We start from the raw sequence: 57671 nt of genomic DNA, 5'->3' as shown, positions 1-57671 counted from the left end.
ATGCAGTGGTGACAACGTCATTTTGATTGACGTGAGCAGAATTAAGACCTTCCAATTGTGTGAAAATATTGCCACCATTGGTGCTGGCTATCGCTTCTATCAACTGACACCAAAACTTGCAGAGCATGATCGAATGATTGCGCATGGAACCTGTGCCACAGTTGGGTTGACTGGCTATATTCAAGGCGGAGGATGGGGCCCTTGGACGCGAAAATACGGCATGTGTTGTGAGCACCTAGTGAGTGCAACCGTGGTATTGGGTGATGGTACGATCACAGAAGTCTCAGCAGAGTCCAACCCCCACCTATTTTGGGCACTAAGAGGCGGCGGAGGCATGAGTTATGGCATTGTTACCGAGCTACGCGTAAAAACATTCCCTTTACCCAAAGAGATCCACCGCTTCGAACTTCAGTGGAACCTTTACAAAAAAATCAACGGTATGCTTCAGCCAATACCAACGCACCCTACCATAGATGTGCTAAAAAATTGGGAGCAGGCTATAAAAAGCCTAGATACGCCTAAACTTCTTGGCACCAACTTGCAAATTGATGCTCTGCCTGAATCATCTAACCACTGTGATCTCGAAACCATCAGCCATCACTGCACTATGTACGGTTACTGGGAAGGAACAGTGCAAGATCTTGACCAATTTATAGCCGTTCAATTTGGCGCCTGCTCCCCTGATTTAGTTCAAGTCTATGAAGCACATGGCACTGATTTTGACGGGAAGAAATACGATCACTCCCTGATGAGCACATGGGGGCGCGATTCTTTGTGTCAAAGCGGTTCTCCTTTCCCTCCAGATTATGACGCCCCAGCACCTCACAAAATCACTTCGCGATTGGTGTCAGTGCGAGGTCTTAAAGCAGAAGGCTATACTGCACTTTTGCAAAGCTTAACTTCGCCTTTGATAAAGCCAGAAAACCGCGATCAAGGGCTATTTAGTTACGTAACCTTAGGTGCGATCACTGGTGGCTTTTATCATCACTCAGACGACCTTGAAGACATATCTTTCCCCTACCGCCAGTGTCAATATACAGTCCAATACCAAACCTGGTGGAATGAAGAGATAAAGCAAAAACTAGAACTACAAAATAACCCAGTACTTGTTGATGTAAACAGAGCCATGGACTGGATTGATAAAGCCAGAGAAGCTGATATACCGGGAACCTATGGTGCCTTTATCAGCTTTAAAGATCCGGCAATTCCGACAAGCGTTTATTTTGATCGAAGCTACCTCGACTTAATCGGTATAAAAGAGAAATACGCTAAGGATAAGTTTAATCATCTTAGAACTAATAAGACCATCATTTAACATCAATATGCATCTTAAGAAGCATATATTAACAGACCGTCATTTGGCCGTTCTATCACGTATAGAAATTAAAAAGAGGAAAAATTATGACAACTAAGGGTTCATTTTACGTTAAAAATAATTCCAGCGATAAAATCACCGGATATGTGAGACCTAAAGACTCTCCGGAAATGGAGGTCCGTTTCGACTTGAATACTGGCGAACAATCTGAATCTGCTAGTTTTGAATCCGGTGCCGCTACCCATGACTCCTGGTACTACAGTTTCAAAAAGGCAGGTGAAACCTATACTGGGGACAAATCCTGTGCATACTATGCAAAAGACGAAAATAAAGGCCCCGTCGCTGTGGAAATCTTTAATGATAATTTAAAAATATCTCCACCACTTAGCGGTTCTTGTGAGAAAACTTTATAGCCGCCCCGATTCATCACTTCGCCCGAGACTGTTAAACAACTTCTCGGGCAGTTTCATTTCTCGGTATTTGGATTGAAGACTCTCCCCATTTTCAATCATAATCTGAAATTGTTAACTTTATGTTCTCAATTTATATCACCACTGCAAGATAATCGAATCAATAAAAATCACTTTTAAAACCAACTTTAAATCTAGAGTAACCAGGATTGAAAAAATAAATATATTATTGAGTTCTAAGATCAAAGAGTTTTACTTAATACATCACTTTTTATTTTAACGCTATCAACTGATACTAAACTGCTACTGACGTTTTTTGATTGAATGCTTAACTTAATAGCATGCGCTTATCTCAATGGCTAAAACCATTATTAAAGCGCAATCCTTCTATATCCACGTAATCTCTAAGCATTTGATTCAGAGAGTTTCTTGGATATGCATCATTCAAGATAAACAACGGAAAGCATGGCTATGTGTACAGATGTGAATATCAATTATGGTTGCAACAACCAAACCTTATCCGCTAGAACCATGGAGTTTGCAGTTAACCTTCAGACCGAGATTTGGTTTAGAGCCCAACAAACTTACCAAATTACGACCTTTACTTCCGACGGAAAAGCCGACCGTGTTTTCAATGGTCAGCCGCCAAAACGTCACAGTAAAGAATGTGAGTTTCGAGCAAATTGGCAGGGAGAGTTGAGCTTCATCCACTGCAACGCCATTACTCGGTATAATAACCCTCTTTTAACAGCTGATGGCATTAATGAATCTGGCCTTTCTGTTGGGTCACTGTACTTGCCCATTCTCAATCAAAATGTATCGACCTCTCACATCCCTGATGATGCCTTTGCATTAGGCAGCGGCCTGTTTGGTACTTTTATCTTGTCTACGTTTAATACTGTGGACGAGATGGTGACCTACTTCACCACCCACCCCGTTTACGTGTTTAACTCGACTATTTCAACTGGTGAAACAGAGAGTGACAACATGGCTTTGGACCAGCATTTCGTGATTCACGATGCAAATAATGACAGTGCAGTCATTGAGTTTCTTAACGGTAATATGCATATCTATCGAGCATTCAAAGAAAGCGATATGTTCAGCAAAGAGAAAAATCAGCAAGCACGCTATCAATGTACCGAATACGACTTTGATGATTATAAAGTGGTTGTGGACCACTCCTACGTTGGAGTAATGACTAACTGCCCAAATTACCATTGGCATGTCAATCACCTCTCTTATTTTTCCAATTTGCGCAACTACAACCCAGAACCGAACAATGAAGTAACCATGCAACGTCATGTCCAAGTGCCTGGCCCACTTCAATCAATCAATGGCGCTGGCTTGATGGGTCTACCCGCCGACCCAACACCGCCGTCTCGATTTGTACAAACCTATGCAATTAAGCAGTTAAGCGAACAACCAACTAACTTCGACGAAGCCTTCTCACTCGGACAAAAGCTACTTAATCGCGTTGATATACCTTTGGGCATCATGGCGAATGAGTTTGAGACATCCGATAACCCTGAAGTCTTTTTTAGTGATATCACCCAATGGAGCGTTATTAGACATAACAGTCATCAGTCACCCGCGTTCTATCTGCGTACTTACGGAGACATGACTTGGCGAGTAGCCAATGTCAAAGACTATATTGGATTAAATAGAGACTGTCAGATTTCAAACGTTTTACAGCTCATGCCAGTTACAACATCATTACCGTTTGAACAAGTCGAATCTCGACCAACTATTAAAATCGCTTAGAGTTAATTTTGAAGCGCAAACAAATGAGAAGCAAAAAAGCCAGAGTAAGAAATCAATCTCACTCTGGCTCATAGCTGCATATAGTATAGTTTTATCTGCTATAGATATAACGTATGGTTGCTTTTACACTTGTTACATTCAGTCGATTTACTCTTTACCGAACACGTTGTTCTCTTGTTCTTGAACACGGATGAATGTAGTACGCTTGGTTAGCTCTTTAAGCTTTGCTGCACCCACGTATGTACAAGTTGAGCGAACGCCGCCAAGGATGTCTTGAATAGTGCCGTGAACGCTACCACGGTATGGCAATAATACGGTTTTACCTTCGGCCGCACGGTAGCCAGCAACACCACCTGAGTGCTTCTCCATCGCGCTCTTAGAAGACATGCCGTAGAATTTCATGAACTTCTCGCCGTCTTTCTCGATAACTTCGCCGCCTGACTCTTCGTGGCCCGCTAACATGCCGCCTAGCATAACAAAGTCCGCACCGCCGCCGAATGCTTTGGATACATCACCTGCGCATGAGCAACCACCGTCAGCGATGATCATGCCACCAAGGCCGTGCGCTGCATCGCCACACTCGATGATTGCAGAAAGCTGCGGGTAACCAACACCCGTTTTTACACGAGTTGTACAAACTGAGCCAGGGCCAATGCCTACTTTCACGATGTCTGCACCAGCGAGGATCAACTCTTCACACATATCACCAGTAACCACGTTACCCGCAGAAATCACCTTGTCTGGGAACTCTGCTCGCACGCGTTCAACATACTCGACTAAATGCTCTGAGTAACCATTTGCAATATCGATACAGATGAAAATAAATTCATCTGAAAGCGCCATAATATCTTTGGTTTTTTGGAAGTCTGCGTCAGATGTTCCCGTAGACACCATTACGTTATTCAGGGTTGCTTTATCAGCTGATTTAGCAAACTCAGCCCAATCTTCTACCGTGTAATGTTTGTGAACAGCAGTCATTACACCATGCTCAGCTAGCGCTTTAGCCATTGCAAAGCTACCAACCGAATCCATGTTTGCTGCGATTACAGGCACACCAGACCATTGACGACCACTATGCTTGAATGTAAAATCGCGGGTTAAATTTACTTGAGAACGGCTCTTAAGGGTAGAACGTTTCGGGCGAAACAGTACATCTTTAAAACCTAACTTAAGTTCTTGTTCGATACGCATTGTGTAATTCCTTGATTCATATGTATATGTGTCATTTCAGAGTGCGTAGTGATTTCGTTGGCAGACGAGTTCACTGTTCTTCGGACACAAAAAAACCGGAGCGTTGGCAGACGAGTTCACTGTTCTTCGGACACAAAAAAACCGGAGCGTTGGCAGACGCTCCGGTTTTCAGCATTATAGGCTGTGATTTATTTCCTACAAGTCTGATATTTGAATTTTTTTTGTGATACCATCTGGATAATCGCATATCAAAAACACTCCTCAAGTCGTTATTTTTTCTCATTATTTATAATTATCAACAACTTAAGAAAACGTTTAAGTTAACCTATTGCGCAAACCTTTGCGTCATACCTTTAAAATGAAAACGCATCACCTCTCAAATCTGCCTAAAACTCAATCACCTAATACTAAGATGTGCTGCTAATTCGGAAAAAGTACTCCAAAAAAATCGATCATTTTTTCGTAGTGATGGGCGAGATCTAGCTACGTCCTATCGATTTGTTGAGTAATAGCGGTACGAAGTGTGCCTATAACATCACTTGCCAAAAGACCAACTTGACCATGCTGACTCACGTTTATATCGGCAGCATGACTGTGGAGTACCACACCTAAACGTGCCGCGATGGAAATGGGTAACCCTTTAGCTAGCAATGCACCAATAACACCTGATAGCACATCTCCCATTCCGCCCGTCGCCATTCCTGCGTTGCCCGCTAGGCAGACGTACATTCTCGTTCCATCGTAAATAAGCGTTCCCGCACCTTTTAAAACCACCACACCGCCATAACGCTCTTGCAGCTGTCTTGCAGCAGAATATCGGTCACTTTCTATTTGTTGAGTGGTCACATTTAATAGTCGAGCTGCCTCTCCAGGATGCGGCGTGATCACTCGCTGGTTGTCGCACACCAAAGTGCCATCACATCGTTGGCTTAGCATCGCTAGAATATTGAGCCCATCAGCATCAACAACTTTAGGTTTCTGTTCTTGAGCCAGATATTGATAGGCTTGATAAGCCCACTCATCATCACCAAAACCTGGACCAAACACCAATACTTCAGCCCAGCGAATGCGTTTGGTTAAGTCGTTCTCAGTATCCCTGAGTAAGTCGGCGGTGATGCTTTGGCTCATTACTTCTGGGCAGCCAATCTGTAGTGGAATAAGGCTACTCGGGTGAGTAATTGCGGCAGTTAAACCCACTCCGGTTCTAACCGCTGCGGAGGAACATAAACGAATCGCTCCTGACATACCTTGGTTACCACCGACACAAAGTAGTTTGCCATTGTCACCTTTGTGTGCTGTAGGGTTTGGCTTGGGCATTAACCTTGACACAACCTGATGATCAATACCTAGTGCACTTTCTACTTCGATAGAATCAAACTCAATATTTACACCCAATCCACAAAAGTGGAGTTCACCAACTCGATCTCTCGCTTGTCCGGTGCACAAGCCTTGCTTAACACCAATGAAGGTTACAGTATGCTCAGCATGAATGGCATCGCCTAAAATAGCACCTGTATTTGCACACAACCCGGAAGGAATATCGACTGCAATCACTGGGGTGTGAATTTGATTGATTTGCTCAATGTAGCGACGGTACTCCGAACGAACCTCACCACTTAAACCAGTGCCTAACATGGAATCAATGATCACATCGGCTTCTAGCAATGCGGTATTCCACTCATCCCAATCATTGTTAACACCATCGATGGACTGCCAATCTTGATATGCGCGTAAAGCATCACCTTTGAGCGCAGTCACATCACCAAGTTGGAAAACCTGTACATTGAGTTGCGCTTGTTTAGCAAGCGAGGCAAATACGTATCCGTCACCACCATTATTCCCTTTGCCACAAATGACTAAGATATTTTTTGATTTGGGATATAAGTGTAAAAAACGCTCATACACAGCCATACCTGCGCGTTGCATTAGGCTATACATAGAAACACCAGCCATTTGCGCTGCCAGCGTTTCACCGTTTTTTACTTGTTCTGCGGTGTAGAGTTTTAGGGCGAGATTAAAGTCCATCTTCACGTTCTGCGCATTAGGAAACACAATTATAAGTATACAAAAAAGCCAAGGCGAACCTTGGCTTTTGAGAAAGTTTTTTATCGCTACTGACTCTGAGACATCAATGCTTCAGCCGTCGCGTCTTGTATAGATAAAAACAACGAATTGATTTTCCCAGTCGGGGTACGCATGGGGTTCAGCGTAACGTTCTGGTACATAAACTCCGCTTGCTGAGTAACAGGACGTACGTTACGGCAGCGGAACAAGTAAGGACGCTGGCGCCACGTAATAAAGCTGCGACAACCTAAATCATACACTGGCTTTGTTTTTAACTTAAACCATTCCTGCGGGATTTCAGGGAAAATATCAAAGATAGAACGACCAATTGCATCATGAGATTGCAAACCACTGTGATGAGTCATAAACCCATTCCACACTTGCACATTATAATCTCGGTCAATGACGACGAGCCCCATGTCGACGTTTTGTACCATGTCGACCATCCAATGGAATTGTTCAAACTCTGCTGGCATATTCAACATTAGAACTCCTCCATTAGATATGACAGTTTGTTATCGAGCAGCGGCAAAGATTCATCGACGAACATAAACAATAAATCACAACGGATTGACGTTCCCTCAATGTTGTAGCTCACCTCGAATGTCATGGTGCGGCTGAATGCGCCCGTCGTAGACTCAATGATCGAATCAATTGATATATGCTGACCAAGAAGCACTGGAGGGCTTTGGAAGAATCGCACTTCAGATTGTTCGCCTAAGCCATTTAAGAATGACCCCACCAAGATATTGGAAATATCCATGAGCAGCTCAAGCTCTTCCAGTTCGTCGCTGTCTGCCGGCACTTTCATCAACTTCTTGAGATCCGAGACGCTCGAATCGCTCAAAATCACCAGAGCTTCACCCGCAATACCTTCGCCACAAAAGCCCTGACAAACGCCCGATACGTTGTCATGCGACGCTAAGTCACGGAGAGCCATGTGTAGTTCACTCACTTCGAAGATATTAACGTTCGGAAGCGGTAACTGCACAAACACATCAAAGTGACGCGCCAATGCATCTGCGGCTCGACCAATAGAGACGTTCGCCACTTCCATGTAAATATCGCGACGACGTAAAATCGGTAACTCAATAGAAACAGGCGTGATAATTTGAGGACGAGGCTCTGGCTCAACCAACTCTTTAAGCGCATTCTTGAGTTCATCTTTGGCGATCGGTTTTTGAATAAACGCTTTTGCACCCAGTGCGAACACACGTTCTTTCGCTTTAGGTTGGATATCCCCCGACACCACAACCACGGGAGTTTTATTCCCTAACCGCTGCATGTTTTCTAGTGTTTCAAAGCCATCCATTTCTGGCATGGTCAAATCAAGAAACATCAATTTAAACTCATTCTTTTCGAGTTCTTCTAGCGCATTTTTTCCGTGGATAGCAAACGTAATATCGGCATTCAATGTGGCTGGTAGTGATCTCGCCATCTGTTTGCGTGCTAACGCTGAATCATCACAGATGAGTACGGGAAAAGACATTCAATCACCTTTTTATATTCCACAATCTGCGCCGGAGTCTAACAGATTGTTACAGCATGTAATACGAGAAAACTGACGAGTTTTTATTTCTTTTTTATTCAATAAGCATACGCAATATGAATAGATGAGTGAACAAAATGGCGAAAAAGCAAACATCCCATTCGCTGTTTAGTGACATGAAACAAACATGGATAAAACGCCTCCATTAAAAATAAGCACAAAGTTGCATTTTAAATTAAAAATCCGTTTTTACTCCCACTCTATCTGCTCAGTATGAGTACTGGGTAAATCGGTATCGCGTAGCAATAAAAAAGCACCCTTTCATAGGGTGCCTTGAATAATGTATTCATCAATAAAGTGTCACTTCTATGGCACACCGTGACCTTTAGAAGCCACCCATACGCGATACCATTGTTCACGAGTCAATTCGATATTCAGCGCATTTACTGCCGTTTGCACACGCTCAATCTTACCAGAGCCAATGATTGGAATTGGGTTAGATGGCAAACGGCGTACCCAAGCGTAAATCACTTGGTCAATGCTAGTCGCGCCCACTTCTTCTCGAATCGCTTCTAATTCGTTGCGAACACGAACGGCTTGCTCACTGTCACCACTGAAGATTGAGCCACCACCGAGGCAAGACCAAGCCATTGGGCGCGTACGCAGCATTTGCATTTGATCAAGCGTTCCATCATGTGCAACTTCAAAATTAAGCGGGTTGATTTCCACTTGGTTAGTCACAAGAGGCTTACCTAAACGAGATTGCAACAGCTCAAACTGACGTGGAGTAAAGTTAGATACACCAAAGTGCTTCACTTTACCCACTTTGTGTAACTCTGAGAATGCTTCAGCCACTTCATCGGCATCCATTAACACGTCAGGGCGATGGATTAAAAGCACATCGATTTCGTCCACATTCAAACGTTCAAGCGAGTTATTCACCGATTGGTAGATGTGAGCGGAACTCGTATCATAGTGATTGATCTTACGCTCTGGTGTTTTATCTCCGCACAGGTTGATATCACACTTTGTGACGATCTGAATCTGCTCTCGCACACTCTTATCGAGAGTAAGTGCTTCACCAAACAATTTCTCACACTCGTAATTACCGTATATGTCTGCGTGATCGACCGTGGTAATGCCTAACTCAATATGTTGCTTGAGGAATGACAAACGCTCTTGAGCAGTCATGCCCCAATCAACTGCACGCCAATATCCTTGGACCAGCTCTGAGAACTCAGGGCCTTTTGGTGCAGTCACAACTTTTGCAACCATGGTTTTTCTCCTTCAATTGATCTGCATTCATCGTAGTCTTGTTTTCACATCGGCTCAACGGGTAAACTTTGGCAATTCGAACTGGAGTACGAAATATGTCTTTTGCCCAACGCCTAGCCACCTTGATCGGAGAAGAAAGCATCAGCGGATTTGCACGACGCGTTGATGTGTCTGAAGCTTTAATACGCAAATATTTAAAAGGCAGTGAACCGAGCCTAACGAAAGCAAATCAAATTGCGATGCGAGCCAACTGCTCTCTTGAATGGTTAGCGACCGGATGTGGTTATTTATATCGCCGCGCTGAAGTCGTAGATATGGATGCGTACAAACTTGCATTTCAACACGTTATGAATCAGCCGTTGCCAGATGAGGCAGAAGAACAGCACCGTAAGCTCATCGCTGGCTATCAATACCTGCGTGCGCACAAAAAATCGGATGGATTTTTAGACGAGTCTGCGATGGCGACCTTCCTATCTCTCCATAAAGAATCTAAAAACGAGTCACTTTAACATCGATAATTTCGCCATCGCTGTGCAATTCCACATTTAAAGACGGTGATGGCGACGAAAACTCGTCCGGTTTTACCCAAAATAAGCTTCGAATCGTTTCTTGCGGATAGCGGTTTATCAACAAGATAACTTCTTTATCGACAAGCTCAGAAGATTTCTTTTCCAGCGCTTCAACGACGTCATAGTGTTCTTGTCCGATAGTTATGTTGCGTAAAACTAATCCGTCTTTTCTTAAATTGAGGATTAAGTCATTGAGACTTTGCCATTGATATTCGGTCAAAAAAGAGAACTGAGCACTGTCCTTTCCCAAAACAACTTCACCATACAGATGCTGCTGATAGTACGAAAAATCGTCCAAACAAAATGTGCTGATATACGTTGAAACATCTTGCTGCTGCACGTCACAGCGATACCAGCTTCCCCTTGTCTCTATACGCTCTTTTAAATTGGAGTACGGCATTGAAGACAACGTGTCCTGCCACCAACTCGGCGTCGAAAATGCTGGAAACGTTACCGAAAAACAACATAAAGAAAACAGGACTCGAGGATAAAAGCGCATGAATTACTCTGGTTGATTAATATCGAACCCAGACATTACCGACTAGTAGAAATTGTTCAAGATAAAAATAGTGGCAGGTAGTGCGGAAAGTTGTAGAGCAGAAATTAAGAAGGCGCACATTTGCGTGCGCCTCTACCTCGTTACTCAATCGTGAGTGTGCGAATCGGAGATGTCTATTGATGCATCCCGAACATAAAACGAGGACTTACCGTAGGGTTTGAATCCATCCAAATTGTGTGTAAAACCTCACATCCCTCCTTCTGAAGCAGTCATGTTGCTTTACACCTAAAGCATGGTTCATTTTGCTCAAAAAACAAGTTTTTTATCCCAAACTATGAGAGCAATAGCACAGTCTTGGTGAATGAATGATATCGCGACACTTCGAACACTCAATAGTGAAAAGCTAAATTGCATCTTTATTGATTAGGTCTAGACTCTGCGAAGCGTATACTTTCTCGCGTCCCTTCCACCAGCAACAGGAGAACTTGTTAATGACCAAACGAGAGAGAATTGTGAAATCTGTGTTAGCGCACGTACCGAAAGATGCGATTAACCAGTTTGTCTCTCGAGGGTCCACACCATTTTCTGTTCTGATTATGGCCGCAATCGTTGGCACACTAGCTGGTTTTGTCGGCACTTACTTCGAACTTGCGGTTCATTTTGTTTCTGAAACCCGTACCGAATGGCTAAGAAGCGAAATCGGTAGCGTACTTCCTCTTTGGCTTGCTGCTGTACTGATCAGTGCTCTGCTTGCTTTTGTTGGTTACTTTCTTGTTCACCGCTTTGCTCCCGAGGCTGCGGGATCTGGCATCCCAGAAATAGAAGGCGCGATGGACAACATTCGTCCAGTGCGTTGGTGGCGAGTTCTACCTGTTAAATTCTTCGGCGGCATGGGTGCACTTGGTTCTGGTATGGTACTTGGTCGCGAAGGTCCGACAGTTCAAATGGGCGGCGCAGTTGGTCGAATGGTGACCGATATTTTCCGTGTGAAAGATGATGATACTCGTCATTCCCTACTCGCTTCAGGTGCCGCTGGTGGTTTGGCTGCCGCCTTTAATGCCCCACTCGCTGGCATTATGTTCGTTGTGGAGGAAATGCGACCTCAATTTCGCTATTCTCTGATCTCAATTCGCGCGGTGATCATCTCTGCTATTATGGCCAATATTGTGTTTCGTGCCATCAACGGGCAAGACGCTGTCATCACAATGCCGCAATATCACTCTCCAGAGCTTCAGTCCCTTTGGTTATTTTTATTGCTTGGCGCATTGTTTGGCGTATTCGGAGTGATCTTCAATAAATTGATTACCGTGGCACAAGACAGTTTTGTCGCAATTCACAAAAATGATCGTAAACGCTATTTAATCGTGGGTTCACTACTTGGTGGCATTTTTGGTCTGCTTCTCTTATACGTGCCACAGCTAACTGGCGGTGGCATCGGCCTTATTCCTGATATTACCAATGGCAACTACTCGGTATCCGTTTTAGTTCTGCTTTTCTTTGGTCGCGTCATCACGACGTTGCTATGCTTTGGCTCTGGTGCGCCGGGCGGTATCTTTGCACCGATGCTTGCTCTGGGGACCTTGTTTGGCTATGCATTCGGAGCGAGTGCTGATGTGTTGCTTCCTACGCTTGATATCGAACCTGGCGTATTTGCTATTGCGGGCATGGGGGCCCTGTTTGCTGCAACGGTACGCGCACCGATCACGGGCATTTTGTTGGTGATTGAAATGACCAATAACTACTACTTAATTCTACCACTTATCATTACTTGTTTAGGTGCCGTGATTATTGCTCAGTTGTTTGGCGGACAACCGATTTACAGCCAGTTGCTACATCGTACAATCAAAAACGATAAGTTACGTCAGCAGGATCTTCCTGAAAACCAATCGACATAATTCTCGCTTTGTTATTATTTCGCTCCAAACTATCGAAGGGTTTGGAGCGATAAACTCTACATTTTTACATCTTTTCCAAAATATTCGATACCAAACTCACAAAAACACCATTCTTTGATATTTCCTCACCACCTTTCATGAGTAAGCACTCTCTAAACTTGCTAGTATTCGCTACTCAAATAGAGCATTTCATCCAAATCATCACGTTTCGTTTCATTCAGGCAAAAATCAAATGGAGTAGATTTGAACTGGAGAAGACTTGTGCAGTTTTATAGCGTTCCGCCGTCTCAAGCCGCGTTAGCGCTAGGTATGATAGGTTTAGGACAAGCTTGGGCACTCTATGTCCCTGAAATTGGTGAACCAATACGCCCATTTTTAGCGTCACTCGGCGCGCTTTTACTCGCCCCTGTGCTGATAAAATATGCTACGAATCCACGATTATTTATGGTCGACATTCGTCACCCATTGAGCGGTAGCTTAATGGCCCCCATGAGTATGGCGTTACTGATCCTTGCAGATTATCTTGCTTCTGTAGCGCCAATCATTGCTTATCCACTCTGGTTTATGGCACTTTTGCTGCATTTTACTATGATGGTACTGTTTTTTAGCTTTCAGCTAATGAACTTCAAAATGTCGAATATTGTACCTAGCTGGTTTCTCTATCCAGTGGGACTGATCAGCAGCTCATTAGCAGGCTCCCAATTGGGTCACAACCTATTCTCTGAAACCTTAGCGATGATGTGCATTGGCATTTATTTCTTTATGTTACCGCTGGTGCTCTATCGTTTGGTGTTTTTCGGATCTCTACCGAGACGAGCCAGGCCGACCCTCGCAATTATGGCCGCACCGGTAAACTTGTCATTGGCGGCATACTTGGTGAACTTTCCCCTGCCCGATCCGATACTGACTGGCGCATTAGCAGGGATTGCTATCACAATGACGTTATTGATCTACCTGTGTTACTTCCGCTTACTTCGATTGAAGTTTCAACCTTCTATCGCGGCGGTAACCTTTCCTTCCGTGATCAGTGCCATTGCGATGCACCGCTTAACCTCCTTTTTTGCCGAATCGCATCCACATTGGCACTGGCTACACGATTTTGGCTTTTTAGAGCTCAGCATTGCGACTGTGTTGGTGGTTTGGGTATCGGCAGGTTACGTCAAAATGTATTGGCCAGAAATCGTTAAGTCGCCCTCTAAACAAGCATAAAAAACGGCCTCATCTGAGGCCGCTGTTCATCTCATCAATAAGACATCAACCCACAAACTTCGCCATGAAGTTCCCAATGTTAGTCAAACTCGATGCCGCCATTACGATAACAATCGCTGCTCCAGTTAGCGTTAAGTACATTGGGTGTTGGTAGTCACCGACAATATCTTTGCGCTTTGTCGCAACCAATACAGTGCCCAAAACGATAGGAAGAATAATGCTGTTCACTAGGCCCGCTAGCATCAAAAGAAGAATTGGCATGTCCATGGTTACCGTGCCTAGCGAGGTTAGGATAATGAAACCAACACACCACGCTTTCTCGTTTCGCGCCACAACTGGGAAAAGCGTCTTAATTAATGATATAGCCATGTAAGAGTTGCCAACCACAGACGTGATGGAAGCTACAAACAGTACTAAGCCAAAGATGAAGTAACCAAGCTGGCCAGCACCTTGACGGAAAGCATCCGCCGCAGGGTTAGCCGTATCCAGCGTTGCGCCTGTCGCGATAACGCCAAACACCGCTAAAAACAGTAGGACGCGAATAACCACCGCAATAGAGATACCCGCCCACGCTGTTGAGATGATGGAAGGCACGTTCTCTTTGCCTTTCAAGCCGATGTCTACTAGGCGTTGTGCACCCGTGTAGTAACCGCCAACTGCGCCGCCAACGATAGTCAACGTAGGCAGAAGCAAACTACCAACATCCATAGGCATCACCGCTGCACTTAGTGTCTCTCCCATCGGAGGTAAGCTCGTCATAGCCACGTATGCGATCAGAACAATCATGAACAAGCCAAGGTAGCGGGCCATTTGGTCCATTCGTTTGGAGGCGTTATGAACCACAAACAACAAACAGCCAACGACACCGGTAAACAGTGCGCCCCATGTTGTGTCCACGCCCGTTAGCACATTGATGCCTAACGCTGCGCCACTCACGTTGCCAAAGTTAAACGCCACTGCACCAAGCGCAAGGAGAATACCAACACCATAACCCATGCCGGGTGCCACTTTGTTCGCAATGTCTTGGATTCGCATGCCAGAAACGCCGACAATACGCCACAAGTTCATCACGATACCAAACGTGATAAAAATGGAAGCCATAACTGGAAATGCCATGTCGACTTTGTAGATATTTGTGAAGACTGCGGTTTGAGTCAAAAAGCCGGGACCCACAGAGGTTATCGCCATCAAAAAAGCGACACTGAGCATGGCTTTCTTTTGCCAACTGCTTTCTGTAACTGGAGCTGAAATAGAGGAGGTGCTGATAGTGCTTTGTGTAGTCATGCCGAGTCCCAAATTTGTTGTCTTTCTATTATTAGAAAATAGAAAGACAACTGACCGAGATCAGCTGAACTTAGAGAAATATCTCTTTTTAAAACAAACGATTACAAGTTGTAGCCGTTCATTGGGCGCATATATTAAGAGCAACGAATGTGACTGTCAATACACAATTGCATAATTACTATTTATTGCGACTCACTTGGCGATGATTTGGATATAAAAGATATAAAAAAGGATGGCAACTCGCCATCCTCTCTCAATTTTATTTGTCGATTTGATTAACGCAGGCCATGCAGAAATTCAGCACGGGTCGCTGGGTTGCTCTTAAAAATACCACCTAACGCTGTAGTCGTGGTTTCACTGGTAGCATCCATCACGCCGCGTGACTTCACACAGTAATGCGTCGCGTCGATAGTCACCGCTACATCGTCAGACTCAAGCAATGTTTGCAAAGCAACAAGGATTTGCTGGGTCATACGCTCTTGAACTTGAGGGCGTTGCGCAAAGAAACGAACAATACGGTTGATCTTAGACAAGCCAATGATCTTACCGCGAGGAATATAAGCAACAGCGGCTTTTCCGTCGATTGTCACAAGATGGTGTTCGCACGTACTGGTCACAGTAATGTCTTTCACGCGAACCATTTCGCTCACGTTCATCTTGTTTTCGATAACTGTGATCTTGGGGAAGTTGGAGTAATCCAAACCAGAGAAAATCTCGTCCACGTACATTTTTGCAATGCGGTGTGGCGTTTCCTCTAAGCTATCATCCGTAAGGTCGAGCTGAAGCAGACCAAGAATCTCACGCATGTGGTATTCAATCTTTTCCTTCTTCTCTTCACGGCTAACGGCATTAGGGCGCATTGGTGTTTCTAACCCGCGTTGCTCTAGCGCTTCTTTCACTAACTTTGCTGACTCGCTAAGACCTGACATTCCACTTCCTCTTTTGTAACTACCACTCTCGGTGTGAAATACAATTGCCGTGTTTTCATCCCGTAGCGTTAAAGTCGCTCAGTCCGATGTTTATAACGCCAAGGCACATAACAAGAATACACTGAGCTATTTTCTCATGCTCCGTAGGAACTTTACCCCTTTCGGATGGGTGACAAGGATACTCGGATTTTTGAATAATTACACCCATATTTTATAGGTGGACATTCTTACTCGGTCCCCTTTTATGGTAGAGTTGCCACAAAACAAAAGAACATAGGATTATCTCAATGGGCTGCTGCGACGCACCTGGCTTGATGCCAATTGAAGAAGCGATGGATAAGATGCTATCGCGAATCAAACCTATCCAAACGACACTTTCTCTTCCTCTTGCTGACGCTCTGGGTTTTGTGCTGGCTGAAGACATTTTATCGCCAATTCACGTGCCCCCTTTCGACAATTCAGCGATGGACGGTTATGCCATTCGTATTCAAGACCTAGAAGTGTCTACAGTGTTGCCTCTGGCAGGTAAATCCTTCGCAGGTCAGCCTTTTGAGGGTGAATGGCCGGCAGGCACTTGTGTTCGAATCATGACTGGCGCGAAAATTCCGGAAGGCTGTGATGCCGTTATCATGCAAGAAAATACGGAAGTGACCGACGCTGGTATTCAGTTCAACCAAACGGATGTGAAGCCGCAAAATAACATCCGCCCTACGGGTGACGACATCAAGCAAGGCGATATTGTATTGGCAAAAGGCGCGCGCCTGACACCGCGCGATATTCCAATGATTGCCTCTCTTGGTGTCAGCCATGTCACCGTCGTGCGTAAGCCAAAGGTGGCATTTTTCTCCACAGGTGATGAACTTAAACCATTGGGTGAGCCACTCAAGGCGGGTCAAATCTACGACAGTAATCGTTACGGTATTAAGCCGCTGATCGAAAACTTTGGTTGTGAAGCGATTGATCTTGGCATTATCCCTGACTGCCCAGAAACACTAAAAGCAACGTTTGAAAAAGCACAAACGCTTGCGGATGTGGTTGTAACGTCTGGCGGTGTCAGCGTTGGTGAAGCAGATTACACCAAAGACATTCTTGAAGAACTTGGCGAAATCGGTTTCTGGAAACTGGCAATCAAGCCGGGTAAACCTTTCGCATTTGGCAAGTTAAGTACTGCTTGGTTCTGTGGGCTACCAGGTAACCCTGTATCTGCGGTGCTAACAATGTACGTACTTGTTCAACCAATGTTGGCTAAATTGGCAGGCCACACTGAATGGAAAGCACCTGAGTCTATCCCTGCGACGACTAAAACCGCATTTAAGAAAGCGCCGGGACGTACAGACTACCAACGCGGTATCTATACTCTAGAAAACGGTAAATTTGTCGTTGAAACCACTGGCAACCAAAGTTCAGGAGCCTTCCGCTCAATGAGTTTGGCGAACTGCTTTGTTGTGTTGGAACGTGAGCGTGGCCGTGTGGAAGTTGGCGAAACGGTTCAAATCCAACTGTTTAACTCAACGTTATACTAGGAACGTACCGTGGATATTCTTTCCGATCAGGAGATGCTGCGCTATAACCGCCAGATCATTCTTCGTCAGTTCGATTTCGAAGGGCAAGAAGCACTCAAACAAAGCTCGGTGCTTATTTTGGGTGCTGGCGGTTTGGGTTGCGCTTCTAGCCAATACCTTGCCACGGCTGGTGTTGGCAATATTACGTTTATCGATGACGATATTGTTGAACTCTCCAATTTACAACGCCAAGTATTGCACCACGACGCCGATATTGGCCGTAAAAAGGTTGACTCCGCGGCGGATGCGTTGCGGGAACTTAATCCTCATATCGAAGTAAATACCGTTGCTAAACGCCTTGACGACATTCAGCTTCAGGCTTTGATTGAACAACACACTGTGGTGGTCGATGCTTCAGATAACGTCGACACTCGCAATCAACTCAACCGACTCTGCTTTGCAACAAAAACACCGCTTATTTCTGGTGCAGCCATTCGTATGGAAGGCCAAGTGAGTGTGTTTACGTACGACGACCCAACTCAACCGTGCTATCAGTGTTTGAGCGCGCTATTCGGCAGCAGTGCATTAAGTTGCGTTGAAGCTGGCGTCATGGCGCCTGTTGTGGGTATTGTTGGCGCTGTACAAGCGATGGAAACCATCAAGGTGATTGCAAATTACGGCCAACCCAAAAAAGGGAAGATCCTCATTCTCGATGCGTTTAGCATGTCCTGGCGGGAAATGAATTTGATGAAAATGCCGACCTGCCCTGTTTGTGGCTAAGTAACGCTGTCAGCTTATCAATGAAGATTCTCAAAAAGCTCAACGTAACGTTGAGCTTTTTCTTATTCTGAGATTCATATTTCGAACCAAATAACTTACCGATATAAAATTCATTATAAACAGTAATTTAAAAACTGGCACATTCCTTTCATTGCATATCATACAAACCAATGAGAGGGCGAATCATGAAAAGGACATCACTATTACTTGGATCTCTGTTCGCAAGCGCATACGTAAGCGCAGCGCCATTCGACACTTGTCCGAGCAAAGCATATTTATTCCAATCGACCCCAGTGCAAGTTTACGGCGTTAATCTGGTTACCGGATCAACCAAGTTACTGACCGACGATGTGGGCTTAGCATCTGGTATTAACGGCGTCGGTTTCAACTTCACTGATCGATACATCTATGGTTACGATACAACCAACTTGAAAATCGTACGTTTAGGCCAGGACTTTCAAGCAGAAACTCTCAACGTACAAGGGCTTCCTAGCCATACGTTTTTTGTCGGCGACGTGTACAACCACGTCTACTACTTGTATCGCAAAGGTAAAGGGCTATTTTCCATTGATCTGTCGCCGTTAGATACGGACCCAAATGCTACCTTAACCCTGAATAAAATCACATCAAATGCAAGCGTGAGTTTAACCGATTTTGCGTTCCACCCTGGCGACGGTGCGCTCTATGGTATCGATAATGGGTCTGGCGTATTGTATAAATTCGATACAAAAACAGGCCAAGCAACCGCGATCGGCAATACAGGGGAAACGGGTACCTTTGGTGCAGGCTACTTTGATGTAAACGGAAACTACTACGTATCGCGTAACCAGGACGGCAAAATTTATCGCGTCGACTTATCAGAAAATAATGCCGCCAATATCGCTGCGGGCATTGTTCCTGCTGTAGAGTTTGTGTCTAACGGTCCAAGTTCCAGCCAAAATGACGGTGCCCGATGCGCGAACGCTCCCGTTATTGACGAAGACGAGCCAATTGACTTTGGTGACGCACCTGACACTTACGCTACCTTGCTCTCTTCTAACGGACCACGCCACGCTGTTGATGGTATAACTTGGCTTGGCACCATTGCGCCAGATGGTGATGCCGATGGACAAGTGGCTCCGTCTGGAGATAACAAAGTTGGTACAGCAGATGAAGATGGCGTCGGCTTTGTTACCGCACTCGACCCAGGGTTAAGTTCACTAGTGAACGTAACTGCATCGACATCCGGCTACTTGTCAGCTTGGTTTGACTGGAACCGAGATGGTGACTTTGCTGACGAAGGTGAGCAAGTATTCACTGATGAGTTACTCTCTGCAGGCAGCAATACGCTTCCATTTGTCGTCTCTGAACTGGCAACCGCAGGTCCTAGCTGGAGCCGATTCCGCTTTAGCCAACAAACTGGTCTGAACTTCGATGGCGGATCAACATCAGGTGAAGTAGAAGATTACCCAATCACAATCACTGAAAACGGCGTATCCGTACAGCACTTCCCAAGTGCAGATTCCTATGCAACGGTCGCGTATGAAGACAACTGGCCTTACACCGCTGACTACGACATGAATGACGTTGTAATTAAGTTCCGTATGACTGAAACACGTATGGACGGCACGGTGGAAAATATCCAAGTTAGTGGAGATCTGGCAGCCTATGGAGCTGACTATAAAAATGGCTTTGCTATTCGTCTACCTGGCGTTTCGAAAGCGAGCATTGAAAACGGCTTAACAAAGCTAACGTTTAATGGCAAAGAACAACCGACCAACGGTCTAGAAGCGATATCAGAAGAAGCCATCTTTATTATCAGTGACGACCTCAGTCAGTATGCGCAAAGTCAATGTGCGTATTTTAGAACCCAAACGGGTTGTAATGATAACGTCGCGTTGTCTTTCACACTGACCATCTACTTTAAGGAAGGCTCCGACCGCTCAGCGCTACAGGCCATGCCTTATGACCCATTTATCTTTGCCACCCCCAATACATATCACGGCGATGGCATCACCTTTCAACCAGGTAGAAAATGGGAAGTACATTTGCCAGACCAAGCACCAACTGAGCAGTTTGATGACGCAAACCTATATGGCGTGGGCGTAGACGCAAGTGACCCGACTCGAGGCGTGTACTTCAAAACAGCGAACAATCTTCCTTGGGCATTGCTTATCGTCGAAGAGTGGAATTGGCCGCTAGAGAAAGTTGACTTAGTTGACGCTTACCCAGAGTTTGCCACCTACGCCGAGTCTAGTGGGCGAGAAGGAGCAAACTGGCATACCCAACCTAAAGCAAACAAACGTTACATTCCATAGGAGAAGCATCATGAAAAACTTAATCACAATCATCATGGGATTAGCGTTAACAGCCTGCGGTGGCGGCGGTGGCGACAAAAGCAACGATAACGCTACTCCACCTCCAGCTCAAACTACCGTTATTGTTGAAGAGCCAAGCATGCAAAATTTAGACGTACCAGATGGGTTCGATTATGACCCAAGGTTAGAAAGCTCACTTGCGGTAGATATTAGTGGTTACTCTTTACAGCGCGCACATCTGAGCATTTATAAGGAGTACCGTGAAGATGCGTCTGGAACCTACCAAGCGAAATATTCGAGCAATGTTGCTTCTGCTGCGCTGACGAGTGGGAAAGCTAACTTAGACTTCTCCACCTCGGATAGCCAAGGTAACCTGTTAATCGAAATTTGGTTCTACGATGGCTCAGAACCTCTGCAAAAAGTCGTCTCAACCGGAAATACGACATGGCGCATGTAAGATGCTCTATTGGTGAGCATTGATACTCGGGACTGGCGCAAGCCACAGGTTTTAAGACAAAATCGCATCGTTCTTTGAACATGCGATTTTTTTGTTGTAAAACAAAATGATTACTTGAAACAATAGCAATGGAGCGCAAATTGGATAATCCCAAAACCTATATGTTGATCTTCAGCGGTTTCATTGCCCTACTTGTGCTCTTGTTGCTCATTAAGCAGACGGATGAGAACACGGTTTCAGCCACCGTCATTAGCAACACTTTAACTCAGTCCCTTGATGGTCAACGTCGGTACCTCACTATTAATTCACCTGAGATAGAGCAACAACGAGTGACGGTTCCAGTGTCCGCATCTTGTCCAGTGGGCTCTATTGCGTTATTCCACCAAGCATCCCGCTCAAGTTTTGACTCATCCCTTTCATTCATTCGCTGTGAGTAAAGATACTGTGCGGACTTCCCAAATCAGAAGGATTTAACCATGCAAGCATTGATCGATGCCAAAGAACTTCATGCTTTATTAGACCAACCAAATGTAAAACTTCTAGACGCGAGTATTCGTTTTCAAATTCCTTCCGAAGGGAAAAAGATCACCAATAAGTGGATTCCAGGCTCATTGCGTTTCGATTACGACAATGACTTTTGTCTGCCAGATACCAATCTCCCTCATATGATGCCAACAGAAGAAGGATTTAATAACAGCGCTCAGAAACTTGGCCTGAACAACGAAGACCTTATTGTTGTTTATGACAACTCAGGAACACTCGCCTCTCCGCGCGCATGGTGGATGTTTAAGGCAATGGGACACGATAATGTCAAAGTGCTTAATGGTGGCCTCCCGGCTTGGATTGAGGCTGGACTGCCTGTCACGGATGTCTTGTCAGAAGCTAAGCAGCTTGGAAACTTTACCGGGAAATTAAATAAACATGCTTTTTTGGACGCAAATGCAATATTAGAGTACTCAAACAATTGCAGTGCAAACATTGTTGACGCTCGCTCACGTGCACGTTTTTTAGGCGAGGTACCAGAGCCAAGAGAAGGACTGCGTTCTGGTCATATTCCTAATTCTGTTTGCCTCCCTTTCCAAACATTATTGAGTAATGGCTTTATAAAGGCAGACTCGGAATTGAAACAAGCATTTAGTGCACTAACGTTATATAATGATAAATCAATCATTTTCAGTTGTGGCTCAGGTGTAACGGCCTGTATTTTGCTGCTAGCAGCATACCAGTTAGGTTGGCGTGATTTATCGGTCTATGACGGGTCATGGACAGAATGGGGCGCAGACCACTCATTACCCATTACTCGCTAATCTAGGAGCTATCGAAGCGGCATGGTCAGGTTAAAGAAGAACATTTGGACACTATACATGGCGCTACTTACGATAAGCGCCGTGCTGTTCGTGTTGTTTGGCCGCTACCATTATGAGTCAACCCTGAATAAGTACAAAGATAAGCAGCTCCTACAATTGGAGCTGTTTGCCTCTTCTGTCGAATCACTTCTGAAAGGACAAGAATCGTTACTTGAAGTCATTGGTCATCAGTTGGTCGAGAGAAATGACTTTACTCGTACAGCAGCAGTTCAAACTCGCCCGATGCTGGACAAACTACTCAGTATCCATCCGGCGATTATTGGGTTCGGCCTAACTAACCCCGATGGAGACTACATCGCCGTAAGCTCCAATTTGATCTTGGCAAAGCTGCATAATCTAAAACAAGATCCACTGACTCGTGATACCTTTTTGGCAGCGCTCAACTCCGACCGAATGATTATAGGTCGAACGTATTTTATGCCAGCTCAAGATTCACTTGTGATTCCGATCCGAAAAGCAATTCCAAATAAAGATGGTGTTGTACAAGCAGTGATGACAGCTGGCTTTAATATGAATTCATCTTCGGTTTTTCGTAACGACATTCATGCTAATGAGCACAATCGGGTCACATTGATCCGCAGTGATGGCTACCTTACTTTTAGCTCGTCAGAAGACACAACCCTAGAAGATTACCTAAAACCTGCCAATGATTTAGATATAAAAGCCGTTATGGCTCAAATCACAAAAGATTCAGGCTGGGATATGGCGCAACTAAAAGAGCTCACACGAGCGCTCAATATTGTTGTCGACAATTCTCGCCTGAGTGAGTTAATCACATTGAGATACCTTCCTGATTATCATCTTTGGGCCTCTTCCTCGACAGATTTGAATTTTATTAAGCGCGGATTTTACGAACAGTTTGCACTGTACTCGATTGTTTTTCTTATCGTCCAAGGTGCTTTTTACGCTTTATTTCGCTCCATTGCGAATAATGAACATAAAACAAAACTGCGTTTGCTCTATCAAGCGAACCACGATCATCTTACCGGACTGCCAAACCGAGAGTACCTACGCGCAAACATTCGACACTGGCTTTCTGGGAAAGGGAATCCTTTTTCTTTGATGTTTATCGATATTGATAATTTCAAATCAGTCAACGACACACATGGTCATGACTTTGGCGACGAAGTTCTAAAACAAATATCTATCCGCTTAAACACCTTTGTTAGCGATGGCCGATTAATCATCCGTGAAGCCAGTGACGAGTTTATTTTTCTAACGAATCGAATTGATGAAGTAAGCGTTAAAAGACTAGCGAGCGACTTAATAAAGGCACTATCAGAACCCTACGAAGTCAATGACAGTCAGTTCCTGCTCAGTTGCAGTATTGGTATTGCCTGCTATCCACACCATGGTGAAACATTAGATGAACTGCTCCTTTCAGCCGATATTGCGATGTATCAAGCGAAAAAACAACGCAACGTATACAGCCTGTTCAATCAGCAGATGCAAGCTACACACCTGCGTAAAATGAAAATTGAGCAACGCTTGAGGCTCGCGATAGATAAGCAAGCGCTTCATATGGTTTATCAACCTCAGTTAAACCTAGAAGGCGATATTTATGGTGTCGAAGCGCTTATTCGTTGGAGTGATGATGAGCTCGGCTTAGTCCCACCAAGTGAATTTATTCCCGTCGCAGAAAGCACTGGGTTGATGGTTCGTATTGGTGAACAAATCATTGAAAATAGCCTGACAGATATGGCTAAACTGACTGGTAATATTGATACATCTATCCAGATGTCTATTAACATCTCGGTCAAACAGTTTGTCCACGCCAAATTCATTACTAATCTTATGAATGCTATTGAGAAACGCGGCATCGAATGTTCAAAGATTACCCTAGAGATCACCGAAAACCTGTTTATTGAAGATCTTGAAAAGTTCGCACCAATTTGCGAGCGCTTGCATGCTCTTGGCTTTAAAATCTCGCTCGATGATTTCGGGACTGGCTACTCTTCATTAAGCATGTTGCGTACGCTACCTATTGATGAGGTGAAGATTGACAAGAGCTTTGTCGATCACATTGAGCATGACAAAAAAGCACTGAATATGGTTAAGAATATCATTTCTATCGGCAAAAACTTTGAAATGAAAGTACTGGCTGAAGGAGTAGAAACGCTGCAACAACTGAATGAGTTAAAAGCTTGCGGTTGTGATTTGATTCAGGGCTACTTCTACTCTAAACCTTTATCGCTTGAAGACTTGATCGCTTTTACGAAGCAGAACCAAAGCAAAGAAACCGTAGTTGAATAATTACGATCGCTTTGCTTAGAAGGTTTTATTTATTCATTTCTTGGTACATCACCTCCACCAACTCGCCTTTCGGATCGCCTGACAATTCCCAAGTAAAAATACCGCCTAAGTTCGCCTGTTTAGCCCAATTTGCTTTGGCTTTGATCGAGCGTTGATCTTCGTAAGAGATAAAGACTTTCTTTACAGGATGCCACAAGTAAGGCGCTTGAGATTGCTCATCATACTTGTACTCGTAGCCCTGCTCCGCTCCATAGTTCTTCACCAAATCCCAAAACATGAAATAGCCGTTCTCACCCGTACCAAACTGCGCTCCTTGCTCGGATACAAGATCTTGCGTTGGTAAGCCACCCGAGAAGTCTTTGGTGCCTTGCCAGCCACGCCCGTAAAACGCAGCGCCAATCACCAGTTTCTCACTTGGAATACCGAGCTCAATCATCTGGTTGATGAACACGTCTGCGCCCATGCCCCACCAGCTTCGCTCAGTCGCATGCAAGTTGGTAGTATGCCCGGTTTGCTGCCCCCAACCACCAAGGAAGTCATACGTCATTGCAAACATGTTAGTTAGGTACGGCTCCGCGGCTTTCCAATCGATACCTGCTGCTTTTGGACCAACGCCTACCGCTGTAGAGAGCTCGTATTCACGTTTGGTTTGATTTGTGAGTTCATCTAACTCTGCACGCATGGTTTTTACCAAATAGGTAAAGGCCTCACGCTCAGATGCTTTTTGTTCATCAGAAAGCTTGGTGTCAGGGTTCCAAGGCGACGTTGTTAAACCGCCACCACCTGGGTATTCCCAATCCAGATCAATACCATCAAAGAAATCATATTGAGCAATCAACTTAACGGCAGTTTTTGAGAATTGATCCATCGCTTGTTTGCTTTTCGCCATAGCATGGAACGGTTCGGACATTGTCCAACCACCAAAAGAAGGGAGAATTTTAAGATCAGGATGTTGTTTCTTCATTTCAGCAAGTTGAGCGAAGTGGCCTTTGTATGGCACGTTAACGGAGACATCGCCAAAGTCCTTTTCTAATGCTGCTTCTGTATCGACAATGATCGCCGTATACGGATCTTTTCCTTCACATTGTTCGGCAACCAGTTTTTGTACCGTTTCAGAAGCACCGGTATGAGGGCCGCACATACTAAGAAACGCGTAAATCACGTGCGTCAGTTTATCGGCGGGAATATCTTTCACCGTGTATGGGCTTTCTGCATTAGCGTACTGCCAATCCGCAAAGTAACCTGCTACGACTTTTTGCTCGGCGTGCGCCGCACCAGTTAGCCCCATAATCAGTGCAGCAAGAAGTGTCTTTTTCATTATGTTCTCCAGAGTAGATGTACAAATTTAAAGCTACTCCTAGAGAATATTTTTAACTTGAAAACGAAATCAGGCTGCGAGTCATTTATAACTCCTCGCAGCCTGATTACATAAGTTGCATATTATTTGTGCTAACTCTCAGATGCCGCGTTGCCGTGCATTTGCTCATCTAAGTTGAGCACCGTTAATGCGTTGCTGACGCTCGTGGCGATCACGTCTATCGCTCCGGTTCTTAATGCTCCAAGTAAGGCGAGCGGCTTGCTGTTCTCCGCTGCAATCGCGATGACTTCCGATATTGGGCGAAACTCTTCAATACCAAGGCCAATCACTCGGTCACTCATTACGGTGTTGGCAACATTACCGTGAATATCAAAGAAATCATAACCTGCAAAGTCCCCGACCACGCCTTGTTGAAGTCTCGACTGAACCACTTCATCAGGCGTAAACCAACCTAAGTCCACCATGTAGCTGTTTTCGCTCATGTCACCAATACCGACCAAAGCGACATCAGCTTTACGTGCCAAATCGAGTGTTTGTTTCACGGTTGCATTTTGCATGAAAGCCAACTTCTGTTCTCTATTTTCTGCGTAAGCAGGCGCATAGAGAGTTTCGGACGTTCCACCGTACTTTTTCGCTAACTGACGACAAATGTGATCGGCGTTATACATACCACCACGTGGGTGAATACCGCCGATACCACATACAAATTTACAGTCACGCGGCGTAATAACACCAATATGGTGAGCGACAGAAGATACGTTACGCCCTTGTCCAACGGTCACCACCATGCCGTTTTTAAGCGTGCTGGTGAGATAATTGGACACCAATCCCGACACCTGTAGTCGCTGTGCCTCTTCATTTGGCTGATCAAGAGCGACAAGCGCACGCTTAACGCCGAATCGCTCGATCAAACGTTGTTCGATCTTGGCGCTGAACACCGGATGATATTTAACGGTAATTTCAACAATGCCTTCATCACGCGCCTGCTTGAGCATTCGCCCGACCTTTGCGCGTGATATGGCAAATTTTCTCGATATCTCTTCCTGAGTCGCACCGTCTTGATAATACGCGACGGAAATCTCTGTCAACAAATCCGTGTTTTCAATGGAAATATCTTGATTAGAACTGCTCATGGTTTCTCTCGCCCTTTAAGAGGATCGATATTGTATGCAATAAGTGAACATATGCTCATTGACTTAGCATATGTTCTTTATCAATTTAAACGCTACATTTGCTCATCGCAATAACATTTTCTCACTACAATTTTTTACCCTCTGGGACAACGCTCAAGCTTTGAACAATAAAGGCAAACGTTTATTTGGGTTAACCACTAAACACACAGTAAAAAAACGTTGATGAAGTTCACTATAAGTCCATTTCAGCGATTGACTTTCAGCATAGATAGGATAAATATGGATACATCATTTACTCAGCTATCGATCAAATGTTCATAGCATTTGTTCGGTAACGAAATTTTCCGTAGTTGGCTGAGCAGATGTCTCATTAAATGCGATGAGACGGTTAGCTAACTCGCTTGCAAATGCACAAGCTGTGATAACAAAAATCACGCTTAAGCCCATTTAAATAGGATGATCGATTATGAGCAACAAGTTAGAGCAACTTCGTAAACTAACGACTGTAGTAGCAGACACTGGCGAAATTGATGCAATTAAAAAGTATCAGCCAGAAGACGCAACAACTAACCCTTCTCTTATCCTTAAAGCCGCTCAAATCGCAGAGTACGCACCTCTAATCGATGCTTCAATCGAATACGCTAAAGCACAGAGCAACGACAAAGCTCAACAAGTTCAAGACACTTGTGACATGCTTGCAGTAAACATCGGTAAAGAAATCCTAAAAACTATCCCAGGTCGTATCTCTACAGAAGTAGACGCTCGTCTATCTTACGATATGGAAGGCAGCGTAGCGAAAGCTCGTCAACTAGTGAAAATGTACAACGATGCTGGCATCACTAACGACCGTATCCTTATCAAACTGGCTTCAACTTGGGAAGGCATTCGCGCAGCTGAGATCCTAGAAAAAGAAGGCATCAACTGTAACCTAACGCTTCTATTCTCGTTCGCTCAAGCGCGTGCTTGTGCAGAAGCTGGCGTATTCCTAATCTCTCCATTCGTTGGCCGTATTATGGACTGGTACAAAGCGAAAGAAGGCCGTGACTTCGAAGCTTCAGAAGATCCAGGCGTACTGTCTGTAACTAAGATCTACAACTACTACAAAGAGTACGGCTACAAAACTGTCGTAATGGGCGCAAGCTTCCGTAACATCGGTGAGATCCTAGAACTAGCTGGCTGTGACCGTCTAACTATCGCTCCTGCTCTACTTGCAGAATTAGAAGCTGCAGAAGGTGAAGTGGTTGAGAAACTAGTTGATTCTAAAGGCGCAGCTGAGCGTCCTGCACCAATGACTCATTCTGAGTTCCTATGGGAACACAACCAAGACCCAATGGCGGTTGAGAAACTGGCTGAAGGCATCCGCAACTTCGCCGTTGACCAAGGTAAACTAGAAGCGATGATCGAAGCTAAGCTTTAATTGCTTACCAAAAGCGAGTAGCCCGTCTACTCGCTTTTACCATCAGCGCTTATTCAAGATTTTCTATTTGAACTTGTTTCGACGAGTTCCCTCTATTTAAACCCTTATCGAGAAGTAATCACTATGGATCGTAAATATCTAGCAAATGCAATCCGTGCGCTAAGCATGGATGGTGTTCAACAAGCTAACTCTGGTCACCCAGGTGCACCTATGGGCATGGCTGATATCGCTGAAGTTCTTTGGCGTTCTCACCTAAACCACAACCCATCAAACCCTGAGTGGGCAGACCGCGACCGTTTCGTACTGTCTAACGGTCACGGCTCAATGCTAATTTACTCTCTACTGCACTTGAGCGGTTACGAGCTATCTATCGATGATCTGAAAAACTTCCGTCAGCTTCACTCTAAGACTCCAGGTCACCCAGAGTACGGCTACGCGCCTGGTATCGAGACCACAACGGGTCCTCTAGGTCAAGGCATCACTAATGCGGTTGGTATGGCTCTAGCTGAGAAAGCGCTAGCAGCACAGTTCAACAAAGAAGGCCACGACATCGTTGACCACTTCACTTACGTGTTCATGGGCGACGGCTGTCTAATGGAAGGTATCTCGCACGAGGCATGTTCTCTAGCTGGTACACTAGGTCTAGGCAAACTGATCGCATTCTGGGATGACAACGGCATCTCAATCGATGGTCACGTTGAAGGTTGGTTCTCTGACGACACGCCTAAGCGTTTTGAAGCTTACGGCTGGCACGTAATCCCAGCAGTAGACGGTCACGATTCTGAAGCGATCAACGCAGCAATCGAAGCGGCGAAAGCGGATCCTCGCCCTACACTTATCTGTACTAAGACAATCATCGGTTTTGGTTCACCAAACAAGTCTGGTTCACACGATTGTCACGGTGCACCACTAGGTGCAGAAGAAATCGCAGCAACGCGCAAAGAACTAGGTTGGGAGCACGGTCCTTTTGAAATTCCGCAAGAAGTCTACGCAGAATGGTCAGCGAAAGAAACAGGCGCAGCTAAGGAAGCAGCGTGGAACGAGAAATTTGCAGCTTATGAAGCAGCGTACCCTGAGCTGGCAGCTGAATTTAAACGCCGCGTAAACGGTGAGCTTCCTGCACAATGGGAAGAGAAAGCAAGCCAAATCATTGCTGATCTTCAAGCAAACCCAGCAAACATTGCGTCACGTAAAGCATCTCAAAACGCTCTAGAGGCATTTGGTGCTCTACTACCTGAGTTCATGGGCGGCTCTGCTGACCTAGCGCCTTCTAACCTAACCATGTGGTCTGGTTCTAAGTCTCTAGAAGCAAGTGACTTCTCTGGTAACTACATCCACTACGGTGTACGTGAATTCGGTATGACGGCGATCATGAACGGTATTGCGCTACACGGTGGTTTCGTTCCTTACGGCGCGACATTCCTAATGTTCATGGAGTACGCTCGTAACGCTATGCGTATGGCGGCTCTGATGAAGATTCAGAACATCCAAGTATACACGCACGATTCTATCGGTCTTGGCGAAGATGGCCCAACTCACCAACCGGTTGAGCAAATGGCATCGCTACGTCTAACGCCAAACATGAGCACATGGCGTCCATGTGACCAAGTTGAATCAGCAGTGGCTTGGAAACTAGCGATTGAACGTAAAGATGCACCAACTGCGCTTATCTTCTCTCGTCAAAACCTAGCGCAACAAGAGCGTGATGCTGAGCAAGTTGCGGACATCGCGAAAGGTGGTTACATCCTGAAAGATTGCGAAGGCAAGCCAGAGCTAATCCTTATCGCAACAGGTTCTGAAGTTGAACTAGCAGTAGAAGCAGCAGCACAGCTAACTGCTGAAGGTAAGAAAGTACGCGTTGTTTCAATGCCATCAACAGATGCATTTGACAAGCAAGACGCTGCTTACCGTGAAGCAGTTCTACCATCAGACGTAACAGCTCGTATCGCTATCGAAGCAGGTATTGCTGACTTCTGGTACAAGTACGTAGGCTTCGACGGTCGCATCATCGGTATGACTTCATTCGGTGAATCTGCACCTGCTGGTGAACTGTTCAAAATGTTCGGTTTCACTACTGAAAACGTAGTAAATACAGCAAAAGAACTACTAGCGTAATTGCAGTAAAAAGATAATCAGTTTTCTCTATTGCGAATGTGAAAACTGAAAAGCCCCGCCAGCAATGGCGGGGCTTTCTTTTATCTGGCCCCTATTTGTATAAACACAGCCAGAAAGTGAACATAACGACTTTCGTTACGGCTATTTGTCTTCAAATCGAAGCGCGAGCTGATAGAAATCTTGTACTTGCTCTTTCAACTGACGGCTGTTTTGCTCAACAGAATGCGTAGCTGCTAAGTTTTGCTCTGCGGTCGACGCAATAGAATGAATGTGCTGGTTTACATCGCTAGATAGCTTTAACTGGTTGTTCGCCGCTTCTGCCACATCAACCATCAAGCCACTCATGCTTTGCATCATCTGTTCAACTTCAGACAAACGCAGCGCGCTTTGCTCAGCAACTTGAGAACAGGCATCGGTTTGCTCTTTGTTTGCCAAAATATCTTTCTGCCAACCTTCTATCGTCGAAAGCATAGCAGAGATAGACGCTTGAATTTGCTCCGTCGCATTCGACGTACGTCCAGACAGTGCGCGAACTTCATCAGCAACAACAGCAAAACCACGACCTTGCTCACCTGCCCTAGCGGCTTCGATCGCCGCATTCAGCGCCAGCAAGTTGGTCTGCTCTGCAATACCACCGATTTCAACCATCAAATGATTCACTTTCTGTGCCTGATCACTCAGTTGATACGTCGTTTCCGTTGCTTTTTCAGCTTGAAGACTCAATTGCGCTAGGTTGGTATGCGTTTGATCGATCGTCTCTTTGGCCATCAAGCATGACTTCAAGGTGTCATCAATTAGCATATGGGCATCATTGGTGCTAGAAGAGACTGAATTCGCCGAAGACTCCACCTCTTGAGTCGCATCACGTACGCGATGAATATCGGTGTTTTGCTGATTTAATGCAGCCGAAACTTCTGCTGTGGTTTGGCTCAATTCTTCAGCACAATGCTGCAACGGCAGTGCGGAGTCAGTCATTCTTCCCAACACGGTTCGAATTCTTGCGGACAGCATTTTGATATGGAAATCGGCAATCGAAAATGCGCTATTGCCTGAATAGATCAAACGGCTCACGCTGTCATACTGCTTTTGCAGCTTTTTGAGCTGTTGAGGCGTATCAATCAACTCTTGGCGGAACAATAACGCTAAGACGCTCGCTGGTAATGCACTTGCAAGCCAAGCAAGCGGACCTTCAACAGATAGTGCGTACGCTGCGGCAGGTGCAGTTAATGCACCCAGTAGAATCGCATAGCGAATGGTTTCATTGATTTTCAACGACCAAGTACGTCCTGATTTCTCGGCGGCGCGCATACTCTTGTAGGCTTTCGTGGCTATATCAACCCACTCTCGCTTTGGCTTCACGCGCACAGATTGATAACCAACAACGTGGTTATTTTCATAAATAGGGGTGACATAGGCATCAACCCAATAGTAACCGCCCGACTTAGTGGCATTCTTAACCATGCCGCGCCAGGCTTTGCCTTGCTTAAGACGTGCCCACATATCGCCGAAAGCGGCTTTAGGCATGTCATTGTGGCGAACGATATTATGATTCTGACCGACGAGTTCTTCGTGAGTGTACTCAGCAACACGGCAAAAGGCTTCGTTACAATACGTAATAACACCTTGTAGGTTCGTTGTTGAGACGAGTTCCTCAGACTCCCTCACGAGAGTTTCTTGAGCTTTATGAGAAATATTGGCTGACATAGACGAAACTTCTGTAGTTTTTATTGATTTTCGGCAAGATATATACAGTATTTTTATTTTTATTACAAAAAGTTAGATAAAAAGTCTTATCAAATCGACATTTTTAGTGTGGGAATTCACATTATCAATAAAAATATAAAGAAGAAGTTGTGGAGTTGAGCTAATAAACAAAACCCGACACGTTATGCCGGGCCATGTATAGAAGATCTAATCAAGCCGTTTGGGATTCCGTTTCTTTGTTCGTTTTCAAAGCAAACATCACGATGACGAGCAACACAAAAGGAAGAACGTACAAATTAAGGTTTTGCCAACCTACGGTGGATTCAAGCCAGCCAGATAGTAATGCAGTGATAGTGACACAACTGAACACGAAGAATTCATTAAATGCTTGAGCCTTGCTCCTGTTTTTCGCTTCATAGCTTTGACTAAATAACCCAGTTGCCGCGATAAACATAAAGTTCCAACCAACGCCTAACAGAACTAAAGCAAGACTAAAGTGCCAAATGGACACTCCATGTATGTTAATTCCGATGCAAGCAACAAATAGAAATCCACCGGCTAAAATCATATTCTTCGCGCCAAACCGCTCTATCAAGCGTCCCGTGACAAACGCCGGTGCAAACATGCCCAGCACATGCCATTCGATCACTCCTGCCGCTTTGTCAAAATCAAAGCCACAACCAATCATCGCCAGAGGCGTTGCTGTCATTAAAATGTTCATTACCGCATACGCAACCATTGCGGCGATAACCGCTAGCATGAAATTAGGTCGACGGATAATGTGCCCCACTTTATCCGCTTTAGTATGTAGAACTTGCGTGTGTGCTGGTGGAAAACGAATCGTTTGCAGCACGATCAACGCAGTTATATAAAGTCCAATAAGCACGGCAAAAGCACTAATGTACAAACCATCATCTGACCATTGCTGTGAATACACCGCCAAATTAGGGCCAAGTATCGCCGCTAGTACCCCTCCCGCCATAGATATCGAAATCGCCCTGTGTCTTGCCGACTCTTCACACACTTCAATAGCAGCAAATCTGTATAGCGTTCCGAAGCCAATACCAACACCAAGCAAAAAGGTAGAAACACAGAACAGATAGAAGTTCTGTTGACTTAACGCATACGTCGCTAGGCTGGCACCCAAAATGCCAATAACATTACCGAGACTAAACCCAAGTCGACGTCCCAACTTGCCCATAATTAGTGATGCTGGGATCGTCGCAGCCATCAGTCCTAAAAATTGCAGCGCAACGGGCAACGTAATAAAACTTGATGACGGCGCAAGTGTTTTGCCAATAAGGGCAATAACAGATATGAGTAAAATATTCCCTGTCATTAATAGGGCTTGGCAAAGGGATAATAGCCATACATTACGATTCAATTCCAAATTCCTTTTGGTTACAGCGCATACAGATAACATATAGGAAAGCAGAAACAATAGAAAGAGATGCGAGTAATTCTCAATAAAAAGAGCCAGAGACACAATGCCTCTGGCTCTTTAAAAAAGTTCTTTCTGTTGAGCTTATTTGTTACGGCGCGCTTTTACTGCATCAGAAAGCTGACGAAGTACGGTTTCCGTATCTTCCCAACCGATACATGCATCGGTAATCGACTGACCATAAGTGGCCGCTTTGCCATCCACTAAGTCTTGGCGACCTTCAACTAAATGAGACTCAATCATCACACCAAAAATTGCTTCTTCGCCACCAGCTATTTGCTCTGATACGTCATCAGACACCAACATTTGACGTTTGAACTGCTTCGAGCTGTTAGCGTGGCTAAAATCAATCATCACTTTTTTCGGTAGCCCAGCGCCATCTAACTCATCTTTAATTTGAGCAACATGCGCTGCACTGTAGTTTGGCTCTTTACCACCACGGAGAATGATATGGCAATCAGGATTGCCAGCGGTTTCTACGATCGCAGAATGACCGTATTTTGTTACTGATAGGAAGTGGTGAGAAGCACTTGCAGAACGAATCGCGTCGCTCGCGATTTTAATGTTCCCGTCTGTACCATTTTTAAACCCAACAGGGCAAGAAAGGCCAGAAGCAAGCTCACGGTGAACCTGAGATTCTGTCGTACGAGCACCGATAGCCCCCCAACTGATCAGATCCGCCACGTACTGGGGCGTGATCATATCTAAGAACTCACTCGCGGTCGGCAAGCCCATATCGGTAAGATCAAGAAGAAGCTTACGTCCAATACGCAGACCATCATTCAGCTTGTAGGTATCATTTAGGTAAGGGTCGTTGATCAGACCTTTCCATCCTACCGTTGTACGCGGTTTCTCAAAATAAACTCGCATCACAACTTCTAGTTGTTCACCAAGTTCATCACGTAATACTTTTAGCTTTTTACCATATTCAACCGCAGCAGCAGGATCGTGAATGGAACACGGGCCAACAATTACAAGCAATCGGTCATCTTTTCCTTCAAGAATATTGTGAATGGCATTACGGCAATCAAAAGTGGTCGAAGAAGCGGTTTCAGTCGCTGGGAACTTCTCTAATACTGCTACAGGTGGCAATAACTCTTTTACTCTATTTATTCTTACATCATCAGTTTGAAACATTACTTCTACTTCCTGGTTTTTATTTCCGACCCAATTTTTTGCCAACTGAACTCATTGCAACATTGTTCACAAAGCGAGCAGCATCAAGGGCTCTGGTCATTTTCTGTCTAGCGTTTAAGTAACTTATCGGCTTAGGCGTAGACTTGCAATCAGTTTTTGCAAATAAATGCAAATAAAAACCATCTGTTAACCACCGCGCACAATGTAAAATAAACTTTACGAAAAAAAGTTCAAAATAATCATCAATTTTCTTATGACCCCAAAAATCTTTACTACAATGTAAGAAATATCAGAAGTTTGTGAGGTGTTATTGGTTAGTAAATGTTGATCAAGTTCAAAGATATTGTTGCTTGATATGAAATGATTAGAATATTAAACTAATTTCTTATAAACGCTGGTTTTTTCTAATTTTTTGATAAAACGAAGTAGAAGTTAATATGCAATCAATACAAGGAAACATTATGAACAAAGTAGCAATTGCAGTAGCAGCAGTGGTAGCTGGTAGTAGCGCGCTTTTAAACTCTGCTCAAGCTGAAATGTATATCGGGGGCAAAGTAGGCATGACTACACTTGACGATGCTTGCTATCTAAATAGCCCTTGTGATGATGAAGCTTTTGGTGCTGGACTACATATCGGTTATGACTTCACCGATATCATCGGGCTAGAGTATGGTGTCGACTTCTTAGGCGATTACAAAGCTAACTTTAAGTCAGGGGCTAATACAGTTAATACGATCGACGGCAATTTAACGGCTTTAACTCTCGCACCTAAATTCAACTGGCACTTAAACGAATCTTGGAACTTATTCGCTAAGATCGGTGGTGCTTACATGATGTCTGATGACGAAAAAGATTTCGTTCCAACTGGCTCGCTAGGTGCTGAATACACTATCGACAGAAACTGGAGCGTACGCGCAGAATATCAACGCTATCAAGACCTGTCTGATGACGTATGGGACGACATGGACGCTAACTTCTTCGGTATCGGCTTTAACTACAAATTTGCGGCTGCGCCAGTGGTTGCGGCAGTTGTAACAGAAGAAGTGGTTGAGCCAGATCCAGAACCAGTGATGATGAGCAAAGTGCACAAAGAAGAGTACGGTACAGGTACGTTTGAATTCGACAGTGCTAAGCTAACAGACTCTGTTTCGGAGCGTCTAGACAACTTCGTATCATTCTTGAACGAATACCCTCAAGCTCAAGTAGAGATCACTGGTTACACGGATAGCTCTGGTCCTGCGACTTACAACCAAAAACTGTCTGAGCGTCGTGCTCAATCTGTTGCGGATTACCTAACTGCTGCAGGCATTGACTCAGATCGTTTAACTGTGAAAGGCATGGGTGAAGAAAACCCAGTTGCTGACAACAGCACTCGTGAAGGTCGTGAGAAAAACCGTCGCGTAGAGGTTGTGGTTCCTTCGTTTGAATACCAAGAGCTAGTTCAACCTGAATAAACATTTATGATATTTTATCTATGATGTTGTAAAAGTTAATGGGGTGCGTTTGCACCCCATTTTGATCTCGCTTTATCGCTCTTTTTACTATGGTTTTGGAAAAAAGATTAACTCGTTATCTTGCACCATAACGCAATCCATACCCGCTGCATGCGCCGCTCGTTTACCTAGCTCGGTATCCTCGAATACAAGACATTGTGACGCTTCCAACCCAAGATGCTCGGCCGCCACCAAAAAGGTATCCGGAAAAGGCTTATGGTTCTCTACATCACTTGCAGTTACCACAACATCCAACTTGTCCAATAAACCGGAGTGGCTCAATAAGCGCATGGCACTTTCTCGTTGACTGCCAGTCCCGACCGCTATTTTCTTGTGGCCTAAATATTCTTCTAACACGATATTAGTGCACGGAATAACGTCCCCGTGCAGCTCCATAGCAGCGAACGTTTCCATTTTAAATGTAGCGACGGTTTTAGGATCTAATGAAAGCTCATGCACACGGTTTAGCTCCTCAACAATTTTAAAGCTCGGCATGCCCCCTAAACTGTGAAACCACTCCTGACAAAACGGAAAATCAAAGCGATCTGCGGTTGCTTGCCAAGCAGCCAAATGGGCTGGCATGGTATCTATTAAAGTACCATCCATATCAAATATGAATCCCTCATAGGGCCTAAAATCAATCGTGCTCATGTCTTTTCTTCTATTTGTACATCTGTGATGTTAATTTATCAGCTCTTTCAATCGTCCTTACCGGCATTTACTTATCATGCTCAAAATTTCGAACTCCGTCACAATTCAAGAGTGGGAAATTCAATTATCCCCAATTAGAGCTCAAGGAAATGGTGGCCAGAACGTTAACAAGGTAGCGTCCGCTATACATTTACGCTTTGATATCCGACATTCCAGCTTACCTGACTTCTACAAAGAACGATTACTTGCTCTTTCTGACAGTCGTATAACTAAAGATGGCGTGATCATCATCAAAGCGCAACAATTTCGCACGCAAGAACAAAATAAGGAAGACGCCCTGAATCGGCTTCAAGCTTTAATTAAAGCTGCCGCCTTACAGGAGAAGAAGCGTATTAAAACGAAACCAACCCGCGCTTCTCAACGCCGAAGACTTGATACCAAGAACAAGCATGGAGCGAAAAAGCAGCAACGTAAGAAAGTGCTGTATTAATGCATGTCGTTTTCTCGACATGTTAGTTGAACAACGTTTGCTAGCCCTTGGGAAATCTCATTGGATTTCTCTTTTTAGTTACTTATTCAGGAAACAACAATATGACTATTAGGCAAAAACTCTACTTCCTCGGAGTTATCGCCATTTTAGGCATCGTGGCCCTTTTGGGTACGTCATCCCATTTCGCCAATAAGAGCAATGAACTTAACCACGCCATCAAACTCGTTGGCGATCTAGAAATACGTTTACTCAACTTACGCAGAAACGAGAAAGATTTCTTACTGCGTAGTAATGATAAATACTTAAACAAATTTGATGCGAATGTTGATAAGTTTCTAAATATAGAAAAAGAGCTTGCGAGCATACTCACGAGCAATGAATTACCTTCCAGTCAACGATTCAAGCAAGACCTCCTTGCATACCAAAAGGGCTTTCAGAATCTGGTCAGTGCTTACCAACGCTACGGACTTGATGCAAAGAGTGGCCTTCTTGCTGGTTACGAGCAAGCACTGTTAGAAGCCAAGCAACGCTCCGACCACCAGCAATTGCTGGCGTTGGTTCGTTTTGACTCTGCGGTCAAATCAGGTCAATTCAATAGTGATTTGCTTGTTGGGCTATATGCTCCGGAGCTCACCAAAACAGGTAAGCTAGTAGCGGCACAAAAACAAGTTGTAGGAGTCGCTTACGACCAAGGCCTACTTGGTGAAACTCGCGCATTATCTCATGCCGTAGAAGAGCAATTTGAAACCTTTTCGACAGCCCTTAGCTCTGCTGCTGCAAAGCGTGATGAGCAAATGTCGACCATCAAGCAAGTCATTACTGCTCTGATCTTAGGTGTTATTTTCGCATTGATTTGGCAGATCTCTCGCTCAATCAATACACGAGTAAACAGCTTGCTTGGCACCATTCGAAGAATTAGCGAAACAAACAACATGGGACTGCGCTCTGACTTGAAAGGCAAAGATGAGCTATTTGATATCAGCCACCACCTCAATGATCTGTTGGATAAGCTTGAGCAGTTAATTAGTGGCACCCAAGAAAAATCGGCGCAGTTAACGGCTAGTACCGATAATATGCATCGTGAGCTAGAAGGGGTTATGGAGCAGTTCCATACTCAAACGGACCACACTGCATCGATGGCTACTGCGGTTCAGCAAATGGTGGCAACGATAGGCGAAATATCGGAAAGCACGTCGGTTGCGGTAGAGGGTGTGCATCAAGCCGCGAATAATGCCGAACAAGGCCGCAGTGTTGTTGAAACTACTGTAACCAACATTGGTCAATTGACCAGTATTTTATCGAACAGTCAGCAGTCGATTGGCTCGTTGAACCAACATGTAGATAAAATTGGTGGTGCGGTGAACATCATCCAAGAAATTGCGGAACAAACTAACTTACTGGCTCTCAATGCAGCAATTGAAGCCGCGCGAGCGGGCGAACAAGGTCGTGGCTTCGCCGTTGTTGCCGATGAAGTACGTGCCCTAGCTAGCCGAACTCATCAATCTACCGAGGAAATCACGCGAGTTGTTGTTGATATTCAAGCTCAAATGTCGACGGTCGTGGCGGATATTGATCAATGTAACGATCAAGGACAACAAACGCTTAATGCCTCTGAAAAACTGGATTCTAGCCTGCAGCAGATCATCACTGACATGCATGCAATTCAAGGCAATTCGGAGCGCATTGCTTCTGCGATTGAAGAGCAAGGTATCGTGATGAATCAAGTTAGTGGCTCAATCACCGAGCTTAACGCGATATCTGAAAACAACATGCAATCCGCTCAGGAATGCTTGCACGAAGTGAACTCTGTTTCTGCTCAAGCTCATGATATGGACGAAGCCGTTGCACAATTTAAAACCGCGCTAAAATAACCTTCCCTACAAATAAAAAGCCCGAGGCAATCATTGCTTCGGGCTTTTTTTCGACTTTAACTTCGTGCTCTACTGTGCGCAGCGGGTGTGATTACTCATCATCAAGAGGAACCAGCTTGGTGTTGCCGCCATGAACTTTCTCACGCTGTCTTTGCACCAGAGCGTAGAAGCCTGGGATCAAGAATGTACCTGCTAGAAGCACACACAATAGACCACCAATCAGCGACACGCCGAGCGAGTTTTGGCTCACGTGCCCTGCACCTGCGGCGAAGATCAGCGGGAAGATACCCAGGATAAACGACCAAGATGTCATATTCACAGCGCGGAAACGTAACGTGCCTCCTTTAACCGCTGCACTATCGATATCAGCATCTTTTTCTTCACGTTCTTGCTTGGCGAACTCCACAATCAAAATTGCGTTTTTCGCCGCCAAGGCTATGAGCAAGACAAGGCCAATTTGCGCATACAAGTTAAGTGGTGTCCCAGTCAGATTCAACGCCAAGAAGGAGCCTAACGTTGCTACTGGCACCACCAAAATGATGGCTAATGGAATACTCCAGCTCTCATATTGTGCCACCATGAATAAGTAAATGAAGATCAAAGCCAGTGCAAACGCATAAATGGCTTGGTTACCCGCAAGTACTTCCTGATAAGCCATACCTGTCCATTCGTACGTGTAGCCCTGCGGAAGGACCTCTGCAGCAACGCGTTCCATTGCGGCAATCGCATCACCACTAGAGTAGCCCGGAGCTGGTTGGCCTTGAATGATAGCACTGCGGTACATGTTGTAACGCCATGCCACATCAGGCTCGAACACTTGCTCGTAGCTCACTAGCGTACTTAGCGGAACCATATCACCGTTCGAAGAACGAACATGGAAACGCTCTAGATCTTCCATGCTGCTACGGTGCTGGCTATCAGCTTGCATGGTTACGCGGAAGTTCTTACCAAACATGGTGAAGTCATTCACATAAAGCGAACCTAAGTTGCCTTGCAAGGTTTGGAAAATAGACGATAGCGAAATACCCAACTGCTGTGCTTTCTCACGGTCGATATCAACGTAGTAGTGAGGGACATTCGCGCGGAACGTGCTAAACGTGTAGGCAATTTCAGGGGCTTGGTTAGCCGCTTGGATCATTTCTCCCATGACCATCGACAAATCGGTACGGCTTCGCCCTAGCGTATCTTCAAGCACAAACTCAAAACCAGACGCAGCGCCCATACCAGGAACCGCCGGAGGTCCCATCGCAAACACAACCGCTTGAGGCAACTCTGTCGCCGCTCGGCCATTAATACGCGCCGCGATGGCATTGGCAGAGTGTTCCCCTTGCAACGAGTTACGAGTATCCCAGTCATGCAGTTTGATAAACACAGATGCACCGTTTGATGCTGCTGCGCCTGTCATAAACGAGTAACCGTTTGCAACCGTCACGCCATCCACACCAGGTTCTTCACCAATCATGTTCATTAAATCATTGGTGACTTCTTCAGTACGAGATAAAGAAGCTGAATCTGGTAGCTGAACGTTAACCAGCAAAATGCCTTTATCTTCTTGAGGAACAAACGCTGTTGAGGTGGTTTTCGCAAAGAAAGTGACCGCCGCGATAGCGACTATAAAGAACGTCACGAGTAGCAAAGATTTCTTCACCAAGAAACCAGCGACCTGACCATAACGCGTTGTGATACGCTCTAAGCCTCGGTTGAAAGCCTGGAACCAGTTAGCCGTGTTGCCCCCACCCTGCTTCAATACCAAAGAACAAAGTGCTGGAGACAGCGTCAATGCGTTAATGGATGAGATCACCACCGAAATACAGATGGTCAAAGCGAACTGGCGATACATGATTCCAGTGATACCCGGCAGCATCGCGACTGGTATGAATACCGCAAGTAGAACCAAGGTCGACGTGATGATTGGGCCCGTTACTTCTTTCATCGCTAGCAATGTCGCTTTACGCGGTGAAATGGTTGGGTCTTTCGCCATGGTGGTATCGACGTTTTCGATAACCAGAATCGCATCGTCCACCACGATACCAATCGCGAGGATCAAGCCAAACAAAGTGACCGTATTGATGGTGAAGCCCGTCGCCTGCATGATGGCAAACGTACCAATCAGAGAAACGGGGATCGCAACAACAGGAATCAACGTTGCGCGCGCGCTACCCAAAAACAAGTAAGTTACAGCAATCACCAATAGAATCGCTTCAATCAGTGTTTTGACTACCCCTTTGATCGATTCAGATACAAACACGGTTGTATCGTAGCTGGTCTCATACGCCATGCCCTCAGGGAAGTTTTTACTCAAGTCCTCAAGCAGCTCCATGACAGCCTGACCACTTTCTAACGCGTTCGCATCTGATTGAAGAGACAATGCAACAATTGACGCGTCCTGACCACGGAATTTACCGTTACCATCGTAGAACTTTTTGCCTAGTTCAACGCGAGCAACATCTTTCAGATAAACCGTGGAACCATTGGGATTAGCTCGAAGGACAACGTTCTCAAACTCACTCACGCTTTCCAAGCGACCTTTGGTCACAAGGTTAAACTGAACTTCTTGTGGATTGTTGTATGGTGCTGCACCTACACGCCCTGCCGCAACTTGAACGTTCTGTTCAGCCAAAGCGGCGTATACGTCTGACGTGGTTAGCTTAAGGTTGGCCATTTTTTCAGGGTCTAACCAAACACGCATTGCGTATTCGCCACCACCAATCACGTTAACTTCACTGATACCTTTCGCACGAGCCAGCTGATCTTTTACATTCAAGTTAATGTAGTTAATCAAGAACTGATCATCGTATTTGCCATCAGGTGAATAGAAGTTAAGTACCATCAGCAAGTCAGGTGAACGCTTTTTCACCGTCACACCAACCATGCGCACTTCTTGAGGCAGTTTTGACTCGATCTGTGACACACGGTTTTGCACGTTTACTTGCGCCATATCTGGATCGGTCCCGACATCGAACGTGACGTTTAGGCTGTATGAGCCATCGTTCGCGCTCTTTGAAGACATGTAGATCATGTCCTCAACGCCATTGACCGAGGTCTCTATGGGGTCCGCAATGGCCTGCTCGACAACTTCCGCACTCGCACCGGTGTAGTATGCCGAAACGCTGACTGATGGCGGACTTATCTGTGGGTACTCCGCCACTGGCAAAATCGCCAGTGAGATCGCGCCTGCTAGCGTTAATATGATCGAAATAACCAGCGCGAATTTAGGTCTCTGAATAAAGAAACGACTTAACATAGTGCCCCCTACTGCTTATCTTCAGCAGGTGTTTGAATGCGCACTTCTACACCATTACGCACACGCTGTAGGCCCTGTGTAATAACCGTATCTTCCTGATCGAGGCCTTCTCGAATGATAATGCCTTGTTCAACCTGAGGTCCAAGCTCGACGTTACGACGCTCTGCCACACTTCCCTCAGCCATCACCATCACAAAGTCACCTTCTAAGTCAGTCTGTACGGCACGTCGTGGGATAACAATAACGTCTTTCGTGTTCTTATCTCTCAAGTTCACTTTGATGTGCTGACCCGGAAGTAACTTCTGCTCTGGGTTTGGCACTAGCGCACGCATTGCAATCGTACCAGTTTTGGTATCAATACGATTACCTAAGAAATCGAGCTTACCGAGATGCTCAAAAAACTGGCCATTTTCCAGCTCAAGCTGAACTTCAACTCTGTTTGATTCTGCTGAGCCGTCGCCTTTGACTTGATCCATCCCCATGGCTAAGCGCTCGCGCTCACTCACACTAAATGAAGTATGAACTGGGTTTAAGCTCACCAATGTCGTCAGCACGCCAGATGAAGGGGAAACAAGATCACCGGTACTCACTTTGGTATCGCTAATGCGACCGCTGAACGGAGCTCGGATTTGAGTATAAGAAAGGTTAACTTCAGCAAGCTTAAGCTGAGCGTTTGCTGCTTCTAGCTCGGCTTTCGCACCAAGAAGTGCCGCAGTTAAGGCATCAAACTCAGATTGAGAGATACTACCGCGAGGCAACAAGTTTTTACCTCGGGTGTGGTCTAGTTCCGCTTTTTTTAGTGCGGCTTTTGCTTGTGCAAGTGCCGCTTTAGCGCTCGCGACTTGTGCTTCAAAAGAAGATGGCTCGATAGAATAAAGAAGCTGCCCTTTTTCTACCATTTGCCCCTCTTCAAAGTGACGAGCTTTTAAATAGCCAGAAATCTGCGCGGTAATATTGGTATCTTCTACTGCTTCAATGCGACCGATATAAGACTTGCTCGGTTGGTAGTCGATAACCGTGACATCCTGAGTCACTACGAGAGGCGCTTGGCCTTCCCTTTGGGCATTATTAGCTTCCCCGCATCCAGCGAGGATTGCTGTAGCCGCCATTAGTGCGACAAGTGGTTTCTTTTGCATGTATTTACCGTCTTTATAGAACAGGATATTGTTGAATTCCCATCAACCTTACTCCTTGCTGCAACTGAAAACTTCACTCAAAAGCCCCCAAAATGTTTCTAAATGTAAACATGAGAAACAAAAAGAAAATAAAGTAATTTAGTTAACAGTGATATTTAACAAACAATATACAAGCAGCTCAGTCATAACTATTTGATATACACTCTCAGGCATCGTGCATTTAGAGGCGCCAGGAAACACTAAGTGAGATATCGTATAAAGACGGAAAGTGAGATTCGGTGCTCAAGATAAGAACGTTTTATGGTTAAAAAGACAAAAAATGACGCCTTCATACTCAAGACCCCGATTTTGACTATTTTTTTAATATAAATGGGTTATCATTCAATTAATTCAACGCCTTCGACAGAGAGGATGACTATGATTTCTAAATGGGCAAAACGCTTTTACCAGATGGCAGAACTAGTGGCGTCTTGGAGTAAGGACCCATCAACACAAGTCGGTGCAGTTATCACTAAACAGAATCGCATTGTATCTGTTGGATTTAATGGCTACCCGCACGGTGTTTCTGACAGTGTCGATACCGATGAACGCGAGTTGAAATATCTAAAAACACTGCATGCAGAAGAGAACGCAATTTTGTTCTCAAAACGTGATTTAGACGGATGTGATATTTGGGTGACGCATTTTCCATGTCCTAACTGCGCGGCAAAGATCATTCAAACAGGGATCTCACACGTGCACTGCCCTGAGCAATCTGAAGACTTTCTATCTCGCTGGGGAGATAAAATCCAAGTCAGCCAAGACATGTTCGATCAAGCGGGTGTGAAAGTCGACTGGCTACCACTAGAAGACATTGAAATTGAAGACAAAGACGTACGTTAATGTTTCGTTTTTGAATTTAAAAATAGCCCAGATGACTCTGGGCTATTTTTCCCCATTCAATCGACAAGAACCGCTCGACCTAGTCTGTTAACCGTGTTTTTTCGCGGTGATTTCAGCAATTTTGACGATGACAAGCACTGACTTCTCCATCATTTCAACCGAAATAAACTCATGAATCCCATGGAAGTTAAAACCACCAGTGAAGATATTCGGGCACGGCAACCCCATAAAAGATAAACGAGCGCCATCTGTACCACCACGAATAGGTTTTATAATCGGCTCCACATCACACGCTTCCATCGCTTGCTTCGCTAGCTCAATGATATGCGGGTAAGGCTCAACCATTTCTCTCATATTGTAATAGCTGTCTGTTATTTTCAGTTCTACAGAACCATGGCGTAAGCCCGCGTTCATGTCATCAACGAGTTTCTGCATAAAGGCTTTTCGCTCTTCAAGGCCCTGACGATCAAAGTCTCGGATAATGTAACCAAGTTCGCTTCGCGCCACGCCCATTTCTGCCGATTTTAAATGGAAGAACCCTTCGTAGCCTTCTGTTGTTTCGGGAGTTTGATCTTGAGGCATTTGAACCTGAAATTTCGCAGCCAAGTTCATCGCATTAACCATTTTACCTTTTGCAGTACCAGGGTGAACGCTGACACCATGAAAAATCACATCGGCGTTTGCCGCATTAAAATTTTCGTATTCCAGCTTACCTTGCGGGCCACCATCAATAGTGTATGCCCATTTCGCGCCAAACTTTTCAACATCAAATAAATCTGCGCCCCGGCCAATCTCTTCATCTGGTGTAAAGCCGATACAAATGTCGCCGTGTGGAATGTCTGGATTTTCTAGTAACAGCGCGACTGCAGAGAGAATCTCAGCAATACCAGCTTTGTTATCCGCGCCAAGTAATGTAGTGCCATCGGTAGTGATAAGATTGTGGCCATGTAGATGATGTAAATCTGGGTATTGCACCGGAGATAACACTTCATCCCCCAACCCTAGCGCAATATCGCCGCCTTGGTAATCTTCAATAAATTGCGGTTTTACGTTTTTTCCTGAGGCGTCAGGCGCGGTATCCATATGGGCAATAAAGCCGATAGGCGGCACCTCATAATCAACGTTAGCTGGCAGTCTAGCCATCAAGTAGCCATTTTTATCTAATGTCACATCACTTAAGCCAAGTTCGATCATCTCTTTCTTAAGCAACTCAGCAAACACAAGCTGACCAGGCGAGCTTGGGCAAAGCGTAACATGTGGATTTGATTGGGTATCGAACGTGACGTAGCGAAGAAATCTTTCAACTAAATGTTTCATATTTATTCTCATTGTTTTTATACGATGAGGCTTTATCAACCATCAGCAAGCTGACCTTACCTCATCAAACCTCAAGCTATGTTACGCTCTTAGCTCAATAAGAATTTGCTTTGAATCATTTTTTCATAAGAAAGGCTACTGCACATCCCCTCGTCAATTGAAGCATGAATCTAATCTAATAATTCCTCAGCTAGTACTCGCCACTCTTTTACCTTACCGCGAAAATGAAGCCATTGTTTATCGGTCATAGATTGAGAAATATCTAATGTCAGTTGATTGACCAGCACAAAGTTAGAATCAATATTTTTAGAAAGCTGCTCACTGTAATAGCTCTCTGGCTCGAACAACAGGCGCATAAATATATCCTGATAAGTGACAGCATTGGACTTGTTGTCGAACAGATATTCGAGCTCTTGATATATCGTTGCTCGATAACCTCTCCATAAAGGACTGTTAAGAGTGACTTGTTGAGAAAACGTTTGAGCTAATTGGCGCTGACTTTCTGATAGGCTTCCCAACCACTCTTCCATCCATTCTTCTGTGTTATCTAGAATAATTTCACGTATTTCATCTTCCGTTTTATCCGCATATTTTGCGTTTCGCTCTTGATAATGCTCTTGTACATTACTCAGAAATTCCCGTTCTTGATCTTTCGTTAACTGTAAACTCAAAGCAAAAAGGTCTGGTGCCGCTTTGCTTACCACTCTATCGTAATGCGCTCGCATTCTATCTCGATTTTCCTGCAAATAATTTAGGGTTATATCGCTCGCTTTTAATCTCTCAAGCTCTTTTAAATGATCGATATATAACGGTAACTCTTCTTTCTTATGCCATTCTGCTAACAATAATAAGCGTTCTTCGACCAAGACTTCTTGTTCACCTTGCAGAGAAACATAATCCTCTATGTAATCGATAACGAACCAATCGATATTGCTGTATAGAAACTTCTTCGTACATCCGGCAAGAAGAAGTACGAAACAAAATAGAAGGCCATAACCAAGCACCTTATTAGATACACCCTGTAATTTAGTCACTTATTCGTATTCCCTTTTCTATTGATTAAGTTCTATACTCAACTTGTATCACTTAATATTGCGGCAAACTTACACCAGTGTGACAAATATTGATTGCCACCTTAATAATATATAGAGTTTGAAATTAACTTTTTGATCACAGCTATCCGCAAAAAAGTGAGTTAGAGCGCAATTATCGGCTAAAAAACACACCGAACGACGCTCCTTATAACGGCATATAATTTGCATGGATGTTTTTTGGATGGTTTATGGAGGCGAAGTATGGCAGCCGCTGAGCAACTTGATACCAGTGTAGAATATGAGATTCGATATTTTGAACAGGGGAAAATGCACTGCATGAGAGTCATTGCTGAAAGCAAAAAAGTGGCTTATCAGTACTATTTAGAGTGCGGTAAGCACAACAGTGACTTGTACTCTATTCGCCCAGACAAATAAAAAAACCGCCTTAAAGGCGGTTTTTTTATTATTAAAATCACGCTAAACGATTGATTCCATTGGTGGTTTGGGATTGTTCTTCAACTGTATTATTTGATGTCGCCAAAGCGCTCAAGATAAAGAACGGTTGCCGCAGTACGAGAAGGAACTTGAAGCTTTTTAAGTAAACTCTTCATATGCACTTTAACCGTTGATTCAGAAATAAAAAGACGATCGGCAATCTGCTTGTTGCGGAAACCTCTTGCCACCTCTCTTAAGATCTGCGTTTCGCGATCCGTCAGCGTATCAAAAACGTCCTCTTGTCCTGAACGCTCACTCAAATACTTAGAAACTTCTTGGCTGTAAGCTTTGTCGCCTTGATGCGCTTGTTTTAGCAATTCAACCAGCTCATCAGGCTCAGTATCTTTCAATAAATAGCCATCTGCGCCACTTCGAACTATTGCTTCTATGTCAGCAGGACTATCCGATACGGTTAAGATAACAATTCGAGCTTCACAACCATCAGCACGTAGCGCTTGTAAGGTATCGAGGCCTGACATGCCTTTCATATTGAGATCAAGAAGTACAAGATCCAGTTCCAGCTCATGCGCTTTCGCTACCGCATCTGCGCCATTACTTGCTTCTGCAACGACTTCAAACTCAGGCTCAAAGCTTAAAAGTTGGTGAATACCTCGTCGCATGAGTGGATGATCATCCACCAGCATTACTTTACACACTGTCACTGTTTACTTCCTTACTATGTTGGAATTCTAGTTTTACGGTACAGCCTTTGTTGATCGATGCTTCAATATGAAGATCGGCATGCAGCCTAGCGGCTCGCTCTTGCATGATACTCATACCGTAATGATTTAATTTTTCGTCTTGATGTTCAAAGCCTATTCCATCATCGGTAACGGTTACTGTGACTTTTCCATCATTATCAAGACATTGAATGTGAATATTATCTGCTTGCGCATGCTTGATGGCATTAATTGCCGCTTCTCTTATCAACTGTAGTAAATGAACCTGCTGGTGTGCATCCAGTTCAGTTGAAGAAAGTCTATTTTTTAACGTAATGTCAGCGACGGTTTGTTCGTTGAGCGTTTCGACCATATCTTGCAATGCTTGGCCAAAACTGCCCTCTTTAATCGTAAGACGAAACGTCGTCAGTAATTCGCGTAGTTGGGTATAAGCAGCAGATAAGCCCGTATCCAACTCGGCAATGACTTGATTCGCCTGAGCTATCGCTTTTTCATCAGGCAAATTCTTTACGCTTCTCTTTAATAAAGCGACCTGAATTTTTAAATAAGAGAGTGCTTGAGCTAATGAATCATGCAGTTCCCGAGCAATGGTGGCTCGCTCTTCCATCAGTAGGATTTGTTCTGCTTGGCGTTGGGCTCGATTGTAATACACGGCACGCGATAAAATCTGCACAAAGTTGTCAATCAGTGCCTCATTCGGACAAGGTAACCCGGCCTTCCAATACAAATAGCCTAAGTGCTCACCGTCCAACGTTAGAGCCTTACTGTGGCAATCTTCATCACAGTCGTGGCAGCATTCTTCCCCTTCCATCAATATCCAACTCGGTTCTCCCAATTGCTCTATTTCAAGTTTGACTGCTTTAATGCCTTCAAGACTTGCAATATGTTGCAATATGGCTTGGAAGTTATCCTGATTAATACGCGAAGCCGTTAACTCTTTCGACGAGTCATACAATACTTCTAAAGACTGATTCGCATGCTGTAATTTACGCGTTTTTTCATCAACCGCTTGTTCTAGCCCTCGGTATAACTTACCAAGGTCCGTCGCCATCCGATTAAAGGTTCGAGTCAGGATCCCCATTTCATTATCGCTGGATACATCAAGCGATATATTAAATGAGCGATTTTTAATTTGCTCGCTAGCAAAAACTAAAGCTCGCAAAGGCCGTACAACTTCGAGGCGCACAAAATGGACAACAAACATACTGACACAAAGGATACCGCCTAACCCTAACCCGCCAATCCAAGCTAAGTTAATCAGCTTTTGCTCCGAAAAGCTTTGCAGCTTAAATACAAACTCATCGATCTGCTTTACAAAACCAGCCACTAGGAGTTGGTACTCCGCCGGGTTGTCTCCTCTCAACACCGACTTGAGCTCATGCCATCTCATAATAAGACGGTAGTAATCATGAGTAATGTCTTCTGGCACTGACCAATGCTGGAGTGCTTTCATGGAAGGTGAGTATATCGAATGTTCAAATGCGTCAATATGTGAAGAGTAATCAACAGATTTAATCTGAATATCATGTGCCAAACGATAACTTTGCATTCGCATTGAGCCAGCAACATTGACGGCTTCTGCATCATTCAAGCTTGACGCTAACGTAAAAATTGCAAAACCAGTCGTAGCAACTGAAAGCAGCAAAATAAGAAGCATCGCGGACGCAATCGTGCGCGTCACTGACTTTTTCACATTTTTAAACAATCTGAGTTCCTCGCCCATTAACAACCCTATTTGTACGTGCAATGAACCCATTACCTTTCAACTTTATCAATATGTGATCACCTGCGACGGAATTTATTGATCCAAAACAATATTGCATCCCATTTACCTCCTAAGAGGTATTTATACAAATATGTCAAAAACTACAATTTCGTTAGTTTAAATGACAGTTTATTAATGAAAATTGTGGACTATGCTTAGTTTGGGTTCCAAGTTTCGAGGTGACTAAGTGGTAGACCTTTCCAGAAGAAGACTCTTTGCAAGAAAAGCGCCCCCCGACAACGCCGTACGTTTGCCTTGGTTAACCAAGCCAGAACAGTTTACGGACGATTGCACTCGCTGCGGTAAATGCATTGAGGCCTGCGAAACAAAGATTATAACTAAAAGTGATGGCGGATTCCCTTCGGTCGATTTTTCTATTGATGAATGCACATTTTGTTATCAGTGTGCAGACGCCTGTCCTGAGCCCCTTTTCTTGCCAAAAACAGAGCAACCTTGGCAAGCGAAAGCAAGCATCAACGATAGCTGCTTAGCAAAACAAAATGTCGAATGCCGAAGCTGTGGGGATATGTGCGACCCGATGGCAATTCAGTTCAAATTAGAGCTGGGGAAAGTAGCACAACCCAATTTAGACCTTGATGAGTGTAACGGCTGCGGCGCCTGTGTTTCAGTGTGCCCGACTTCATCCATCAATGTGAGCAATATAACAGCCTAAGCCGTATGTCGTCGGCCAAAGGCAATAAATGAGAGAGCTATATGTCACTAAATGAAGTGCATATTTCAAGTTTGGTAGTACACGTACTGCCAGAACATCTGGACGAAATCAAACAACAGATCGAAGCACATGAAAATGCGGAAATCTATGGTGATAGTCCAGAAGGCAAGATTATCGTCGTGCTTGAAACCGAGAACCAAGGTTTTATCACAGACACTATCGATGCCATTAACAATTTACCGAATGTCTTGAGCACGGTATTGGTTTATCACCAAATCGAAACTGGGCTTGAAGAAACGGATGAAGAAGACACTGGAACACAACATTCCCAAATCGAGGGTGAAGTATGAAAATGACAAGACGTGCGTTTGTGAAAGCAAACGCGGCTGCATCAGCTGCTGCTGTCGCAGGTGTGACACTACCAGCATCTGCAGCCAACCTGATTGCAAGCTCTGATCAAACCAAAATCACATGGGACAAAGCACCTTGTCGTTTCTGTGGTACAGGCTGTTCTGTTCTTGTTGGTACTCAAAATGGCAAAGTGGTAGCAACACAGGGTGACCCAGAAGCACCAGTAAACAAAGGCCTAAACTGTATCAAAGGCTACTTCCTTTCTAAGATCATGTACGGTCAAGACCGTCTGACTCAGCCGATGCTGAGAATGAAAGATGGCAAATTCCACAAAGACGGTGAATTTACACCTATCTCTTGGGATGACGCTTTCGACATCATGGCTGAGAAATGGAAAGCTTCCCTCGAGAAAAAAGGTCCAACAAGCGTAGGTATGTTTGGCTCAGGCCAATGGACAGTAATGGAAGGCTACGCTGCGTCAAAGCTAATGAAAGCGGGCTTCCGTTCAAACAACATTGATCCAAACGCTCGTCACTGTATGGCTTCTGCTGTAGTTGGCTTTATGCGCGCATTCGGTATCGATGAGCCGATGGGTTGTTACGATGACTTTGAGAACGCAGACGCATTCGTTCTATGGGGCTCGAACATGGCAGAGATGCACCCTGTTCTATGGACTCGTATTACTGACCGTCGCCTAAGTCACCCTCACGTTAAAGTGAACGTGCTTTCTACTTACTACCACCGTTCATTTGAGTTGGCAGATCACGGCTACATTTTTAATCCACAGTCTGACCTAGCGATTGCTAACTTCATCGCGAACTACATCATCGAAAACGATGCGGTAAACTGGGACTTCGTGAACAAGCACACTAACTTCACTCAAGCAGATACCGACATCGGTTACGGCCTACGTTACGATGATCCGCTACAAAAAGCAGCGAAGAATCCTAACTCAGGCAAACTAACGTCTATCTCTTTCGAAGAGTACAAAAAGTCTGTTGCACCTTACACAGCTGAGAAAGCCTCTGAAATCTCTGGTGTTGAAAAAGAGAAGCTTATCGAGCTTGCGAAGCAATACGCCAATCCAAATACGAAAGTGATGTCTCTATGGACGATGGGTATGAACCAACATACTCGTGGCGTGTGGATGAATAACTTGGTTTACAACATCCACCTACTAACCGGTAAGATCTCGACTCCGGGTAACAGCCCATTCTCACTAACGGGTCAACCATCTGCGTGTGGTACCGCTCGTGAGGTTGGTACTTTCGCTCACCGTCTACCTGCAGACATGGTAGTAGCTAACCCGAAACACCGTAAGATTGCGGAAGACATCTGGAAACTGCCAGAAGGGACGATTCCACCAAAACCTGGCTTCCACGCCGTATTGCAAGACCGCATGTTGAACGATGGTGTTCTGAACTGTTACTGGGTTCAATGTAATAACAACATGCAAGCGGGTCCAAACATCAACACAGAACGTCTTCCAGGTTACCGCAACCCTGAAAACTTCATCGTTGTGTCTGACCCATACCCAACAGCGACAGCGCAAGCAGCAGACCTTATTCTTCCAACAGCAATGTGGATTGAGAAAGAAGGTGCTTACGGTAACGCAGAGCGTCGTACTCAAGCTTGGTACCAACAAGTGGGCACGGTCGGTCAGGCAAAATCTGACCTATGGCAGCTAATGGAGTTCTCGAAACGCTTCAAAATGGAAGAGGTGTGGCCTGAAGAGCTACTAGCGAAAGCGCCTCAGTACCGTGGTAAAACCATGTACGACGTACTATACCGCAATGGTAATGTCGACAAGTTCCCTATCGAAGAAGCTCGCGAACTGAATGACGATGCCCACCACTTCGGTTTCTATGTTCAAAAAGGTCTGTTTGAGGAATATGCAACGTTTGGCCGTGGTCACGGGCATGATTTAGCACCATACGACCGTTACCATGAAGTGCGTGGTCTACGTTGGCCAGTTGTTGATGGTAAGGAAACACAATGGCGCTTTAAAGAAGGTTCTGATCCATACGCAAAAGAAGGTTCTGGTTGGGACTTCTACGGCAATGCTGACGGCAAAGCGAAGATTATCTCTGCACCATATGAAGCGCCACCAGAAGTGCCAAACGATGAGTTTGATATGTGGCTATGTACTGGTCGTGTTCTTGAACATTGGCACACAGGCACCATGACTCGTCGTGTACCTGAGCTATACAAAGCAGTACCAGACGCAGTGTGTTACATGCACCCTGAAGACGCAAAAGCGCGTAACGTTCGTCGTGGTGAAGAAGTACTCATGGCAAACAAACGCGGCGAAGTACGCGTTCGTGTTGAAACTCGCGGTCGTAACCGTCCGCCAAAAGGTTTGGTATTCGTACCGTTCTTTGATGCACGTATTTTGATTAACAAGCTCATCCTAGATGCGACTGACCCACTGTCTAAACAGACAGACTTTAAGAAGTGTCCAGTCAAAATCACTAAGATTGCTTAACCTTCAGATACCGAATGCTACGGCCGTCACTATGGCGGCCTAATAAAGAATTTAAGCCATAAAGGCGGAGATGAAATGATGAAAAAATTACTTGTCGCACTTTTATCTGTAGGTGCTTTAGTGACAGGCATTGCGCAAGCTGAGTTAGATAATCCAGGTGGTATTGGCGGTCTAGAGTCTCTACGTGGGATGTCTCAATTGGAAGACACACGCCCAGCAGATGAGTTCAAAGACTTCCCTAAAGATCAGATTGTTGAAGATAGCTTTGTTTATCAACCACCGTTGATCCCACACAGCATCCGTCACTACGAAGTGTCGTTAAATGCTAATAAGTGTCTTGCGTGCCACAGCTGGAAAAATGCAAAAGAGTCAGGCGCGACTAAAATTAGCGTAACGCACTATGTAAACCGAGAAGATGCTGTATTGGCGGATATGTCTCCTCGTCGTTACTTCTGTTTGCAATGCCACGTGCCGCAAACTAATGCTAAGCCACTAGTTGAAAACAAGTTCGAGGCAGTTGATTCGCTTCAGTAATTGAAACGCGAGTACGAAGAGGTTATTTATGAAAATACTTAAAGCGTTTTGGAAAAGACTGAAGAACCCAAGTAAAGCTGCCGCTGGTGTGGTTTTGTTCTTAGGTTTTGCTGGCGGTCTTTTGTTTTGGGGCGCATTCAACACAGGTATGGAGGCAACCAACACAGAAGAGTTCTGTTCTGGCTGTCACGCACCAATCGTTGCTGAAATTCAAGAAACAATTCACTACTCTAACCGTTCTGGTGTTCGTGCCATCTGCTCAGACTGTCACGTTCCTCATGAATGGACAGATAAGATCGTTCGTAAAGTACAAGCATCCAAAGAGCTATTCGCTCACTATGTTCTGCGTACTATCGATACACCAGAGAAGTTCCAAGAGCGTCGAGGACACCTTGCTGAGCGAGAGTGGGCACGAATGAAAAAGAATGACTCTCTTGAGTGTCGTAACTGTCACGAGTTTGATTATATGGATTACTCTCAACAAGGCTCACGAGCAGCGGAACAGCACTCTACTGCGCTAGCTTCTGGAGAGAAAACCTGCGTTGATTGTCACAAAGGCATCGCGCACAAACTACCGGACATGAGCGGCGTTGAAGGCTGGCACTAAGGAGACTTCCCATGAGTACTTTAGAATCTGTAATTTGGCATATCCTTGGCTATAGCGCCATGCCTGTGATTATTCTTTCCGGCTTTGTGGCAGTAGCAGCAATCTCTCTCTGGCTGCTGTCATTTGGTAAGGATAAAGAGGTGTAACGTAACGCACCTCTACCCGTCAACTTGCCTATTTGTTGACACTAAGCGCTGAGTATCTACTCGGCGCTTTTTTATTCACCGTCACTTTCGGCCCAAAATGTCCTCAACCGATACATATACTCAATCGGTATAATAAGGTAGTCAGTAACGACCAAAAAAAGCGACCATAAAGGTCGCTAAAATTTACTGCTATAGGGAGTTGTTTAAGATTCTTTTACTGGCAGAACCTGCTTGACGTATTGCCCTGGAGCTTCATCGATTGCTGGGTGGTCTTCCGAGCCAATAGGGAATGGTTCGACTTGCTCTTTAGGATTGAATTGAAGTAGCCATTCATTCCAATGTGTCCACCACGACCCCTCTTTGTGCTCGGCATTATTCAACCACTCGTCAGCCGAATCATCCAAAGTATCGTTCAACCAATAACCATACTTATTTTTCGCTGGAGGGTTCACAATACCCGCAATATGACCCGACTCACCGAGAACAAACGTTTTGTTGCCACCAGTGTTCAGGGCACCACGATAAGTTCCCTGCCATAACGCAATATGGTCTTCTTTCGTTGATACAAAATAGCTAGGAATTTTGATCTTATTTAGGTCAATCCATACCCCACCAATTTTGACGCCTTTGTCTTGCACCAGCTTGTTCTCTAAATAGAGCTCACGAAGCAAGAAGTTATGGGAGGCAGCACTCACGTTGGTGCTGTCACTGTTCCAGTACAACAAGTCAAAATCGACTGGGCTGTTACCCTTTAAGTAGTTGTCTACATAGTAGTTCCAGTACAAGCTATTTTCGCGCAGTAAGCTGAATGTGACGCTTAATGAACGACCGTCCATATACCCTTTTGCGTTGTTTTGCGCCTCAATTGCACTCACAATGGTGTCATTGATGTACGCGCCAACTTCGCCTGGCTGAGAAAAGTCGAGCAATGTGGTGAAGAAAGTCGCAGATTTAATACGCTTCTTCATACGTTTTGCCGCATAGTACGCAACCGTGCTCGCCAGAACCGTACCACCGATACAGTAACCAGCCGCGTTGATTTGCTCTTGGCCCGTTATATCTTCAATTGCGGCGACGGCTTTGACGACGCCTTCTGTCACATAGTCACCAAACTCTACATGCGCTTGTGCCTTGCCTGGGTTGCGCCAAGACATCATAAATACGCTATGTCCCTGCTCTAGCAACCATCGAACCATTGAGCTCTTCGCTGTTAAGTCAAGGATGTAGTATTTATTAATGAAAGGCGGAACGATGAGCAGTGGCGTCGCATTCACTTTCTCTGTTAGAGGTCGATATTGAATCAACTCAAACAATTCGTTTTGAAAAACCACATCGCCCGGAGTGGTCGCAACGTCATCACCCACGCGGAACGCATTGTTGTTCGTCATACGAATTTTCAAAATGTCCGCACTGGACTCAACGTCTTCTTTTAACTGCTCTAAGCCAGCCAGAAGGTTTTGACCGTTTTGCTCAAGTGTCAGTTTCAAGAGTTCTGGATTCGTCGCGATGAAATTCGAAGGGGAAAGTGCATTGATGGCTTGACGAGAAAAGAAAAGTATTCGCTCTTTAGATTTTTCATCCAAACCTTCGAGTGACTCAATTGTATCTAAATAAGTCTTACTGAATAACAGGTAGGATTGCTTAATGAAGCTATACATCACCTCATTTTGCCACGCTTCATTAGAAAAACGCTTGTCCCCTTTTTCTGCTTCGATGACCTGTTTTTGATTACCCGCCAACGCGACATTCTGCCAAATTTGTAGCTGCTGTTCCCACCATTCTGCTTGCAGTTTTAAGATCGCAGCAGGTTGATTTACAGCTTGTTCGAAGAGTTTGGCAGTGTCTTCCAAGTTCACTTCTTGCATGGCCTTATTTAAAGGAGAGTTCACGACTGCCTTGTTCACTTCGAAATCATGCCACCACTGTTGATTGGTTTGTTGAAGCTGTACAAGATAGTCCGAAAAGAAGTGCTGAAACATAGTCTTACTCCTATATTCGGAAAAAACAACGCCGCCCAAATTAGGGTCTAGAGACCCTAAGGCGGCGAGAATCGGACAAATTACGCTGGAGTAACAGTCTTTAGATTTTCCGAAGTCATTTTCTCAACGTCTTCTTTGAACTCTTTTGCAATAGCTTGAAGCTTGTTGCTGTCGTCCATCATTTGTTGAGAAAGCTTAGTAAGAACGCTTAGTTGCTGGCTGTTGAAAGCAGTCAATGACGTTACGTCTTTGATTTCTGATGCCGCTTTCATTTGGTTCAGACCCACTTCGCTGTAAGTACGAATTGCGTTCAGTTGAAGCTCAGTCAACACTTCTACGTTTTTTGTCACTAGCTTGTTGAACTTCAAGTAAGGTTCTAGATTTTTTTCAGTTTGATCGCTAAAGGTTTTGAAGAAATCTGTGTACATGGTTTATCTCCTAGAGAAAGAATTAAAAATGTCCGTTTAAATAATTACTTAACTGCTTTTATAACCACAGCCGTCCCCATGCCGCCGCCCACACAAAGTGATGCGACACCATATTGACCATTTTGCTTATGAAGCTCGTGAACAAGCGTCACTAAGATTCGGTTGCCCGATGCACCAAGTGGGTGACCTAGCGCGATAGCACCACCATTAAAGTTCGCTTTATCTTGAATCGCGTTAACGGGAACTTGGTTGGTTTCCGCCAACTGATGAATCACGCCAAGTGCTTGCGCAGCAAATGCTTCGTTTAACTCGTAAACGTCAATGTCGTTTACCGTTAATTCCGCTTTTGCTAATGCTTTATTGACTGACTCCACTGGACCTAGACCCATAATTTTCGGATCAAGCCCCGATTGCGCATAGCTTACGATCTCAGCAATAGGCGTGAGTCCATGTGCTTTAACTGCGCTCTCAGACGCGACGATAATTGCACTCGCACCATCGTTAATACCTGATGCATTCCCCGCAGTCACAGTGCCTTCACGGTCAAAAGCAGGGCGCAGCTTGCTTAACGCTTCCATAGTCGCATTAGCCTTTGGGTA

49 protein-coding genes (2 of these 49 cut by a window edge) are annotated in these 57671 nt (G+C 44.8%); 26 read left to right on the top strand and 23 right to left on the bottom strand.

The window, feature by feature from the left end; translation table 11 throughout:
- From L3V32_RS19125 to L3V32_RS19115, 3 genes are all read left to right on the top strand, one after another.
- Positions 1-1315, top strand: partial view of an FAD-binding oxidoreductase gene (locus L3V32_RS19125; RefSeq protein ID WP_237284924.1) — the 3' portion only. 377 nt of this gene lie to the left of the window's left edge; 1315 of the gene's 1692 nt are visible here — the last part of the coding sequence; its start codon lies beyond the left edge, outside the window; it ends in the stop codon at positions 1313-1315.
- Between the two features lie 86 nt (positions 1316-1401).
- Positions 1402-1728: a hypothetical protein gene (locus tag L3V32_RS19120; RefSeq protein WP_237284923.1), complete on the top strand. Its 327-nt coding sequence runs from the start codon at positions 1402-1404 to the stop codon at positions 1726-1728.
- A 462-nt stretch (positions 1729-2190) separates the two neighbouring features.
- Positions 2191-3486: a linear amide C-N hydrolase gene (locus tag L3V32_RS19115; protein WP_237284922.1), complete on the top strand. Its 1296-nt coding sequence runs from the start codon at positions 2191-2193 to the stop codon at positions 3484-3486.
- A gap of 147 nt (positions 3487-3633) precedes the next feature.
- Here L3V32_RS19115 and L3V32_RS19110 read toward each other — a convergent pair whose 3' ends face one another.
- The 5 genes from L3V32_RS19110 to L3V32_RS19090 form a co-directional block, all read right to left on the bottom strand.
- Positions 3634-4677 (bottom strand): GMP reductase, encoded by a 1044-nt coding sequence (locus tag L3V32_RS19110; RefSeq protein WP_237284921.1) that lies wholly within the window; start codon positions 4675-4677, stop codon positions 3634-3636.
- A 483-nt stretch (positions 4678-5160) separates the two neighbouring features.
- Positions 5161-6702, bottom strand: coding sequence for an NAD(P)H-hydrate dehydratase (locus L3V32_RS19105; protein ID WP_237284920.1), 1542 nt, complete (start codon positions 6700-6702; stop codon positions 5161-5163).
- Positions 6703-6788: 86 nt separating this feature from the next.
- Entirely contained in the window at positions 6789-7226 is a 438-nt protein-coding gene (locus L3V32_RS19100) for a PAS domain-containing protein (protein ID WP_005396081.1), read from the bottom strand.
- Complete coding sequence (locus L3V32_RS19095; protein ID WP_005396082.1) at positions 7226-8230, bottom strand: response regulator; 1005 nt, start codon at positions 8228-8230, stop codon at positions 7226-7228. Before L3V32_RS19095 ends, L3V32_RS19100 begins: the two co-directional genes overlap by 1 nt.
- 366 nt (positions 8231-8596) lie before the next feature.
- The gene (locus L3V32_RS19090) at positions 8597-9505 is read right to left on the bottom strand and encodes an aldo/keto reductase family oxidoreductase (RefSeq protein WP_237284919.1); all 909 of its coding nucleotides are present in this window, start codon (positions 9503-9505) and stop codon (positions 8597-8599) included.
- Between the two features lie 95 nt (positions 9506-9600).
- On the opposite strand from L3V32_RS19090, the gene L3V32_RS19085 reads away from it, so the two are divergent.
- Positions 9601-10014, top strand: coding sequence for a helix-turn-helix transcriptional regulator (locus L3V32_RS19085; RefSeq protein ID WP_005396084.1), 414 nt, complete (start codon positions 9601-9603; stop codon positions 10012-10014).
- Here the strand turns inward: L3V32_RS19085 and L3V32_RS19080 are convergent.
- Complete coding sequence (locus L3V32_RS19080; RefSeq protein ID WP_171058475.1) at positions 9995-10573, bottom strand: hypothetical protein; 579 nt, start codon at positions 10571-10573, stop codon at positions 9995-9997. The genes L3V32_RS19085 and L3V32_RS19080 overlap by 20 nt on opposite strands.
- Positions 10574-11064: 491 nt before the next feature.
- Here L3V32_RS19080 and clcA point away from each other — a divergent pair, with 491 nt between their 5' ends.
- Positions 11065-12468 (top strand): H(+)/Cl(-) exchange transporter ClcA, encoded by a 1404-nt coding sequence (gene clcA / locus L3V32_RS19075; RefSeq protein WP_005396086.1) that lies wholly within the window; start codon positions 11065-11067, stop codon positions 12466-12468.
- 261 nt (positions 12469-12729) lie between these two features.
- The gene (locus L3V32_RS19070; RefSeq protein WP_074190502.1) at positions 12730-13677 is read left to right on the top strand and encodes a TDT family transporter; all 948 of its coding nucleotides are present in this window, start codon (positions 12730-12732) and stop codon (positions 13675-13677) included.
- A gap of 45 nt (positions 13678-13722) precedes the next feature.
- On the opposite strand, the gene L3V32_RS19065 is transcribed toward L3V32_RS19070, so the two are convergent.
- Together L3V32_RS19065 and folE are read right to left on the bottom strand one after the other, a co-directional pair.
- On the bottom strand, positions 13723-14961 hold the full coding sequence (locus L3V32_RS19065) for an NRAMP family divalent metal transporter (RefSeq protein WP_237284918.1): 1239 nt from the start codon (positions 14959-14961) through the stop codon (positions 13723-13725).
- 275 nt (positions 14962-15236) lie between these two features.
- Positions 15237-15890 carry a GTP cyclohydrolase I FolE gene (gene folE, locus L3V32_RS19060; RefSeq protein WP_006741127.1) on the bottom strand — a complete coding sequence of 218 codons (654 nt, stop codon included), beginning with the start codon at positions 15888-15890 and terminating at the stop codon, positions 15237-15239.
- Between the two features lie 287 nt (positions 15891-16177).
- Here folE and moeA point away from each other — a divergent pair, with 287 nt between their 5' ends.
- From moeA to L3V32_RS19025, 7 genes are all read left to right on the top strand, one after another.
- Complete coding sequence (gene moeA / locus L3V32_RS19055; RefSeq protein ID WP_006741128.1) at positions 16178-17413, top strand: molybdopterin molybdotransferase MoeA; 1236 nt, start codon at positions 16178-16180, stop codon at positions 17411-17413.
- 9 nt (positions 17414-17422) lie between these two features.
- Positions 17423-18172: a molybdopterin-synthase adenylyltransferase MoeB gene (moeB, locus tag L3V32_RS19050; RefSeq protein WP_006741129.1), complete on the top strand. Its 750-nt coding sequence runs from the start codon at positions 17423-17425 to the stop codon at positions 18170-18172.
- A gap of 185 nt (positions 18173-18357) precedes the next feature.
- Positions 18358-20469: an LruC domain-containing protein gene (locus L3V32_RS19045; protein ID WP_237284917.1), complete on the top strand. Its 2112-nt coding sequence runs from the start codon at positions 18358-18360 to the stop codon at positions 20467-20469.
- A gap of 10 nt (positions 20470-20479) precedes the next feature.
- Positions 20480-20926 carry a hypothetical protein gene (locus L3V32_RS19040; RefSeq protein WP_164665480.1) on the top strand — a complete coding sequence of 149 codons (447 nt, stop codon included), beginning with the start codon at positions 20480-20482 and terminating at the stop codon, positions 20924-20926.
- Positions 20927-21066: 140 nt separating this feature from the next.
- Complete coding sequence (locus L3V32_RS19035; RefSeq protein ID WP_237284916.1) at positions 21067-21363, top strand: hypothetical protein; 297 nt, start codon at positions 21067-21069, stop codon at positions 21361-21363.
- A gap of 39 nt (positions 21364-21402) precedes the next feature.
- The gene (locus tag L3V32_RS19030; RefSeq protein ID WP_176319213.1) at positions 21403-22233 is read left to right on the top strand and encodes a sulfurtransferase; all 831 of its coding nucleotides are present in this window, start codon (positions 21403-21405) and stop codon (positions 22231-22233) included.
- 21 nt (positions 22234-22254) lie between these two features.
- The gene (locus L3V32_RS19025; protein WP_074190496.1) at positions 22255-24546 is read left to right on the top strand and encodes an EAL domain-containing protein; all 2292 of its coding nucleotides are present in this window, start codon (positions 22255-22257) and stop codon (positions 24544-24546) included.
- Positions 24547-24571: 25 nt separating this feature from the next.
- Here L3V32_RS19025 and L3V32_RS19020 read toward each other — a convergent pair whose 3' ends face one another.
- Positions 24572-25864: a glycoside hydrolase family 18 protein gene (locus L3V32_RS19020; RefSeq protein WP_237284915.1), complete on the bottom strand. Its 1293-nt coding sequence runs from the start codon at positions 25862-25864 to the stop codon at positions 24572-24574.
- A gap of 131 nt (positions 25865-25995) precedes the next feature.
- The gene (locus L3V32_RS19015) at positions 25996-26997 is read right to left on the bottom strand and encodes a sugar-binding transcriptional regulator (protein ID WP_005396112.1); all 1002 of its coding nucleotides are present in this window, start codon (positions 26995-26997) and stop codon (positions 25996-25998) included.
- Positions 26998-27463: 466 nt separating this feature from the next.
- Between L3V32_RS19015 and tal the strand changes: the two genes are divergently transcribed.
- Positions 27464-28414, top strand: a complete 951-nt coding sequence (gene tal, locus L3V32_RS19010) for a transaldolase (RefSeq protein WP_005396118.1) — start codon at positions 27464-27466, stop codon at positions 28412-28414.
- Positions 28415-28537: 123 nt separating this feature from the next.
- Positions 28538-30529 carry a transketolase gene (gene tkt, locus L3V32_RS19005; RefSeq protein ID WP_047008133.1) on the top strand — a complete coding sequence of 664 codons (1992 nt, stop codon included), beginning with the start codon at positions 28538-28540 and terminating at the stop codon, positions 30527-30529.
- A gap of 141 nt (positions 30530-30670) precedes the next feature.
- On the opposite strand, the gene L3V32_RS19000 is transcribed toward tkt, so the two are convergent.
- The 3 genes from L3V32_RS19000 to aroG all read right to left on the bottom strand — a co-directional run bounded on the left by L3V32_RS19000 (position 30671) and on the right by aroG (position 34811).
- On the bottom strand, positions 30671-32233 hold the full coding sequence (locus tag L3V32_RS19000) for a PAS domain-containing methyl-accepting chemotaxis protein (protein WP_237284914.1): 1563 nt from the start codon (positions 32231-32233) through the stop codon (positions 30671-30673).
- A 211-nt stretch (positions 32234-32444) separates the two neighbouring features.
- Positions 32445-33617, bottom strand: coding sequence for an MFS transporter (locus L3V32_RS18995; RefSeq protein ID WP_193621661.1), 1173 nt, complete (start codon positions 33615-33617; stop codon positions 32445-32447).
- Positions 33618-33758: 141 nt separating this feature from the next.
- Positions 33759-34811 carry a 3-deoxy-7-phosphoheptulonate synthase AroG gene (gene aroG, locus L3V32_RS18990; RefSeq protein WP_005396134.1) on the bottom strand — a complete coding sequence of 351 codons (1053 nt, stop codon included), beginning with the start codon at positions 34809-34811 and terminating at the stop codon, positions 33759-33761.
- A 461-nt stretch (positions 34812-35272) separates the two neighbouring features.
- Here aroG and L3V32_RS18985 point away from each other — a divergent pair, with 461 nt between their 5' ends.
- Positions 35273-36265, top strand: a complete 993-nt coding sequence (locus L3V32_RS18985) for an OmpA family protein (RefSeq protein WP_005396135.1) — start codon at positions 35273-35275, stop codon at positions 36263-36265.
- Between the two features lie 87 nt (positions 36266-36352).
- Here L3V32_RS18985 and L3V32_RS18980 read toward each other — a convergent pair whose 3' ends face one another.
- Complete coding sequence (locus L3V32_RS18980) at positions 36353-36955, bottom strand: beta-phosphoglucomutase family hydrolase (RefSeq protein ID WP_031780520.1); 603 nt, start codon at positions 36953-36955, stop codon at positions 36353-36355.
- A 76-nt stretch (positions 36956-37031) separates the two neighbouring features.
- Here L3V32_RS18980 and arfB point away from each other — a divergent pair, with 76 nt between their 5' ends.
- Positions 37032-37445 (top strand): alternative ribosome rescue aminoacyl-tRNA hydrolase ArfB, encoded by a 414-nt coding sequence (gene arfB / locus L3V32_RS18975; protein WP_005396137.1) that lies wholly within the window; start codon positions 37032-37034, stop codon positions 37443-37445.
- A 101-nt stretch (positions 37446-37546) separates the two neighbouring features.
- Complete coding sequence (locus L3V32_RS18970; protein WP_237284913.1) at positions 37547-39316, top strand: methyl-accepting chemotaxis protein; 1770 nt, start codon at positions 37547-37549, stop codon at positions 39314-39316.
- Between the two features lie 91 nt (positions 39317-39407).
- Here L3V32_RS18970 and vmeZ read toward each other — a convergent pair whose 3' ends face one another.
- Together vmeZ and vmeY are read right to left on the bottom strand one after the other, a co-directional pair.
- A complete protein-coding gene (gene vmeZ, locus L3V32_RS18965) occupies positions 39408-42560 on the bottom strand; it encodes a multidrug efflux RND transporter permease subunit VmeZ (protein ID WP_046875892.1) in 3153 nt (1050 codons plus the stop codon).
- 8 nt (positions 42561-42568) lie between these two features.
- Entirely contained in the window at positions 42569-43696 is a 1128-nt protein-coding gene (vmeY, locus tag L3V32_RS18960) for a multidrug efflux RND transporter periplasmic adaptor subunit VmeY (RefSeq protein WP_237284912.1), read from the bottom strand.
- 417 nt (positions 43697-44113) lie between these two features.
- Between vmeY and L3V32_RS18955 the strand changes: the two genes are divergently transcribed.
- Positions 44114-44578 carry a dCMP deaminase family protein gene (locus L3V32_RS18955; RefSeq protein ID WP_005373515.1) on the top strand — a complete coding sequence of 155 codons (465 nt, stop codon included), beginning with the start codon at positions 44114-44116 and terminating at the stop codon, positions 44576-44578.
- 87 nt (positions 44579-44665) lie between these two features.
- On the opposite strand, the gene pepT is transcribed toward L3V32_RS18955, so the two are convergent.
- On the bottom strand, positions 44666-45895 hold the full coding sequence (gene pepT, locus L3V32_RS18950) for a peptidase T (RefSeq protein ID WP_237284911.1): 1230 nt from the start codon (positions 45893-45895) through the stop codon (positions 44666-44668).
- Between the two features lie 170 nt (positions 45896-46065).
- Entirely contained in the window at positions 46066-46929 is an 864-nt protein-coding gene (locus tag L3V32_RS18945) for a DUF6279 family lipoprotein (protein ID WP_237284910.1), read from the bottom strand.
- Between the two features lie 261 nt (positions 46930-47190).
- Between L3V32_RS18945 and L3V32_RS18940 the strand changes: the two genes are divergently transcribed.
- A complete protein-coding gene (locus L3V32_RS18940) occupies positions 47191-47364 on the top strand; it encodes a hypothetical protein (protein WP_005373524.1) in 174 nt (57 codons plus the stop codon).
- A gap of 89 nt (positions 47365-47453) precedes the next feature.
- On the opposite strand, the gene L3V32_RS18935 is transcribed toward L3V32_RS18940, so the two are convergent.
- Positions 47454-48086, bottom strand: coding sequence for a response regulator (locus L3V32_RS18935; protein WP_005398453.1), 633 nt, complete (start codon positions 48084-48086; stop codon positions 47454-47456).
- Complete coding sequence (gene narQ / locus L3V32_RS18930; RefSeq protein ID WP_048625157.1) at positions 48073-49809, bottom strand: nitrate/nitrite two-component system sensor histidine kinase NarQ; 1737 nt, start codon at positions 49807-49809, stop codon at positions 48073-48075. The genes L3V32_RS18935 and narQ overlap by 14 nt, the downstream gene beginning before the upstream one ends.
- Positions 49810-50056: 247 nt before the next feature.
- Between narQ and napF the strand changes: the two genes are divergently transcribed.
- The 6 genes from napF to L3V32_RS18900 all read left to right on the top strand — a co-directional run bounded on the left by napF (position 50057) and on the right by L3V32_RS18900 (position 54665).
- Positions 50057-50542, top strand: coding sequence for a ferredoxin-type protein NapF (napF, locus tag L3V32_RS18925; protein ID WP_237284909.1), 486 nt, complete (start codon positions 50057-50059; stop codon positions 50540-50542).
- Positions 50543-50583: 41 nt separating this feature from the next.
- The gene (locus L3V32_RS18920; RefSeq protein ID WP_005398456.1) at positions 50584-50892 is read left to right on the top strand and encodes a chaperone NapD; all 309 of its coding nucleotides are present in this window, start codon (positions 50584-50586) and stop codon (positions 50890-50892) included.
- Entirely contained in the window at positions 50889-53378 is a 2490-nt protein-coding gene (napA, locus tag L3V32_RS18915) for a periplasmic nitrate reductase subunit alpha (protein ID WP_237284908.1), read from the top strand. The genes L3V32_RS18920 and napA overlap by 4 nt, the downstream gene beginning before the upstream one ends.
- A 78-nt stretch (positions 53379-53456) precedes the next feature.
- Positions 53457-53912, top strand: a complete 456-nt coding sequence (locus tag L3V32_RS18910; RefSeq protein WP_031780699.1) for a nitrate reductase cytochrome c-type subunit — start codon at positions 53457-53459, stop codon at positions 53910-53912.
- Positions 53913-53940: 28 nt separating this feature from the next.
- Positions 53941-54519 (top strand): NapC/NirT family cytochrome c, encoded by a 579-nt coding sequence (locus L3V32_RS18905; RefSeq protein WP_005398274.1) that lies wholly within the window; start codon positions 53941-53943, stop codon positions 54517-54519.
- A gap of 11 nt (positions 54520-54530) precedes the next feature.
- The gene (locus L3V32_RS18900; RefSeq protein WP_005373546.1) at positions 54531-54665 is read left to right on the top strand and encodes a TIGR02808 family protein; all 135 of its coding nucleotides are present in this window, start codon (positions 54531-54533) and stop codon (positions 54663-54665) included.
- A 203-nt stretch (positions 54666-54868) separates the two neighbouring features.
- Here the strand turns inward: L3V32_RS18900 and phaC are convergent, their stop codons facing one another.
- The 3 genes from phaC to L3V32_RS18885 all read right to left on the bottom strand — a co-directional run.
- Complete coding sequence (gene phaC, locus L3V32_RS18895) at positions 54869-56644, bottom strand: class I poly(R)-hydroxyalkanoic acid synthase (RefSeq protein ID WP_237284907.1); 1776 nt, start codon at positions 56642-56644, stop codon at positions 54869-54871.
- A gap of 80 nt (positions 56645-56724) precedes the next feature.
- Positions 56725-57072 carry a phasin family protein gene (locus L3V32_RS18890; RefSeq protein ID WP_005398278.1) on the bottom strand — a complete coding sequence of 116 codons (348 nt, stop codon included), beginning with the start codon at positions 57070-57072 and terminating at the stop codon, positions 56725-56727.
- Between the two features lie 44 nt (positions 57073-57116).
- On the bottom strand, positions 57117-57671 hold the end of the coding sequence (locus tag L3V32_RS18885; protein WP_237284959.1) for an acetyl-CoA C-acetyltransferase. Its footprint extends 654 nt past the window's final position; the window shows 555 of its 1209 coding nt (coding positions 655-1209); its start codon lies off the right edge, out of view; it ends in the stop codon at positions 57117-57119.

The sequence above is a fragment of the Vibrio sp. J2-4 genome (genome assembly GCF_021728155.1).
Classification (GTDB): Bacteria; Pseudomonadota; Gammaproteobacteria; order Enterobacterales; family Vibrionaceae; genus Vibrio; species Vibrio diabolicus.
This window is presented reverse-complemented; position numbering and strand designations above follow the sequence as displayed.

Bases quoted from the DNA above. Each gene is read 5' to 3' on its own strand.
- arfB (WP_005396137.1), top strand. From the start codon at position 37,032: ATGCTCAAAATTTCGAACTCCGTCACAATTCAAGAGTGGGAAATTCAA.
- L3V32_RS18905 (WP_005398274.1), top strand. From the start codon at position 53,941: ATGAAAATACTTAAAGCGTTTTGGAAAAGACTGAAGAACCCAAGTAAA.
- L3V32_RS18985 (WP_005396135.1), top strand. From the start codon at position 35,273: ATGAACAAAGTAGCAATTGCAGTAGCAGCAGTGGTAGCTGGTAGTAGC.
- clcA (WP_005396086.1), top strand. From the start codon at position 11,065: ATGACCAAACGAGAGAGAATTGTGAAATCTGTGTTAGCGCACGTACCG.
- L3V32_RS19065 (WP_237284918.1), bottom strand. From the start codon at position 14,961: ATGACTACACAAAGCACTATCAGCACCTCCTCTATTTCAGCTCCAGTT.
- L3V32_RS18910 (WP_031780699.1), top strand. From the start codon at position 53,457: ATGAAAAAATTACTTGTCGCACTTTTATCTGTAGGTGCTTTAGTGACA.
- L3V32_RS18955 (WP_005373515.1), top strand. From the start codon at position 44,114: ATGATTTCTAAATGGGCAAAACGCTTTTACCAGATGGCAGAACTAGTG.
- phaC (WP_237284907.1), bottom strand. From the start codon at position 56,644: ATGTTTCAGCACTTCTTTTCGGACTATCTTGTACAGCTTCAACAAACC.
- L3V32_RS19115 (WP_237284922.1), top strand. From the start codon at position 2,191: ATGGCTATGTGTACAGATGTGAATATCAATTATGGTTGCAACAACCAA.
- vmeY (WP_237284912.1), bottom strand. From the start codon at position 43,696: ATGCAAAAGAAACCACTTGTCGCACTAATGGCGGCTACAGCAATCCTC.
- L3V32_RS19015 (WP_005396112.1), bottom strand. From the start codon at position 26,997: ATGAGCAGTTCTAATCAAGATATTTCCATTGAAAACACGGATTTGTTG.
- L3V32_RS19045 (WP_237284917.1), top strand. From the start codon at position 18,358: ATGAAAAGGACATCACTATTACTTGGATCTCTGTTCGCAAGCGCATAC.
- pepT (WP_237284911.1), bottom strand. From the start codon at position 45,895: ATGAAACATTTAGTTGAAAGATTTCTTCGCTACGTCACGTTCGATACC.
- L3V32_RS19040 (WP_164665480.1), top strand. From the start codon at position 20,480: ATGAAAAACTTAATCACAATCATCATGGGATTAGCGTTAACAGCCTGC.
- L3V32_RS19110 (WP_237284921.1), bottom strand. From the start codon at position 4,677: ATGCGTATCGAACAAGAACTTAAGTTAGGTTTTAAAGATGTACTGTTT.
- L3V32_RS19030 (WP_176319213.1), top strand. From the start codon at position 21,403: ATGCAAGCATTGATCGATGCCAAAGAACTTCATGCTTTATTAGACCAA.
- L3V32_RS18890 (WP_005398278.1), bottom strand. From the start codon at position 57,072: ATGTACACAGATTTCTTCAAAACCTTTAGCGATCAAACTGAAAAAAAT.
- L3V32_RS19090 (WP_237284919.1), bottom strand. From the start codon at position 9,505: ATGGTTGCAAAAGTTGTGACTGCACCAAAAGGCCCTGAGTTCTCAGAG.
- L3V32_RS19095 (WP_005396082.1), bottom strand. From the start codon at position 8,230: ATGTCTTTTCCCGTACTCATCTGTGATGATTCAGCGTTAGCACGCAAA.
- L3V32_RS19000 (WP_237284914.1), bottom strand. From the start codon at position 32,233: ATGTCAGCCAATATTTCTCATAAAGCTCAAGAAACTCTCGTGAGGGAG.
- L3V32_RS19020 (WP_237284915.1), bottom strand. From the start codon at position 25,864: ATGAAAAAGACACTTCTTGCTGCACTGATTATGGGGCTAACTGGTGCG.
- tkt (WP_047008133.1), top strand. From the start codon at position 28,538: ATGGATCGTAAATATCTAGCAAATGCAATCCGTGCGCTAAGCATGGAT.
- L3V32_RS19105 (WP_237284920.1), bottom strand. From the start codon at position 6,702: ATGGACTTTAATCTCGCCCTAAAACTCTACACCGCAGAACAAGTAAAA.
- moeA (WP_006741128.1), top strand. From the start codon at position 16,178: ATGGGCTGCTGCGACGCACCTGGCTTGATGCCAATTGAAGAAGCGATG.
- vmeZ (WP_046875892.1), bottom strand. From the start codon at position 42,560: ATGTTAAGTCGTTTCTTTATTCAGAGACCTAAATTCGCGCTGGTTATT.
- tal (WP_005396118.1), top strand. From the start codon at position 27,464: ATGAGCAACAAGTTAGAGCAACTTCGTAAACTAACGACTGTAGTAGCA.
- L3V32_RS19120 (WP_237284923.1), top strand. From the start codon at position 1,402: ATGACAACTAAGGGTTCATTTTACGTTAAAAATAATTCCAGCGATAAA.
- L3V32_RS18980 (WP_031780520.1), bottom strand. From the start codon at position 36,955: ATGAGCACGATTGATTTTAGGCCCTATGAGGGATTCATATTTGATATG.
- aroG (WP_005396134.1), bottom strand. From the start codon at position 34,811: ATGTTTCAAACTGATGATGTAAGAATAAATAGAGTAAAAGAGTTATTG.
- L3V32_RS18970 (WP_237284913.1), top strand. From the start codon at position 37,547: ATGACTATTAGGCAAAAACTCTACTTCCTCGGAGTTATCGCCATTTTA.
- L3V32_RS18920 (WP_005398456.1), top strand. From the start codon at position 50,584: ATGTCACTAAATGAAGTGCATATTTCAAGTTTGGTAGTACACGTACTG.
- folE (WP_006741127.1), bottom strand. From the start codon at position 15,890: ATGTCAGGTCTTAGCGAGTCAGCAAAGTTAGTGAAAGAAGCGCTAGAG.
- L3V32_RS19100 (WP_005396081.1), bottom strand. From the start codon at position 7,226: ATGTTGAATATGCCAGCAGAGTTTGAACAATTCCATTGGATGGTCGAC.
- L3V32_RS18940 (WP_005373524.1), top strand. From the start codon at position 47,191: ATGGCAGCCGCTGAGCAACTTGATACCAGTGTAGAATATGAGATTCGA.
- L3V32_RS18900 (WP_005373546.1), top strand. From the start codon at position 54,531: ATGAGTACTTTAGAATCTGTAATTTGGCATATCCTTGGCTATAGCGCC.
- L3V32_RS19025 (WP_074190496.1), top strand. From the start codon at position 22,255: ATGGTCAGGTTAAAGAAGAACATTTGGACACTATACATGGCGCTACTT.
- L3V32_RS19085 (WP_005396084.1), top strand. From the start codon at position 9,601: ATGTCTTTTGCCCAACGCCTAGCCACCTTGATCGGAGAAGAAAGCATC.
- L3V32_RS19080 (WP_171058475.1), bottom strand. From the start codon at position 10,573: ATGCGCTTTTATCCTCGAGTCCTGTTTTCTTTATGTTGTTTTTCGGTA.
- napA (WP_237284908.1), top strand. From the start codon at position 50,889: ATGAAAATGACAAGACGTGCGTTTGTGAAAGCAAACGCGGCTGCATCA.